Source organism: Arthrobacter sp. D2-10 (assembly GCF_054161285.1).
This window is the reverse complement of sequence record NZ_CP096431.1, coordinates 3,430,391-3,486,751: the sequence shown is the minus strand read 5'-3', so window position 1 is coordinate 3,486,751 and position 56,361 is coordinate 3,430,391. Positions and strand designations below refer to the sequence as shown.

The 56,361-nt window shown below is 62.5% G+C and carries 54 protein-coding genes and 2 pseudogenes (2 of these 56 only partly in view); 32 read left to right on the top strand and 24 right to left on the bottom strand.

Features of this window, described 5'->3' with window-relative positions; genetic code table 11:
- Together M1D74_RS16290 and M1D74_RS16285 are read left to right on the top strand one after the other, a co-directional pair.
- On the top strand, positions 1-795 hold the 3' portion of the coding sequence (locus tag M1D74_RS16290; protein ID WP_458116022.1) for an 8-oxoguanine deaminase. It extends 555 nt beyond the left edge of the window; 795 of the gene's 1,350 nt are visible here — the last part of the coding sequence; its start codon lies off the left edge, out of view; the stop codon is at positions 793-795.
- Positions 796-859: 64 nt separating this feature from the next.
- Complete coding sequence (locus tag M1D74_RS16285; RefSeq protein WP_458116021.1) at positions 860-1,225, top strand: VOC family protein; 366 nt, start codon at positions 860-862, stop codon at positions 1,223-1,225.
- A gap of 117 nt (positions 1,226-1,342) precedes the next feature.
- Here the strand turns inward: M1D74_RS16285 and M1D74_RS16280 are convergent, their stop codons facing one another.
- The 4 genes from M1D74_RS16280 to M1D74_RS16265 all read right to left on the bottom strand — a co-directional run bounded on the left by M1D74_RS16280 (position 1,343) and on the right by M1D74_RS16265 (position 4,773).
- Positions 1,343-2,632 (bottom strand): glycoside-pentoside-hexuronide (GPH):cation symporter, encoded by a 1,290-nt coding sequence (locus M1D74_RS16280; RefSeq protein WP_458116020.1) that lies wholly within the window; start codon positions 2,630-2,632, stop codon positions 1,343-1,345.
- A 141-nt stretch (positions 2,633-2,773) separates the two neighbouring features.
- On the bottom strand, positions 2,774-3,361 hold the full coding sequence (locus M1D74_RS16275) for a DinB family protein (RefSeq protein ID WP_309072809.1): 588 nt from the start codon (positions 3,359-3,361) through the stop codon (positions 2,774-2,776).
- Between the two features lie 32 nt (positions 3,362-3,393).
- On the bottom strand, positions 3,394-3,981 hold the full coding sequence (locus M1D74_RS16270; RefSeq protein ID WP_458116019.1) for an N-acetyltransferase family protein: 588 nt from the start codon (positions 3,979-3,981) through the stop codon (positions 3,394-3,396).
- 30 nt (positions 3,982-4,011) lie between these two features.
- Positions 4,012-4,773 carry an IclR family transcriptional regulator gene (locus M1D74_RS16265; protein ID WP_458116018.1) on the bottom strand — a complete coding sequence of 254 codons (762 nt, stop codon included), beginning with the start codon at positions 4,771-4,773 and terminating at the stop codon, positions 4,012-4,014.
- Between the two features lie 121 nt (positions 4,774-4,894).
- Between M1D74_RS16265 and M1D74_RS16260 the strand changes: the two genes are divergently transcribed.
- Positions 4,895-5,713, top strand: a complete 819-nt coding sequence (locus M1D74_RS16260; RefSeq protein ID WP_458116017.1) for a GAF and ANTAR domain-containing protein — start codon at positions 4,895-4,897, stop codon at positions 5,711-5,713.
- Between the two features lie 34 nt (positions 5,714-5,747).
- On the opposite strand, the gene M1D74_RS16255 is transcribed toward M1D74_RS16260, so the two are convergent.
- Both M1D74_RS16255 and M1D74_RS16250 read right to left on the bottom strand, forming a co-directional pair.
- The gene (locus tag M1D74_RS16255) at positions 5,748-6,113 is read right to left on the bottom strand and encodes a hypothetical protein (protein ID WP_458116016.1); all 366 of its coding nucleotides are present in this window, start codon (positions 6,111-6,113) and stop codon (positions 5,748-5,750) included.
- Between the two features lie 13 nt (positions 6,114-6,126).
- A complete protein-coding gene (locus M1D74_RS16250) occupies positions 6,127-6,843 on the bottom strand; it encodes a GAF and ANTAR domain-containing protein (protein ID WP_458116015.1) in 717 nt (238 codons plus the stop codon).
- Between the two features lie 253 nt (positions 6,844-7,096).
- Here M1D74_RS16250 and M1D74_RS16245 point away from each other — a divergent pair, with 253 nt between their 5' ends.
- Positions 7,097-7,369 (top strand): hypothetical protein, encoded by a 273-nt coding sequence (locus M1D74_RS16245; RefSeq protein WP_458116014.1) that lies wholly within the window; start codon positions 7,097-7,099, stop codon positions 7,367-7,369.
- A 25-nt stretch (positions 7,370-7,394) separates the two neighbouring features.
- On the opposite strand, the gene M1D74_RS16240 is transcribed toward M1D74_RS16245, so the two are convergent.
- The 3 genes from M1D74_RS16240 to M1D74_RS16230 form a co-directional block, all read right to left on the bottom strand.
- Entirely contained in the window at positions 7,395-8,543 is a 1,149-nt protein-coding gene (locus M1D74_RS16240; RefSeq protein ID WP_458116013.1) for a glutamate--cysteine ligase, read from the bottom strand.
- 264 nt (positions 8,544-8,807) lie between these two features.
- Positions 8,808-9,824: an ATP-dependent DNA ligase gene (locus M1D74_RS16235; protein ID WP_458116012.1), complete on the bottom strand. Its 1,017-nt coding sequence runs from the start codon at positions 9,822-9,824 to the stop codon at positions 8,808-8,810.
- A 7-nt stretch (positions 9,825-9,831) separates the two neighbouring features.
- On the bottom strand, positions 9,832-11,253 hold the full coding sequence (locus M1D74_RS16230) for a M20/M25/M40 family metallo-hydrolase (protein WP_458116011.1): 1,422 nt from the start codon (positions 11,251-11,253) through the stop codon (positions 9,832-9,834).
- Positions 11,254-11,546: 293 nt separating this feature from the next.
- Here M1D74_RS16230 and M1D74_RS16225 point away from each other — a divergent pair, with 293 nt between their 5' ends.
- The gene (locus M1D74_RS16225) at positions 11,547-12,218 is read left to right on the top strand and encodes a DUF6766 family protein (protein WP_458116010.1); all 672 of its coding nucleotides are present in this window, start codon (positions 11,547-11,549) and stop codon (positions 12,216-12,218) included.
- A gap of 217 nt (positions 12,219-12,435) precedes the next feature.
- On the opposite strand, the gene M1D74_RS16220 is transcribed toward M1D74_RS16225, so the two are convergent.
- Positions 12,436-12,771: a hypothetical protein gene (locus tag M1D74_RS16220; protein WP_458116009.1), complete on the bottom strand. Its 336-nt coding sequence runs from the start codon at positions 12,769-12,771 to the stop codon at positions 12,436-12,438.
- A gap of 193 nt (positions 12,772-12,964) precedes the next feature.
- Here M1D74_RS16220 and M1D74_RS16215 point away from each other — a divergent pair, with 193 nt between their 5' ends.
- From M1D74_RS16215 to M1D74_RS16195, 5 genes are all read left to right on the top strand, one after another.
- Positions 12,965-13,804 (top strand): gamma-glutamyl-gamma-aminobutyrate hydrolase family protein, encoded by an 840-nt coding sequence (locus M1D74_RS16215; protein ID WP_458116008.1) that lies wholly within the window; start codon positions 12,965-12,967, stop codon positions 13,802-13,804.
- Positions 13,805-14,025: 221 nt separating this feature from the next.
- Entirely contained in the window at positions 14,026-15,183 is a 1,158-nt protein-coding gene (locus tag M1D74_RS16210; protein ID WP_458116007.1) for a glutamate--cysteine ligase, read from the top strand.
- A gap of 25 nt (positions 15,184-15,208) precedes the next feature.
- Complete coding sequence (locus M1D74_RS16205) at positions 15,209-16,702, top strand: aminotransferase class I/II-fold pyridoxal phosphate-dependent enzyme (RefSeq protein WP_458116006.1); 1,494 nt, start codon at positions 15,209-15,211, stop codon at positions 16,700-16,702.
- A gap of 28 nt (positions 16,703-16,730) precedes the next feature.
- Positions 16,731-18,509, top strand: a complete 1,779-nt coding sequence (locus M1D74_RS16200) for an N-acetylglutaminylglutamine amidotransferase (RefSeq protein ID WP_458116005.1) — start codon at positions 16,731-16,733, stop codon at positions 18,507-18,509.
- On the top strand, positions 18,509-19,900 hold the full coding sequence (locus M1D74_RS16195) for a M20/M25/M40 family metallo-hydrolase (RefSeq protein ID WP_458116004.1): 1,392 nt from the start codon (positions 18,509-18,511) through the stop codon (positions 19,898-19,900). Before M1D74_RS16200 ends, M1D74_RS16195 begins: the two co-directional genes overlap by 1 nt.
- A 57-nt stretch (positions 19,901-19,957) precedes the next feature.
- On the opposite strand, the gene M1D74_RS16190 is transcribed toward M1D74_RS16195, so the two are convergent.
- From M1D74_RS16190 to M1D74_RS16180, 3 genes are all read right to left on the bottom strand, one after another.
- Complete coding sequence (locus tag M1D74_RS16190) at positions 19,958-20,707, bottom strand: GAF and ANTAR domain-containing protein (RefSeq protein ID WP_458116003.1); 750 nt, start codon at positions 20,705-20,707, stop codon at positions 19,958-19,960.
- Between the two features lie 134 nt (positions 20,708-20,841).
- A complete protein-coding gene (locus M1D74_RS16185; RefSeq protein WP_458116002.1) occupies positions 20,842-21,201 on the bottom strand; it encodes a hypothetical protein in 360 nt (119 codons plus the stop codon).
- Positions 21,202-21,293: 92 nt separating this feature from the next.
- Entirely contained in the window at positions 21,294-22,322 is a 1,029-nt protein-coding gene (locus tag M1D74_RS16180; RefSeq protein WP_458116001.1) for an NAD(P)-dependent alcohol dehydrogenase, read from the bottom strand.
- A 67-nt stretch (positions 22,323-22,389) separates the two neighbouring features.
- On the opposite strand from M1D74_RS16180, the gene M1D74_RS16175 reads away from it, so the two are divergent.
- The 5 genes from M1D74_RS16175 to M1D74_RS16155 all read left to right on the top strand — a co-directional run bounded on the left by M1D74_RS16175 (position 22,390) and on the right by M1D74_RS16155 (position 28,305).
- The gene (locus M1D74_RS16175; protein ID WP_458116000.1) at positions 22,390-23,079 is read left to right on the top strand and encodes a TetR/AcrR family transcriptional regulator C-terminal domain-containing protein; all 690 of its coding nucleotides are present in this window, start codon (positions 22,390-22,392) and stop codon (positions 23,077-23,079) included.
- A gap of 107 nt (positions 23,080-23,186) precedes the next feature.
- Positions 23,187-24,608 carry a malic enzyme-like NAD(P)-binding protein gene (locus M1D74_RS16170; protein WP_458115999.1) on the top strand — a complete coding sequence of 474 codons (1,422 nt, stop codon included), beginning with the start codon at positions 23,187-23,189 and terminating at the stop codon, positions 24,606-24,608.
- Between the two features lie 9 nt (positions 24,609-24,617).
- Positions 24,618-26,216, top strand: a complete 1,599-nt coding sequence (gene aceB, locus M1D74_RS16165) for a malate synthase A (protein ID WP_458115998.1) — start codon at positions 24,618-24,620, stop codon at positions 26,214-26,216.
- Entirely contained in the window at positions 26,217-27,482 is a 1,266-nt protein-coding gene (locus M1D74_RS16160) for a DUF6986 family protein (RefSeq protein ID WP_458115997.1), read from the top strand.
- Positions 27,483-27,492: 10 nt separating this feature from the next.
- Entirely contained in the window at positions 27,493-28,305 is an 813-nt protein-coding gene (locus tag M1D74_RS16155; protein ID WP_458115996.1) for a bifunctional allantoicase/(S)-ureidoglycine aminohydrolase, read from the top strand.
- Between the two features lie 21 nt (positions 28,306-28,326).
- Here M1D74_RS16155 and M1D74_RS16150 read toward each other — a convergent pair whose 3' ends face one another.
- From M1D74_RS16150 to M1D74_RS16130, 5 genes are all read right to left on the bottom strand, one after another.
- On the bottom strand, positions 28,327-29,718 hold the full coding sequence (locus M1D74_RS16150; RefSeq protein ID WP_458115995.1) for an ATP-binding protein: 1,392 nt from the start codon (positions 29,716-29,718) through the stop codon (positions 28,327-28,329).
- Entirely contained in the window at positions 29,718-31,373 is a 1,656-nt protein-coding gene (locus M1D74_RS16145) for an FAD-dependent oxidoreductase (RefSeq protein WP_458115994.1), read from the bottom strand. The genes M1D74_RS16150 and M1D74_RS16145 overlap by 1 nt, the downstream gene beginning before the upstream one ends.
- A gap of 128 nt (positions 31,374-31,501) precedes the next feature.
- Complete coding sequence (locus M1D74_RS16140) at positions 31,502-32,575, bottom strand: alkene reductase (RefSeq protein ID WP_458115993.1); 1,074 nt, start codon at positions 32,573-32,575, stop codon at positions 31,502-31,504.
- A gap of 101 nt (positions 32,576-32,676) precedes the next feature.
- On the bottom strand, positions 32,677-33,246 hold the full coding sequence (locus tag M1D74_RS16135; RefSeq protein ID WP_458115992.1) for a DapH/DapD/GlmU-related protein: 570 nt from the start codon (positions 33,244-33,246) through the stop codon (positions 32,677-32,679).
- Positions 33,247-33,301: 55 nt separating this feature from the next.
- Positions 33,302-33,829, bottom strand: coding sequence for a GNAT family N-acetyltransferase (locus M1D74_RS16130; RefSeq protein WP_458117206.1), 528 nt, complete (start codon positions 33,827-33,829; stop codon positions 33,302-33,304).
- A gap of 257 nt (positions 33,830-34,086) precedes the next feature.
- On the opposite strand from M1D74_RS16130, the gene M1D74_RS16125 reads away from it, so the two are divergent.
- The 3 genes from M1D74_RS16125 to xdhC are packed head-to-tail and all read left to right on the top strand — an operon-like array spanning position 34,087 to position 38,787.
- Positions 34,087-35,583, top strand: coding sequence for a xanthine dehydrogenase small subunit (locus M1D74_RS16125; protein ID WP_458117205.1), 1,497 nt, complete (start codon positions 34,087-34,089; stop codon positions 35,581-35,583).
- Positions 35,580-37,979: a xanthine dehydrogenase molybdopterin binding subunit gene (gene xdhB, locus M1D74_RS16120; protein WP_458115991.1), complete on the top strand. Its 2,400-nt coding sequence runs from the start codon at positions 35,580-35,582 to the stop codon at positions 37,977-37,979. The genes M1D74_RS16125 and xdhB overlap by 4 nt, the downstream gene beginning before the upstream one ends.
- A 1-nt stretch (position 37,980) precedes the next feature.
- On the top strand, positions 37,981-38,787 hold the full coding sequence (gene xdhC, locus M1D74_RS16115; protein WP_309072297.1) for a xanthine dehydrogenase accessory protein XdhC: 807 nt from the start codon (positions 37,981-37,983) through the stop codon (positions 38,785-38,787).
- 96 nt (positions 38,788-38,883) lie between these two features.
- On the opposite strand, the gene M1D74_RS16110 is transcribed toward xdhC, so the two are convergent.
- On the bottom strand, positions 38,884-39,114 hold the full coding sequence (locus M1D74_RS16110) for a hypothetical protein (RefSeq protein WP_458115990.1): 231 nt from the start codon (positions 39,112-39,114) through the stop codon (positions 38,884-38,886).
- Positions 39,115-39,358: 244 nt separating this feature from the next.
- Here M1D74_RS16110 and M1D74_RS16105 point away from each other — a divergent pair, with 244 nt between their 5' ends.
- Positions 39,359-41,602, top strand: coding sequence for a rhamnogalacturonan lyase (locus tag M1D74_RS16105; protein WP_458115989.1), 2,244 nt, complete (start codon positions 39,359-39,361; stop codon positions 41,600-41,602).
- A 132-nt stretch (positions 41,603-41,734) separates the two neighbouring features.
- On the opposite strand, the gene M1D74_RS16100 is transcribed toward M1D74_RS16105, so the two are convergent.
- Positions 41,735-42,967, bottom strand: a complete 1,233-nt coding sequence (locus tag M1D74_RS16100; RefSeq protein ID WP_458115988.1) for a saccharopine dehydrogenase family protein — start codon at positions 42,965-42,967, stop codon at positions 41,735-41,737.
- Between the two features lie 181 nt (positions 42,968-43,148).
- On the opposite strand from M1D74_RS16100, the pseudogene M1D74_RS16095 reads away from it, so the two are divergent.
- The 5 genes and pseudogenes from M1D74_RS16095 to M1D74_RS16075 all read left to right on the top strand — a co-directional run.
- Positions 43,149-43,526: pseudogene (locus M1D74_RS16095) on the top strand (PhoD-like phosphatase N-terminal domain-containing protein); the annotation flags it as partial.
- Between the two features lie 153 nt (positions 43,527-43,679).
- Positions 43,680-44,708, top strand: coding sequence for an alkaline phosphatase D family protein (locus M1D74_RS16090; protein WP_458117204.1), 1,029 nt, complete (start codon positions 43,680-43,682; stop codon positions 44,706-44,708).
- 168 nt (positions 44,709-44,876) lie between these two features.
- Entirely contained in the window at positions 44,877-45,323 is a 447-nt protein-coding gene (locus tag M1D74_RS16085) for a hypothetical protein (RefSeq protein ID WP_458115987.1), read from the top strand.
- Between the two features lie 56 nt (positions 45,324-45,379).
- Entirely contained in the window at positions 45,380-46,207 is an 828-nt protein-coding gene (locus tag M1D74_RS16080; protein WP_458115986.1) for an alpha/beta fold hydrolase, read from the top strand.
- Positions 46,208-46,559: 352 nt separating this feature from the next.
- Complete coding sequence (locus tag M1D74_RS16075) at positions 46,560-47,312, top strand: type ISP restriction/modification enzyme (protein WP_458115985.1); 753 nt, start codon at positions 46,560-46,562, stop codon at positions 47,310-47,312.
- Positions 47,313-47,419: 107 nt separating this feature from the next.
- On the opposite strand, the gene M1D74_RS16070 is transcribed toward M1D74_RS16075, so the two are convergent.
- Complete coding sequence (locus tag M1D74_RS16070; protein WP_458117203.1) at positions 47,420-47,797, bottom strand: ATP-binding protein; 378 nt, start codon at positions 47,795-47,797, stop codon at positions 47,420-47,422.
- Between M1D74_RS16070 and M1D74_RS16065 the strand changes: the two genes are divergently transcribed.
- The 7 genes and pseudogenes from M1D74_RS16065 to M1D74_RS16035 all read left to right on the top strand — a co-directional run bounded on the left by M1D74_RS16065 (position 47,693) and on the right by M1D74_RS16035 (position 53,537).
- Entirely contained in the window at positions 47,693-47,944 is a 252-nt protein-coding gene (locus tag M1D74_RS16065; protein ID WP_458117216.1) for a hypothetical protein, read from the top strand. The two genes, M1D74_RS16070 and M1D74_RS16065, sit on opposite strands and share 105 nt — an antisense overlap.
- 384 nt (positions 47,945-48,328) lie before the next feature.
- Positions 48,329-48,517 (top strand): annotated as a pseudogene (locus M1D74_RS16060) (hypothetical protein); the annotation flags it as partial.
- 69 nt (positions 48,518-48,586) lie between these two features.
- Positions 48,587-49,084: an FCD domain-containing protein gene (locus M1D74_RS16055; protein WP_458117202.1), complete on the top strand. Its 498-nt coding sequence runs from the start codon at positions 48,587-48,589 to the stop codon at positions 49,082-49,084.
- Positions 49,081-50,790 (top strand): allophanate hydrolase, encoded by a 1,710-nt coding sequence (gene atzF / locus M1D74_RS16050; protein ID WP_458115984.1) that lies wholly within the window; start codon positions 49,081-49,083, stop codon positions 50,788-50,790. Before M1D74_RS16055 ends, atzF begins: the two co-directional genes overlap by 4 nt.
- A gap of 28 nt (positions 50,791-50,818) precedes the next feature.
- Positions 50,819-51,787: an ABC transporter substrate-binding protein gene (locus M1D74_RS16045; protein ID WP_458115983.1), complete on the top strand. Its 969-nt coding sequence runs from the start codon at positions 50,819-50,821 to the stop codon at positions 51,785-51,787.
- 2 nt (positions 51,788-51,789) lie between these two features.
- Entirely contained in the window at positions 51,790-52,704 is a 915-nt protein-coding gene (locus M1D74_RS16040; RefSeq protein WP_458115982.1) for an ABC transporter permease, read from the top strand.
- A gap of 29 nt (positions 52,705-52,733) precedes the next feature.
- Complete coding sequence (locus M1D74_RS16035; RefSeq protein WP_458115981.1) at positions 52,734-53,537, top strand: ABC transporter ATP-binding protein; 804 nt, start codon at positions 52,734-52,736, stop codon at positions 53,535-53,537.
- A gap of 376 nt (positions 53,538-53,913) precedes the next feature.
- On the opposite strand, the gene M1D74_RS16030 is transcribed toward M1D74_RS16035, so the two are convergent.
- From M1D74_RS16030 to M1D74_RS16020, 3 genes are all read right to left on the bottom strand, one after another.
- A complete protein-coding gene (locus M1D74_RS16030; RefSeq protein ID WP_458115980.1) occupies positions 53,914-54,678 on the bottom strand; it encodes a DUF2306 domain-containing protein in 765 nt (254 codons plus the stop codon).
- Positions 54,679-55,017: 339 nt separating this feature from the next.
- The gene (locus M1D74_RS16025; protein ID WP_458115979.1) at positions 55,018-55,263 is read right to left on the bottom strand and encodes a hypothetical protein; all 246 of its coding nucleotides are present in this window, start codon (positions 55,261-55,263) and stop codon (positions 55,018-55,020) included.
- Positions 55,264-55,330: 67 nt separating this feature from the next.
- The gene (locus tag M1D74_RS16020) at positions 55,331-56,260 is read right to left on the bottom strand and encodes an NAD(P)/FAD-dependent oxidoreductase (protein ID WP_458115978.1); all 930 of its coding nucleotides are present in this window, start codon (positions 56,258-56,260) and stop codon (positions 55,331-55,333) included.
- 98 nt (positions 56,261-56,358) lie between these two features.
- Here M1D74_RS16020 and M1D74_RS16015 point away from each other — a divergent pair, with 98 nt between their 5' ends.
- Positions 56,359-56,361: the start of a helix-turn-helix domain-containing protein gene (locus M1D74_RS16015; protein ID WP_458115977.1), read on the top strand. Its footprint extends 594 nt past the window's final position; the window shows 3 of its 597 coding nt (coding positions 1-3); its start codon is at positions 56,359-56,361; its stop codon lies off the right edge, out of view.

Genomic DNA, 56,361 nt, shown 5'->3' with positions numbered 1-56,361 from the left:
CTGATTTCCCGGTACCACGAGCGGGGAAACGGGGCACAGATCCAGATCGCGCTCGCGCCATGTTCGCCGTTCTCGGTCACTACGGACATCATGAAGGCAAGTGCGGCGCTGGCGGATCTGCATGACGTCCGGCTCCACACACATCTTGCCGAGACCCTGGATGAAGAAGAGTTCTGCCGGGAGCGATTCGGTTTTCGCACGGTCGACTACCTCGAGAGCGTGGGGTGGTTAGGGCCGCGAACCTGGCTGGCTCATGGGATCCATTTCGATGACGATGAGGTGTCCAGGCTGGGTGCAGCCGGCGTCGGTGTGGCACACTGCCCGACGTCGAATATGCGCCTGGCTTCCGGGATCTGCCGCGCCGTGGAGCTGGAGGAAGCAGGGGTTCCGGTAGGGCTGGGAGTCGATGGATCGGCCTCGAATGACGGGTCGAATCTCATGATGGAGGCCCGTCAGGCCCTTTATCTTCAGCGGTTGCGATACGGCGCGGAGCAAGTGACCCCGGAGCGGGTGCTGGGGTGGGCCACCCGAGGATCGGCGACGGCCCTGGGGCGTGCCGATATCGGCCGGATTGCGGTGGGGAAACAGGCAGATTTGGCGATGTACCGCCTCGATGATCTCCGATTTTCCGGGAGCCACGACCCTCTGTCCGCGTTACTCCTGTGCGGTGCGGACCGCGCCGACCGGGTGATGGTGGGCGGGCAGTGGCGGGTAGAAGACGGCGCCGTCGTCGGGCTCGATCTCGAAGCGCTGATCGCCGAGCACTCGGCGGCCGCTCGACGGTTGGTGGGCTGAGGGGTCGTCTCAGGACTGACAACAGGCGGAAGACTGAGGGGACCCACAACAAGCCGGAGGTAGCATGAAGCTGCAGCTTTCAGCGACTGTGCTGGATTCGCCCGACGCCCGGATGCTTGCCGACTTCTATAGACGCCTGCTCAACTGGGAGACCAGCTTCGAGGACGACAACTGGGTGATGCTCAAAGCGCCCGACGGCGGGGCCGGGCTGTCCTTCCAGACCGAATCCCGGTATGTGCGGCCGGTCTGGCCGGCCGGCGAGGGCGACCCGCAGATGATGATGCATCTTGATATTCGCGTGGACGACCTCGAGGCCGCAGGGCTTCACGCACTGGAGCAGGGCGCCGAGTTGGCGTCATTTCAGCCCCAGGAAGATGTGCGGGTCTACCTCGACCCCGCCGGCCATCCGTTCTGCCTCTTCATCGATTGAGCACTGCCTCGGGCGGAGGTCACGGGCGTGATTCGTTGACCGTACTCCCTCTGGGGGTGCGCTTCTGGATGCTGCGGACAAGGCGTGCGTGCGCGTCGTCGGTCAGCGAATACCATCTCATGACGCCCACCGCGAGCAGGAGTATGACGGCGGGAGCGAGGCCGGCGGCCACACGGATGCCGACTTCCGCCGTCGTGCTCTGAGCTGTCGCCCCTGAGACGTAGCCGCCCCAGGCGAGTGCGAAGGCCGCCAGCCCACCCCGAACGCCATTCCGACCTTCCGCGTTGCGGCCAGCAGCGCATAGTTGATTCCATCGGTGCGGTGCCCTGTCCTCCACTCACCGTATTCGACGGTGTCCGCTACGAGCGCCCACAACAGAATGCTGACGGCGGCGGCTCCCGCCAGGGAGCAAAACATCCCTGCCATCGCAAGCCAGACGAGATCCTCCGGAGCGACGAACACCAGAACGCCGCCCACAGCACCGATGAGGCCGCCCGAAACATAGACGGACCGCTTTCCCCAGCGCTGTACAAGTCGCGGCGTGACGAGAGCGAGAGCAAGTGTTATCACCACCTGGGCCCCGGTTACGAACGCGAATAGCTCCAGCCGGCCAAGGACGTCCCTGAGGTAGAACAGTTTCGCGGTGTTTGTGACCACATTGGCTGTCATGAAGAACAGCGAGCTCAGGCACAGGACCTGCAGCGGCGCATTTCGAGCGAGCGTCACACGTGCCTGTCGCAGCGACAGCTTCGGTGCCGCTGGGGGAAGCTGCTCCCGTGTTGCCAGTGCGGTGAACAGGTACAGGAAAGTTCCGATGACGGCGAATGCCACGGTCAGGGTGGTCAGGACGGTTTGGATGTCGGCGCCACTCTCGAACTGCGGCGCGATGAGGATGCCGAGGAAGGCTGTGGTCGCCAGTCCTCCCATCGTTCTGGCACTTGCGAGTCTGGCGCGGTCGCGAGGATCTCGTGTGAGAGTGCCTGCCAGCGCTCCGTACGGCACGTTCACCAGGCTGTAAGTGAGGCAGTATGCGAAGTAGGAGATGTAGGCGAACACTGGGGGGTTCCCGGTGCCGAGTGCGTGAATGTGAAACATGACCACGCACAAGCTCAGCGGGACAGCTCCAAGGAGGAGGAACGGGCGGAACTTTCCGAGCCGGCGATGATGGTTCCGGTCAGCGATTCTCCCGGCAAGTATGTCGGCCACTGCGTTGAAGAGGCCGCCCAGTAGGAGCACGGTCCCGGCGGCGGCCGCTGGGATTCCGGCGACATCCGTGTAGTACACGAGCAGGAACATGCCTACGGTGGAAAAGGTCATGCTGTTAGCGATGTCGCCGGCCCCGTAGGCAGCCACGCTGATCGACGGAAGGCGAGCGGACACCGTGGTTTCTGCCACGCGGTTTGTCATGGGTCCCCGCTTCTGAGCTGCACGAGCCGTGGATTCGGCTAAGAAAACGTTTTCTCAAAGCATAGCGCCTCTTCGGCGGGCTTGGGGAGCACGGGCGGATGTTGTGAAGGCCTCACAGAGTTAGCAACGGGACTCAGCCGATCAGGTTGCCCCATGCCGCACATGGCGAGCCGCCGTCTCAATCCGTTCCCAGTGCTCAGCCCATTCTTCAGCACTGCGCTGGGGGATGTTCGGATCATCCGGGCCGCGGCCGGTAGCGCCGTCGATCAATTCACGCAGGATGTCCGCATGGCCGAGATGCTGTGCGGTTTCCACGCACATGTGGACCAATATCTGGTGAAGGGTGACTCTGCGTCTGCCCGGTGACCACCAGGGCACTTCACCGACGGCATCAAGCGGAAGTGCTTCGATGGTCGCATCAGTGTGGGCAGCGGAGAACTGGTGCAGCTCGATAATCTGCTCCCGTGTTTCCTCAGCGGGGAGCCACATGTCCGCCTCGGGGGCGGCGTCGTCGTTCAACCAGGGGAGGTCCCGCCCTGCGGGCCTGCCGAAAACCTCGCCGAAGTAGCCCAGCTGTACGCTTGCAACGTGCTTCACCAGCCCGAGCAGATTGGTCCCGGTTGGAGTGAGCGGCCTGCGGGAATCGTATTCGCTCAGGCCGTCCACCTTGGCGAGCAGGTCAGCGCGTCGGAGACGCAGGTAGTAGTGCAGTGCCTCTTTGTCATCCATGGTGGCACTCTACTGGCTGGTTCCGACAGGAACTATGAGGCCGCAAGGTCGCGGCGCATGATCCACCGGGTGCGGCCGGCGCTGGTCGCCTTGGTTTCCGCTATGCGCTCGAAACCGGCCTTCTCGAAGAGCGCCGTGGTGCCGACGAAGGCCAGCGTTGTGTTGATGCGGGAACCCTCAGCATCGACGGGATAGCCCTCAATCACCGGAGCACCACGGGAAGCAGCGAAGGCCACGGCCTCTTGCAGCAGTCGGGTAGCAACACCACGACGCCGATGACCAGCCTTCACGACGAAGCAGATGACGCTCCACACCGGCAGGTCGTCCACCTGCTGGATGGTGCGCGAACGGGTGAGCCGGCCCATGCTGGCGCGTGGGCCGACAGCGCACCATCCGACGGGTTCCCCCTCCAGATAGGCGAGGAGCCCAGGCGGGGGATCCTCCCCGCAGAGTTGCCGCATTCGCCCAGGTCTTCCTTCTGCCCCCAGGCTGCTGAGTTCGGAAGAAGCGAGACGGGGAGAAAGGCACCAGCAAGCCCCAGCGCCGGGTGTCTTCGGCGCAAGGAGGGACGCGACGTCGTCGAACCGGTCAGCCGTGGCGGGATGGATGTCGACCGTCATGGACGGCATCATACGCCGCGTCGGGAGGACCTAGCTCGCGAGGTTGAGATCGTCGGAGATCGCCTGCGCGGCAGAACGGAGCAGGGGAACTGCCTTGTCGGCGAAGCCCTCGTCCACGCGGGAGATCGGGCCCGAGACCGAGATAGCCGTGGGGGTGGGAGCGTTGGGTACCGCCATGGCGAAGCACCGGACGCCGAGCTCCTGTTCCTGCTCGTCGATGGAGTACCCGCGCTCGCGGATCTGGTTCAGTTCCTCGAGGAGCTGATCCACCGAGCGGATGCTCTTTTCCGTGGGAGTGGGCATCCCCGCCCGGGCCACTATGCTGCGCACCGTTTCATTGTCGAGCTGCGCAAGGATGGCCTTCCCGACCCCGGTGTCGTGGGTGTGGGCCCGGCGGCCCACTTCGGTGAACATGCGCATCGAGTGTGACGACGGCACCTGGGCGATGTAGACGACCATGTCGGAATCGAGTACCGCCATGTTCGAGGTTTCGCCGAGCTTGTCCACCAGCATCTTCAACTGCGGACGCGCCAGGGCACCGAGTTGCTTGTTCGCTCCCTCTCCGAGGCGGATCAGGCGGGGGCCGAGGGCATACCGGCGGTTCGGGAGCTGGCGGGCATACCCCTTCATGACCAGGGTGCGCAGGAGGCGGTGAATCGTGGGCAGCGGAAGGTCGGTGGAGGACGACAGCTCGCTCAGTGTCACTTCGCCGCCGGCGTCTGTGATCAGCTCCAGCAATTCGAAGACGCGCTCAACGGACTGGACACCGCCACCTGTAGCTTTCTCTGCCATTGGTTCCCTCACGATTCTCAGCTTGCCCACGTGCGGCGGTTGTGCTCGCTCGGGGTATCACTAACTCTATCGTGATTCCGCCTGATGGAAACTAGTTTTCTCTTGCCGATCTTGTGCTCGTGTGTCTAAGGCCAGCCCAACGCAATTCGTCCTGAACTGGGTAAAATATTCTATGGTCCGCAGCAATCGTCAGCCTCCCCCGGTCGAAGCTGTTTCCAACCCGGTGCACCACATGTCCGATCTGTTGCAGGACTTGGTTCTGGAGAGTCAGGATGTGAAGGATTTCCTGACCGATCTCGCGCATGTGAGCGTCTCGGAATTCTCCAAACCAGGTCTTGAGTTGTGGTGTGGGATCACTCTGCTGCGAGACCGGCGGGTCGCGACCGTGGCCAGCAGCAGCGCGCACGCACGCATGATGGACGAAATTCAGTATGACTTCAATGAGGGTCCCTGCCTGAGTGCGGCACGCTCCGGCGAAACCGTTCATGTCCGGGACTTTCTCGACGAATATCGCTGGTCGGAGTACCGGGCAGCAGCCGCGGGCCATAACATCCGTTCGGTGCTTTGCGTTCCCATCCCATTGGAGGCCACGTCCCGATGCGCATTGAACCTGTACTGCACCACACCGGAAGCATTCACCGATGACACGGTGACTGAGGTGGAGCGTTTCGCCCAGGAAGCCTCAAAATCCCTGCGGCTGGCGGTGCGTGTGGCCCGTTTGACCGACGTTACCCGCGACCTGAAGGCGGCGATGCAGTCCAGAACTGTGATTGACCTCGCCGCAGGCATCATCATGGCGCAAAACCGATGTAGTCAGGAAACCGCAATCACCATCCTGAAGGCGGCCTCAAGCGCCCGGAATATCAGGTTGCGTGATGTCGCAGCCGCCGTCGTCGCCTCATTGACGAAGGAAACCTCCCACACTCACTTCGATCGGTAAAGCAGACGCGCCAAGTCGCCGCCACCAGGGCGTTCTATCGCCTGGCGTCATCGTCGGGGTGGTCAGAGTACGTCTTGTCCCTGGCATCGGAGGCCGGCTCTTCGTTGTCGAGGTCAGAACTGTAGGGTGCCCGTGGTGGCGGTGGGATCATGTCGATCAATTCGTTGACGGCATGGGCAAGCAAGTCCCGCTCGATGGCAGGGAGTGAGAATGACGCGTTGAGATAAGCCTCGACCTCGTATTCCCCGGCGGAACCGCCGATGCTGAAGTAATAGAGCCACAGCTCACTAATGTCAAGGCGGGAATGGCTGACCGCTGCGTTGAGCAGACGCCGCTGTGTATCTTCCCGGTCCCGTTCCTTCGGGGAATGATCTGCTGCTTCGGGGGAGTGTTCGGCCATGCCAGGATCGCCTTCAGCCGGTATGTCCAACAGATGCTGTTATCTGTTCGGCCACCTCGCGTAATGGCATACTGTTCGCCCTGGATGTTCTCAGCATGGCAGCGGTGGCCGCCAATTCATCCAGCTGTTCCCTTTCCATCAGGATGCCTCGAGCCAGGTTGATGACATCACGGCTGCTGAGCGCCGCTGTCAGGGTCTCACTGAGTTTTCGGGGCGCGTCGGTTGTGTGAACGTGCGCGAGCAGCGCGGCGGCCGGAGCAGCGAATTTCTCCAGCAGACGCTCGGTGGTGATGGTGAAAGCACGAGGAGTCGGCGAATACACCTTCAAGGCGCCGAATGGCTGGCCCCGGTTCATCAGCGGCGTACTGAGCGTCGACTGAACAGGCAGACTTGAAACCGCCGCTGCCCAGACCGGCCACCGCTGGTCGGTGGCCACTTCATCGATGCGGACTGTTTTCGCGCTGGCCCAGGCACTCAGACAGGGCCCTTGGCCGGTCTGATATTGAAGGTCGTCGGCCTGTCTCACCACCATATCGGTGGCGCCGGTGCTGATTTTGCGCCCGGCCGGATCGATCAACGTCACACCGGCACCGATACTGCCGATGATGGTCTCTTTCGCGGCCTGCGCAAGTAATTCAACCGCGTTATCCACGGTTTCCTGGCTGAGCAGCAGACCCTTCACACGGGCAAACAGGATGGAAAGTTCATCGAGCGGTAGTTCGGTCACCATGATGGGCCTCGAGTCTTGCTGAGCAGCATACGAAAATCAAGATCCTGAAGACCCGGTGAAGAGTAGAAATCCGGCACTGCGGTTGTATACATCCAGCGTACTACCGAAATGACACCGGCTCCTGAAACACCGGGGTGCATCAGCGAGAGGTAGAATTCCTACAGTGTCTACCTGGGGCTATTCCGGTTCCCCAGTGTGTTTTCAAGAGCACGGACACTAACCGCTTCCCGGTCAGACGCATAAGTAGGCCTCCGTGACGGAGCAAACTCAAAGACAGAGCACCTTGCTGGCAGCCCGCGACGCAGACATCAGCGTCAATGAGCTCTGGCTGCATTACTACAGTGTGGGCGGAAATCTAACGGCGTTCGAGGTCGACGCCTACTTGCATGGGGTGCATCCGCTGCCGGTCGGCGAGCGAAACACCATCGCTTGGGCGCTCAATGAACTCATCGCTGATCTCCCCCTATTGGGCTGCTCACCTGTACGTCGCACTGCCGAACTTACGAACCATCACAGGCAGGATTAGTTGTAGCCGTCAGAACCGGTGCAAATCAGATCCGGTGCAATTCATTGCCTCTCATGTGGAAGCACGCTGATTCTGCATGACGGTCGTGTAGCGAGCCGTGACGCACGTTGGTGAGGAAGACAGCATCCTTCACGACTTCCGCCAGGCTGCCCGTCCGCGCATATATGGCACGCTGCCGGTTACAACCCGTTCCTCGGATGAGCGTTTGGCGAAGGAGCGACTCCACGAGGAGATCTTCATCCTGCTCCTTCAGGACCGGCTGCACATACCTGAACAGCCCCCAGACAGCCTGCCGTCCATCGACGAGCGAATTCACTTGTGGGTCAAGCAGTTCACCGTCCAGACCGTACCGGCTAGCCCTCCATGCGGCGAGTCGCAGCTGCGCTGCCGGCATGGGAGGAGGCGGGATGCCTTGCGCCCACTCCCTTGCCGCCGTCTCCACGAGGGCGCGGGTCAGGGCTGCCTGCAGGACGGCGTCGTCCGGTTGCAGGCACACATCCGCCACACGGACTTCTACGGTGGGGTAGTGGCTGCTGAGGCGGGCGTCGAAGTAGATCTGCCCTTCATCGATCGGCACTTCACTGCTGATCAGGGCTCCCACGAGGTCGTGGTAGGCGGCGGCCGAACCGAAGATGTCGCATATCCCCGCGGTCGGCCAACGGCTCCACGCCTGGCTTCGATAGCTCGAGTATTCGGAATCTTCGCTGTTCCAGAATGGCGAGTTCGCACTTAGGGCCGACAGTATGGGAAGCCAGACCCGTATCCGATCGAGGACTCCAACGCCCTCTTCGTCCGACTCCACCGCGACATGCACATGGCAGCCGCACGTGAGCTGATCGCGCAGAGTCGACCCGAACCGCTCCTGCATCTTCAGGTACCGTGGCTCCGCGGTGAGAATCGTGCCAGTCACCATAGGTGAGGTGGCCAATGCCGCAATCCGGACGCCGACCCGCGTAGCAGCCTCGTCGGCGATTGCGCGCTGTCGAAGGATGTCGGAGCTCAACTCCTCCAACGACGTTTGCGGGGCCGTGCCGGTTTCAATTTGTTCCTGCTTGCACTCCCGCGTGACTCCACCACGGCCGGCGGCAAGCCAAACGGCGTCGGCTGCTGGCTCAGGGCAAAGAAATTGAGGATTGATCAGAAGAAATTCTTCCTCCACACCAACAGTTCGCATCGTGACCACCTACGTACTAATTCCCTGACGAAAATACGCGGCTCACTGCTGAACTACAGTCAGGATAGACAAAAGACAGACTGCTTATCAACAGAGTCTCGCTTCCTGAACGGCGAGCATCGTAAGGATCCGTCGCCTATTCCCCCAAAACTACGGATCGCAACATGCTCCGAATGGTGCCGCGAAGTTCTTTGTGCGGCGGTTCAAGTACCGCTGGTGATGAAGGTGGCGATTTCACGCATCGCCCTCCCCGTGCCCGCCGGGTCAGCTGCGCCTCTTCAGATGCTCGGGCAGACCGACGCCGGCAGGGTCAAGCTCCGGGCGCGGTCTGAGGTAGCGCAGGGCATGACGGAACGAGGAACCGGAAAATGCAGTATCGGCGGATACCTCGACCACCAGCGGTTCGACGAGGGTCAGGACCGTTATGGAACTGGTGCTATTGAACCGATCGATTGCGCCTGACTTCACTTCTACCGGCCAGGGATGGTTTGCCTTCGCGGGTGCCAGATGGACGGCCAGAGACTTCGACGCGGCGGTTTTCAGTAGGGAACTGCGCCCCACGATCCGCAGCTCGCCGTCGATGTGCAGGCCGACCACGACCATTTCCGGGCGGCTGATGGGTCCGATGACTGCCGCGCACACGACGTCGAGGGTGGTGCGATGCTTGACCTTCAGCCACTGCCGTTCATTGCCTTGGTACTCCTGCCCTGCTCCCTTGATGACGAGTCCTTCGATGCCGGTTGCGGGCATCGTGTCAAACCACCGGATTGCTTCTTCCAGATGTGTGGTGGTCGGGGAGAGGCCCAAGGGCGGCTCCCACCATAAAGCGAGTTCCTCCAACAGCTCCCGCCGATGCCTCAGCGGGAGGTGCCGGGTATTCCTGCCGGCTGCCTGCAGGAGGTCGAACGCCACAAAAGATACGGGACGCTCACGTACCGCAGCAGGAAGGTTCTTCCTGGAGGTGACGAGTCTTTTCTGCAGCGCCTCGAAGTTGAGCCGTTCATCGGTCCAAACGACTGCTTCGCCGTCGACGATGAAGCCGGGCGGGATGTGGTCCTCAGCGGCGGCCGCAAGGTCGGGAAAGAATCGGGTGAGATTCTTGCCCTGGCGCGACCATAGCTCGGTTGAGTCCTCGGCCCGGACGATCCCGAGACGGTAACCATCCCACTTCGGTTCATACATGCACCCGCCAGGCAAGGCATCCGGTGCAGGGAGTGTCGGCACCGCCCGGGCCAAAGCCAGCATTGGCGGTGCTCCCGGTTCGAGCGGCACGCTCCTCATCGACTCATTATGATCCTGTACCTAGAACTGCCGTATTGAGGTTTCCCCTTTGCCCAAGGTCGTCCCATAGGTGGGCAATTGTCGCGGCGCCGGCTCGAAGGACGTCCATCCGGATGCTTTCATCACTGTCATGCCAGTTGTCTTCCACCAGCCCGGTGCCGAAGAAGACCACCGGAGCGTCCAGGGCCGATGCCAGCAGGTCTGCCGGTCCTCCGCCGGCGTTGCCCATCCTGCCAGCCTTCTCGACACCGAATCCTCGCGCCATTGCCCGGGATAACGCCTCCACGACGGGGTGTTCCGGGGTCCGATAGAACTCCTGGGCTGTCTCGGTGGAAAGGGACAAGGTGTAGTCGTAGCGGTTGCCGACGTTTTGTTTGGCCCACTGTTGCAGCTGTTCAGCAACATTTGCGACTTTTTGTCCCGCGGAGGTGCGGATGCTTAGGTCCGCAGATGCCATGGATGGCACTGCGGCACGCGCGACGCCGACGGGGTCGCCGGCGACCAGGGCGATAATCTCCACCGCGGGACGTTCCCAGAGTCGTTCCAGGACGGTGTAGCCTTCCTCTCCTCCGATGCTGCGGGTGTGGGATCGGGTGACCCAGTCTTGTTCGTCGAAGGGAAGGGCGGCCAGTTCAGCTCTGCGGTCAGCCGATATCTTCTCGGCGTCGTCGTAGAAGCCGGGCACTGTGATTCTGCCCTTGTCGTCGTGTAGTTGTCCCAGGAGTCTGCTCAGTTCGAAGGCTGGGTTCGGTGCTGTCCCGGAGACTGCGCCGCTGTGGATGTCGGTGAGGGGTCCGTATATTTCCAGGTGCGCACCGAGCATCCCGCGAACGCTCGTGCAGAGCGCAGGATGGTCAGCCCGCCAGAGCAGGGTGTCGGAGAAGATGATGACGTCCGCGTCCAGTTGGCCGCGGTGCGCGTCGAGCAGGTGGGCCAGCCCGGGAGAGCCTGCTTCTTCTTCCCCTTCCACCAGGAACTTCAGATTCACTGCCGGAGCTTTCCGTCCGGTCGTCGCCAGGTGTGCGCGTATGGCCCACAGGTGTGCCATGATCTGGCCCTTCGCGTCGGAGCTGCCCCGCCCGTACAGCCGTCCGTCACGGAACACAGGACCGAACGGGGCTGTCTGCTCCCAGTTTTCTTCCTTGACCGCGCGCACGTCATGGTGGCTGTAAACCAACACGGTGGGTGCACCCGGTGCTTCGGACCACTCCGCGAACACGGCTGGACCCTCAACTTCTGACCAGACTTCCGTCGTCGGAAATCCGATGGCGCGCAGTTCTGCCGCTAACCAATGCGCCGAATGGACAAGGTGGCGCGCCCGCTCAGGGACGCCGGCAACCGAGGGGATGCGGACCCACTCGGAAAGCCGATCAAGGATTCCGCGCTCATTACTTTGAAGGTAGTCCGCGACCTCTTGTTCAATGCTCACTCGATGCTGCCTTCCGGTTCCGGCGGTTGGCTCCGCCGTGGTCCGTTCACGTCTGATTCGCGTCCTGATGAACTCGGGAGAGGTGTCGGTTGCCCTTTCCTTCGTATCCCTGCACGCGCCGGCCGTTGCTGCACGCCAGAATAAACAGCATATTGTAAGCTCGCTTATTGTTGGTGATTTGCTCTTGGGAAAGGGTTGGCAACCATGCGTGCAGTGTTCATCTCGTATATGGTTTTCATCTTCTTCGGCCTGATGTACATGGCGGCCGTCGGGCTGTTGGGCAGGTGACCGGTATGAGAATCCTGCGAAACAATGGAATCAGCATCTTCTTCGGTCTGATATTCCTACTAGCACTCACGGGTCAGGCGTTGACTGGTCACGCGCTGGAAAATGAGGAGAAACTGGCGGAAGGGCAAGTGCCGGTAGGGTTCCTCGAGTACATTTCGTCATCGACTTTCGCGGTCGATGTTTCAGAAAACTGGCAGTCCGAGTACTTGCAGTTCCTGCTCTACATCCTCGCTACCGTCTGGTTCGTTCAGAAGGGATCACCAGAGTCGAAATCTCTGGAGGATGTAGGACGCGAAACGGATCAGGAACAGCGCGTGGGGGAATACGCAGACGAGGACTCGCCGCGATGGGCGAAAGCTAAGGGATGGCGGCTGGCCGTGTACTCTTCCTCGCTCGGCTTGGTCATGGGTGTGATCTTCCTCCTGTCGTGGGCAGTGCAATTCATCACTGGGCGGGTCGCCTATAACGAAGAGCGAATTACTCAGGGAGAGCCGCCCCTGGATGTGTGGGGGTACTTGGGTGCCCCTGAGTTTTGGAACCGCACCTTCCAGAACTGGCAGTCAGAATTCCTTGCGGTGGGCAGCATGGCAGTTCTGGCTATTTATTTGCGCCAAAGAGGATCGGCCGAATCCAAACCCGTCGGCGCGCCGCACCAGGAAACCTCTGCCGAAGGGTGATGGATGGCGTCGGATCATCAGGCCTCCCGCTGCCGCAGTTCATCACAGGCTTCCTCATAATCAACCAGGAGACACTCTGGAGGGTTCAACTGGTCCAGTCGCGTGAAGTATTCATTGCAGATGCGTTTGAGTTCCTTCGTGCTCAATGAGGCCATACCCGAGTGCGCGGGCGGAAGGTTCTCCACCATCACTGGAAGTCCGAGACAGCCCATGCGGCTCATGATGCGGCGGCCATATCGGGCGCGGAGGGAACGTTCGCGAGTAGTCCACAGGGTGGATACACATTCGGCAGTTGCATGGTTACAACACCCGCTTGGTGATCGTGCGCTTCCGGATTGATCGTGTCCGTCAGTGCTTCTACTGCAGCACCATCGATGTGTATGGCGTCGCGGAGGTCAACGACAATGGCCAGTCCCTTCACGAGTGCACTGGCCCGCCGGATGACGGGAAGTAAGGCTCGATAACTCTCGATGGTCAGGCAGCCGTTCACGGCGAGTACTGCAGAATTGCGGTCGATGTCCAGCCGAACCAGAATGCGAAGCTTGTGATCCATGGGAGTTCCTCAAGATGAAGTAACTGCGCCCATTGCTCAAGCTGAAGTGATGTTAGCAACAACCCGACTGGTTGCTCAATCGATGGGTGCAACAGAACAGAGCTCACCTGCCTACGCGTCGCTTTCACGCCGACGGAATTCCGCGCCCTCTGGGCCTAAAATCTTAGGTTGGAGATTAATCGGGAAGGATCCAATGGAAAGCACAGGCACATCGCTGAAACCCGTCATCGGACTCACGACATACCTGGAACAGGCTGGCACTGATGGCTGCGGCACGGTGGATGCGGCCTTCCTTCCGGAGTCTTACCTTGCGCCTGTGACCGCGGCCGGAGGGATTCCTGTCCTGCTACCGCCGCAGCCTGTTCTTCCAGGGGTTGTCGAACTCCTGGTCAGCAGGCTTGACGGTCTGGTTATTCCCGGCGGCTGGGACGTCGACCCTGTCCTCTATGGTCAGGAGCCGCACGAGAAGACCGATCAGCCGCGACCGGAGCGGGACGCCTGGGAGCAGGAGCTCATCCGGGAAGCGCTCCGCCAGGACCTTCCTCTGCTGTGTATCTGTCGTGGAATGCAGCTGCTGAACGTGACTCTGGGCGGCACCCTGCACCAGCACCTCCCGGACGTTGTGGGCAACGGGCGATATCAGCTGGGCGGCTACCGCTTCAACCTGATCCCAGTGGAGGTGCAGCCGGAATCCACCATTGCGAGGTGGATAGGTCCTCGTCTCGGGGCCGTCCCGGTGGCCCATCACCAGGCCGTGGACAAGCTCGGCGACGGGCTCGTGGCTGTGGCATGGAGCGACGACCAGGTGGTCGAGGCCATTGAATACCCAGCTAGCCACTTCACGGTGGGTGTGCAGTGGCACCCGGAGGAGCTTTCGGGGGAGTCCGGCTTGTTCCGAGGGTTCGTGGAATCAGCCCGTGCGAAGTTCCTTTCCCGGATGGTTCCCGCTGCGCCGTCGTCTGTAGCAAGGGAATTCGGCTCGGCGTTGGACGGGCTGCCGTCCCTTGTGTCGGGCGAGGGGCTTCCCCGGTAACCGCGTCCCTGAACACGGCATCCCTGAACATAGGAGAAGGAAAAGGCGTAGCTTGCCGAAAGAACTAAGCATGCTTACCATGTAGTTAGTCCTAGTGGTTATGCAGTCAGCCCGCGGTCCTACCGAGGAGCTACTGTGACCAATCGAATTACAGTCGACCATCAGTCTCTATCAGGCCAGGAGCCGAGTGCGCTGTGCCGCACGTTCAGAGGCGGTCTCTGATGCGGCGACTGGGTGTCGAGGAAGAATTTCTCATCATCGACTGCGCCGATGGCCATGCCGTAGCCCTCGGGGAGGTCCTGGCCAGCCTGAGCGCCGATGACGGCCTCAGCAGCGAGATGAAGCAGGAACAGATCGAGGTCTGCACGCTTCCCCGGTTATCGCTGCATGACCTGGCACAGGACATCGCCATGAGGCGCAGCAGCGCGGATGCCGCTGCCCTCTCCGTAGGCGCCCGCGCTGTAGCTCTTGGCACATCCCCGCTGCCCGTCAAAAGCACCACCACTCCCGGCCTCCGGTACGAAAGGATGACCGAGCGATTTGGCCTGACGGCGGTGGAGCAGTTGACCTGCGGCTGCCACGTGCATGTGGAGGTAGCGTCGGACGAGGAGGGCGTGGCCATCCTTGACCGCATACGGACCTGGCTCCCCGTGCTGCTGGCCATCAGCTCCAACTCCCCGTTCTGGAACTCGATGGACTCCGGTTACGCAAGTTACCGCGCCCAGGCCTGGAACCGCTGGCCAACGGCCGGTCCCTGCGAGGTGTTCGGATCCGCGGCGGCCTACCACGAGCAAGTCAAGGACATTCTGGCTTCGGGCGTTCTGCTGGACAAAGGACAAATCTACTTCGACGCCCGGCTCAGCCACCGGCACCCCACCGTTGAAGTGCGGGTCGGGGATGTGTGCCTCTTCGCCGACGACGCAGTCCTGCTTGCCGCGTTGGTGCGCGGGCTTGTGGAAACCGCTGCGAGGCAATGGCGCGAAGGCGTTCCTGCGGTACAGGTCTCCGCCGCCCAGTTGAGGCTCGCCTCCTGGCAGGCAAGTCGGTTCGGCCTGGACGCCGAACTGAACCACCCCCTGTCAGGGGAGCCGGCCCCCGCCTTCGACGTTGTGATGGCCCTGCTGGACCACATAGAGCCGGTCTTGGCCGATCAGGGGGAGCTACAGCCGGTGGAGAACCTGCTGTTCCAGCTGTTGATGCGGGGTACGGGCGCCACACGGCAGCGCCGAACCTTCGCCGCGACCGGCAGTCTCCGCGACGTCATTGTGGACGCAGCCCAGACCTGCAGTCTCCCGCCCACAATGCTCAACACGCTCCACGAGCAGGGAGTCAACAGTCCCGGGCTGCGGCTCCCCGGCGAGCTGTTGCCTAGCGAATAGAACTCTCAACCCACCAGGAGAAATCGTGGACCAGAACCAGGCACCAGTGCTGGAAGCATTGGCGGAACACCAGAAACTGAAACGCTACGGCTTCACCCCGCCGGCCCACCGCCAGGGCCGCAGCGTCGATCCCCGCGTCCTGGAGGTGCTGGGCGAACAAAGTTTCAAGGCCGACGTCGTTGCTTCCTCAGGGCTTGACGATCGAAAGTCCTCCAACGGCTACCTTTCCCAGGCTGAGGATCTCTTGGCCGAGGCGGTGGGTGCGGACATGGCCTTCTTCAGCACCTGCGGTAGTTCGCTGTCAGTCAAGGCAGCCATGCTCGCGGTGACCCGGGGTGAAGGCGAACTGCTGATCAGCCGGGATGCGCACAAGTCCGTTTCGTCCGGGCTGGTGCTCTCCGGGCTGCAGCCGCGGTGGATCCGGCCTCAGTGGGACGATGACCTGAAGTTGTCGCACCCGCCCTCACCTGAGACGGTGGAGGAGATGTGGCAGCGGTACCCCGATGCCTCCGCTGCGCTCGTTGTCAGCCCCACTCCTTACGGCACCTGCGCCGATCTGGAAGCTATCGCGGACATCTGCCACCGGCGTGGAAAGCCCCTGATAGTGGACGAGGCCTGGGGTGCCCAGTTGCCCTTCCACCCGGACACCCCCACCTGGGCCATGTCCGCCGGCGCGGACATCTGCGTGGTGAGTGTCCACAAGATGGGACTGGGCTTCGAACAGGGCTCCATCTTCCACCTCCAGGGCAATCTGGTGGATCCGGTCCGTCTGAGCCAGTGCGCCGACATCCTCTCCACCACGAGCGCCAACGTCCCCATCTATGCCGCCATGGACGGCTGGCGGCGGCAGATGGTGCAGGAGGGCAAGGCCATGATCGATCATGCGTTGGAGATCTGCCGAGGACTACGTGCTGACATCGAGGGCATCCCAGGGTTGCACGTGCTGGAGGACGAACTGGTCCACGCCGAGGCCTCACACGACCTGGACATCCTGCACATTCTGATCGACGTCTCCCAACTCGAGATAAGCGGCTACCAGGCAACCGACTGGCTCCGGGAAAACTGCCGGTTGGACATAGGAACCAATGACCACCGGCGTATAGAAGCAGTCATATCGGTCGCTGATGACAAGGACACTGCGGACCGTCTGCTGGCCGGCTTGCGCGCCCTCTCCACCGCGGCCGCAGACCTTCCCCGGCCCTCCGCCGTCGTCATTCCCAGCGAGGCGGACCTCTACCTCGAGACGGTGATGCTGCCGCGCGATGCCTTCTTTGGCCCGGTGGAGAACGTTCCCGTGGAAGAGGCAGCAGGTCGTATCGCCGCGGAGATGGCTACCCCCTACCCGCCAGGTGTCCCGCTCCTGCTGCCGGGGGAACGGATCAACCAGGCGGCCATCGACTATCTCAGGAGCGGTGTGGAGGCAGGCATGGTTCTGCCCGATCCTTCCGACCCCAGCCTCAAGACCATCCGCGTGGTTCGGGAAGAACCACACTCACGGCGCCAGAGCGCCCCGGCCTAACCGGGCCGTGACGAAACGAGGAGTCACAATGTGCGGAATCGCCGGCGAGATAGCCTTCCACGGCAGACGCGCCTCCAAGGAGCCGGTCTTGGACATGATGAATGCCATGAGGTCCCGCGGTCCCGACGGCCGCGGTACCTGGGATGCGGGCTGGGTGGCGCTGGGGCACCAACGCCTCAGCATCATCGACCTCTCCCAGGCGGGCGCGCAGCCCATGGAGGACGAGGGCGGCATAGCAGTCACGTTCAACGGCTGCATCTACAACTACCGGCAACTGCGCCGAGAACTGGAGCCCGAGTTCACGTTCCGCTCCACCTCCGACACCGAAGTGATTCTCAAGGCGTACCGAAAGTGGGGGAGGGATTTTGTGCACCACCTGGTGGGGATGTTCGCCATTGCCATCGCTGACCCCCGGCAGTGCGAGGTGCTCCTGATACGGGACCGGCTGGGTATCAAACCCCTCTATGTATCCCACGTCCAGGGGCGTATGCGGTTCGCCTCCACACTGCCGGCGCTTCTGGCCGCCGGCGGGGTGGACAGCTCCGTGGACGAGGTTGCGCTGCACCACTACCTCAGCTGGCACTCGATTGTCCCTGCCCCCCGGACCATCCTCACGGGGGTGCAGAAGGTCCCGGCGGCGACCATCCGCACTGTCCGCACGGACGGCACCTGGCAGGATCACGAGTACTGGAAGCCCACATACACCCGTAAGGAGCAGTACGCCGGCTGGTCCGCCGAGGACTGGCAGGACGCCGTGGCGGAGAGATTGCAGGTGGCAGTACGACGGCGGATGGTCGCCGATGTGCCCGTTGGAGTCCTTCTGTCCGGCGGACTTGATTCAAGCCTGCTGGTGGCGCTCCTCGCCGAGGAGGGCCAGCACGGGCTTTCCACATTCAGCATCGGCTTCGACGGTGCGGGCGGGGACGAGGGCGACGAATTCGTGTACTCGGACCGCGTTGCGGAGACCTTCGGGACCAGGCACGAGCGGATCCACCTCAGCACGGCCGATTTCGCTCCCTCCATCCCCGCGGCGGTCGCCGCCATGTCCGAACCCATGGCCAGCCACGATGTCACCGCGTTCCATCTGCTCTCCGAAACTGTTTCCCAGCACGTCAAAGTGGTTCAATGCGGCCAGGGGGCGGATGAGGTCTTCGCCGGTTACGGCTACCACCAGCCGCTGGCCTCCGTGCCGCGGTCGGAGGCGCTGGATATTTTCACAGGGTCGTTCGTGGATTACAGCAACGAGGAGCTCGCCGCGGTCCTGGAGCCGGAGTGGTGGTCGGGGCGAGACGTCAGCCGTCGAATTCTGGCCGCAAGCCTGGCACAGCCCGGCGCGGACTCCGCCCTGGACGCGGTCCTGAGGCTGGACACGCACCTGCTCATGGTCGACGATCCGGTCAAACGGCTCGACAACATGTCCATGGCTTGCGGCATTGAGGCACGCGTCCCGTTCCTGGACCACGAGCTCGTGGAACTTGCCGCGGCCTGCCCGCCTGAATTCAAGTCATCCCAGGGCGGCAAGGGCATCCTCAAAGATCTGGGCAGGCGGTTGCTTCCCACGGAAGTGGTGGACCGGCCCAAGGGATACTTTCCCGTTCCCGCCCTGCGGCATTTGGAAGAACCCTTCCTGACCATGGTTCGTGATGCCCTGCATGCCCCCGAAGCAAAGCAGCGCGGGTTGTTCCAGTCAGACTTCGTCGAAGGGCTTCTGGCTGATCCCAATGAACGCCGCACCCCCGTGAACAGCAACGTGCTGTGGCAGGTGGCGCTCCTCGAAATGTGGCTCCAGAGCCATGGCGTGGGCTGATGTCCGTGATCGAGGAGCTGCGTCGGGCAGTGACGGAGGACTTCCCAGCAACGGTGGAGCAGCTTTCCGGGCTGGTCCGGATTCCCGCCATGGCCTGGGACGCCTTCGACCCAGCCGACCTGGACATTGCCGCCGGGTACGTATCCGAACTGGTACAGGAAGCGGGGATGGCCGACGTCGTACTTCTCCGGGCACCACGGCCCGACGGCAGGCCCGGGGCGCCGGCCGTAGTGGCGCGCAGGCCGGCGCGTCCCGGCAAGGACACAATTCTGCTTTACGCGCACTATGACGTGCAGCCCCCCGGTGACCCCTCGCTCTGGCTGAGTCCTCCCTTCGAAGCCGTGGAGCGCGACGGTCGACTCTGGGGAAGAGGGGCCGCGGACAACAAAGCGGGCGTGCTTCTGCATGTGGCGGCTCTCCGCTCCGTCCTACGCGTGCTCGGCGACGAACTCGGCCTGGGCGTCACTCTCTTCATTGACGGCGAGGAGGAAGCCGGCTCACCCAGCCTGCCGTTGCTGCTGGAGGAGCACCCCGCCTTACTCAAGGCTGACGTTATGGTGGTTGCTGATTCCGGCAACTGGCAGGTGGGCGTCCCAGCCCTCACCACGAGTCTGCGAGGTTTGATTCTGGGAAACATCGAAGTGAGGGTCCTGGAACACGCTCTGCATGCGGGCACCTATGGCGGGCCGCTGTTGGATGCAGTGACGGTCCTGTCGCGGTTGATCGCCACCTTGCATCACGCTGACGGCAGTGTGGCTGTTGCGGGCTTGTCGGCCTTTGAGGCTGACTCCGCCGCGGATACCGTACCGGAGTTCGACGAAGTGCTATTCCGGGCGGACGCCCGGGTACCGCCGGGCATGCAGCTTGCCGGTAGCGGCACCTTGGCGTCCCGGCTATGGCACAAACCCGCGCTCGCCATCATCGGGATGGACGTGCCCGCCGTGGCCCACTCCTCAGACACCCTGCTGCCCGTGGCACGAGCACGGTTCAGCCTCAGCCTGGCGCCGGGAGCCAACACTGCCGAGGCCATGGAGTCGGTCCGGCGACATGTCGAATCCCATGCTCCCCTCGGTGCAGAGGTCCGGTTCATTCCCGGTGGGCGGACCGAGGGGTTCGCCGGTCACGCGTCCTCGGCAGCTGCGCGGACCATGCTTCAGGCCATGGGGGAGGCCTGGGGGGTTCCGGCCGTTTGCATGGGGGTGGGCGGCTCAATCCCCGTGGTTGATACCCTGGCCAGGCTTTGTCCGGAGGCGGATATCCTGATCACCGGCGCCGAGGACCCCGATTCCAGGGCACACGGGGCCAACGAATCGGTTCGCCTGGGAGATTTCGAGAAAGCAATCCTTGCCGAGACGCTACTCCTGGCCCAGCTCAACTCCCCAACTCCGTGACATTGGATCTGCCAGCTGCCACGTGGACCCCTTTTTGAGCTTCGGATCGACAAGTACTCATTCGTCGAAGTGGGTTCGGAGTGGCGCATCAGTTGAAATGGACTCTATTACTGCGGCCGCTATGTCGTGGAGTTTGATATTACGGAAGCTGGAGGCCTTCCTGAGTATCGTCATGGCGGCGTCCTGGCTGCATCGGTTTTGCGCCATGATAACCCCGACGGCGACGTCGATAGCTGTTCGGGACTTCATTGCTGCTTCGAGGTTGTGCTTTGCGTCCTGGAGCCGGGCCAGTCGAAGCTCCAATCGGAGGGTCTTGGCCGATTGTTCGCCGAATAGCTCGGCTCGGGCAATGTCTTCTCCGCTTATTCCGTACGGCCGCGAGGAGTAGATGTTGAGAGCCGCAGTGGATTCTCCTTCGAGCGGCAAGGGAACACCCAGGATCGATTGGACGCCCTCCTGGGCTACGGCGCGGGTATATTCGGGCCAACGGTGTTCCGTCGATACGTCAGGGACGTACACGGTGGTCCCGGTACGCATCGCTGTGAGGCAGGGCCCGTCACCAAATGCATATTGGAGCTCATCCATGGCCCTGGCCCTGACGTCGCTGCAGGCGACAGTGATGGGCTTTTTCCTGCGCACTACGGTGACGTTGCAGTGAACCTCCGACTCCGGCGGTGAGAGAAGCGCGGCGGAAAAGACGGCAAGTTCCTGGAAAAACTCTTCGGCGTCGGAAGTTTCCAGGACCATGTCCTGAAGCCGCGAGGCAACTCCCTCGTGAAGTTCTGAAGAGAGAGGCAGAGCGTTCATGTCAGGTCCTTAGGAAGTATCTTCCACCGTGCAGCATCCTGCGCGGCGTGAAGGCGCCTACCTCTAGACGGTTCATTCTCAGCCTACTCCACAACCTTGGTGTTGCCGTGATATGAACAACCCCATGTAGTCGTCTAGGCGTCCTCGAGTGACATGGTGGAGGACAGCTCGCGGTGGGCGTCGACCTGCTCAAGGAGCAACCGGGCTTTCTGCTCGACGCCCGCGACGGCATCCGCTCCGGCGACGAAGCGCAGCGGCGGTGTGTCCAGGGCAGCGATCGTTACCAGGGCAGCGCCAAGCTTGGCCGGATCTCCTCCTTGCTGGCCATTCATGCTCTTCCACGCCGTGATGGTCCGGGCGGTCCGCTCGGCGTAGTCCTCGATGGAGAGCTCAGACCAGATCGAGGAGGATCCCTCGACAAGGAGTTCGGTGCGGAAGAAGCCGGGCTCAACGATGGTGGTGTGGATGCCGTATTGCTCCACGTCGTTTCGCACGACAGACTCCAGCTCCTCGGTAACTGGGTAGCAACCCACGGACCTTTGCGGCAGGAGCGTTCGTAGCTGATACCCCGAAGAGGGTTGGACCTCTAGAGGGCTATCACGATTTTTCCGCGCACCTTGCCTGACTCGAGATAGCGAATCGCGTCTGCCGCTTCATCGAGTGCGAAGCTTCGCTCAAGGGCTGGGGTCACCCTGCCCGCTTCGATGAGCCCGGTGAGTTGCTCGAGGTCGGTTGCGCGAACCATCCCGAGGAACATGGTGAGCCGCTGGCTGAGGAAGCGCGACACGACCAACGCTCCCAGCTGCCGCCCAATGCCGCCGGTCAGGCGCCCGCCTTCCTCTCCACCGGTGATGACGGCGGTGCCTTGCGGTGTAAGCGCACGGCGGAGGTGAGCGATCGAGGGGTTGCCTGCGATGTCCAGGATGAGGTCATAGGAGCCGGTGCCGTCCGCCAAGTCTTCTGCTGCGTAATCGATGACGTGATCCGCACCGAGGGACCGAACAAACTCGAGCTTGGATGCACTGCACATGCCGGTCACTTCAGCCCCGAAGGCTTTGGCGAGCTGTACCGCGTAGCTGCCAACTCCTCCCGAGGCGCCGGTGATCAACACCCTGTCCCCCTGCTTGATCCGCCCGGAATCGCGCAACCCCTGCAGTGCAGTCACCGCTGATACAGGGACGGAGGCTGCCTGCTCGAAGTTGAGGCTGGAGGGCTTGAGGGCAAGCTTGTCCTCAGTTGCGACGGCGAACGCGGCAAAGGATCCGCGCCCGCTGCCATAGACCTCGTCTCCCAGCGAGAAGCGGGTCACCGCCGACCCCACGGACACGACGGTTCCGGCGAGATCCATGCCAGGCACCCTGTTGCGCGGCTTGCGAAGCCCGAAGGCCAGGCGACCGAGATACGGGGTGCCCGTTATCATGTGCCACACACCCCGGTCGACACCGGCCGCCCTCACCTGAATGAGTACCGCCTTTGGCCCCGGGGCAGGAATCGGCGTCCGGTCAGGCCGAAGCACCTCCGCCGCACCGTAGATGTCCTGAACCACCGCGCGCATGGTGGTGTCATCTCCGAGCGTTTCGGATGTTTGATCTGAGAGGTGCTTCCGAGCTTCCATGACGGATTCCTTCCGGGAACTATGCGTTTAGTACGCTGTACGAAGAGGGTATCGTACGATGTACGACATGGATAGAGGCAGGACTGCAGATTCTGACAAGGACGGCGAGGGCACGCAGACCCGAGGCCGGCTCAGCAGGGACGGGGTGCTGACAGCAGCCCTCGCGCTCGCCGACCGGGTTGGCATCGGCAAGCTGTCCATCCGCTCGCTCGCCCAGGACATGGGAACCAAGCCGATGTCGCTGTACTACTACGTGGCCAACAAGGAGGAGATCCTGGATGGCCTCGTGGATCAGGTGTTCGCGGAAATTGATCTGCCGAGGCCGGGGGAGCATTGGAAGGAAGAGATGCGACTCCGGGGCCATTCCGTCCGCGACGCGCTGCAACGGCACCCCTGGGCCGTAGGGCTTCTCGAATCGCGAAAGGCTCCGGGGGTCGCGACGCTTGCGCATCACGAGGCTACGCTGGCCACCCTGCGTGCCGGCGGGTTCTCAGTCCGGCAGGCGGCACACGCCTATTCCCTGCTCGACAGCTACATCTACGGCTTCGCACTTCAGGAGGCGGCCCTGCCCGTAGCTGGAGACGGTGCCGCTGCTGACGTAGCCGGGCCCATCATGGAGCGGTTTTCCGGTGGCCAGTACCCGTACATGGTTGAAATTGCCACCGAAGTGGTCCTCCAGCCCGGTTACGACTACGGCAGCGAGTTCGGCTACGGGCTCGAACTGATCCTTGACGCCCTGGAAGGCACTCTCCTCTAGCGGGCCCACCTGCCCCGCGAGCTTGTGTTTCCATCAGACAGATAATAATATCCATATTACGGAAACAATGAAGCGGCCGGGAACGGCCATAACCAGAAGGATCTTCAATGGCGAGTCCTAGCCCCGGTTACTCCATCACCCTGCGCGTCCAGGCGCCGTCGAGCTTTACCGCTACCGCAGAGCTGGCCGCTGCCGTCGGCTCTGCCGGTGCGTCCATCACGGCACTCGACGTCACCGAGTCCCATCACGACAGCATCGTCGTCGACGTCAGCTGCAACACCACGGACGCCGCGCACGGCGAACGCGTCCGGGACGCGTTGAACGCCCTCGACGGCGTCAACGTCAAAAAGCTGAGCGACCGTACGTTCCTGATGCACCTCGGCGGGAAGCTGGAGGTTGTCCCCAAGGTTCCGCTGCGCAACCGCGACGACCTTTCCCGGGCCTACACTCCCGGCGTCGCACGCGTCTGTCTTGCGATCGCTGAAAACCCCGACGACGCCCGCCGCCTCACGGTCAAGCGCAACACCATTGCGGTGGTCACCGACGGCTCGGCCGTACTTGGGCTGGGGAACATCGGGCCGGCCGCCGCGCTGCCCGTCATGGAGGGCAAGGCCGCGCTGTTCAAGCAGTTCGCCAACGTCGACGCCTGGCCCGTCTGCCTCGATACGCAGGACACCGAGGAGATCATCAGCATCGTCAAGGCCCTCGCACCGGTCTACGGGGGAGTCAACCTCGAGGACATCGCTGCACCCCGTTGCTTCGAGATCGAGAACCGGCTCCGTGAGGAACTGGATATCCCGGTGTTCCACGATGACCAGCACGGCACCGCGATCGTCACCCTGGCAGCCCTGACCAACGCTCTCCGCGTCGTCGACAAGCAGATCGAGAACGTGCGGATTGTCGTCTCGGGTGTCGGCGCCGCCGGCTCCGCGATCATCCAGCTGCTGCAGGCGCAGGGCGCGAAAAACATTGTCGCGTGCGACCGCAAGGGTGCGATCCACAGCGGGCAGACCCACACTGACGAGCATCGCCGCTGGATCGCCGAGAACACCAACCACGACGCCTTCGCGGGATCGCTGCATGATGCACTGGTTGGTGCGGACGTCTTCATCGGCGTGAGCGGCCCCAACATTCTCGGCGAGGAACAGGTTGCGTCGATGGCGGACCAGGCAATCGTCTTCGCCATGGCAAATCCGGATCCCGAGATCGATCCGATCATTGCCGCCCGTCACGCTGCCGTGGTGGCCACCGGCCGCAGCGACTTCCCGAACCAGATCAACAACGTCCTCGCCTTCCCGGGCTTCTTCCGCGGATTACTCGACGCCGGCGCCTCCGACATCACGCCTGAAATGTTGGTCGCGGCAGCTGATGCAATCGCCGCTCGCGTGGACGATGATGAACTCAACGCCAGCTTCATCATTCCCAGCGTCTTTGATCCGCACGTGGCGAGCGACGTCGCTGCAGCGGTTGCCGCCGCAGCCCACGCTGCGACGGCATCCCAGCATCCCGCCACAGCATCAGCAGAGTAGGAGCAGGACATGTCCATTGAGCTCACAGGTACGACGGCGGTCGCCGGCTCGGAAACGATCCTCACCCCCGAGGCACTCCAGTTCCTGGAGAAACTTCACCAGACCTTCCGCGCAACCCGTGACGAGCGGTTGGCCGCGCGCGCGGTGAGGCGGGAAGAAGTGGCGCAGACCGGCAGACTCGACTTCCTTCCGGAGACCGCCGAGATCCGGAACGGTAACTGGACCGTAGCCGAGGCCCCCGCGCAACTGCAGGACCGCCGCGTGGAGATGACTGGACCGGCGTCACCGGCGAAGATGGCCATCAACGCCCTCAACTCCGGTGCGAAGGTATGGCTGGCGGACCTTGAGGATGCAAGCGCTCCCACCTGGCACAACGTTCTTGATTCCCAGGTAAACCTCTACGGGGCCGCCCGCGGTTCGCTGAGCTTCACCTCCCCCGAGGGCAAGGAGTATGCCCTTCGGGCGGACGCGCCGCTCGCCGTCGTCGTCGCACGTCCGCGCGGCTGGCACCTGCCGGAGAAGAACATCATCATCGACGGGCAGCCGGCCGTTGGTGCCCTGGTCGACTTCGGGCTGCACTTTTTCCACAATGCAAAGCACCTGCTGGAGACCGGAAGCGGTCCGTACTACTACCTGCCCAAGCTGGAGAGCCATCTCGAGGCCCGGTTGTGGAACGACGTTTTTGTGTTTGCCCAGGACTACGTGGGAGTGCCGCAGGGCTCGGTCAGGGCCACCGTCCTGATCGAGACGATCCCCGCCGCCTTCGAGATGGACGAGATCCTCTACGAACTGCGCGAGCATGCTTCCGGCCTGAACGCCGGCCGCTGGGATTACCTCTTCAGCATCATCAAGTACTTCCGCGACGGCGGTGAATCCTTCATCCTTCCTGACCGCGCCTCCGTGGTGATGACCGCACCGTTCATGCGTGCGTACACCGAACTTCTGGTCAAGACCTGCCACCGTCGCGGTGCCTTCGCGATGGGCGGCATGGCGGCGTTCATCCCGAACCGCCGTGAGCCCGAAGTGACGGCCCAGGCCATCGAGAAGGTCCGAGCGGACAAGACCCGCGAGGCCAACGACGGCTTCGACGGCTCCTGGGTTGCCCACCCCGATCTGGTGCCCGTCTGTCAGGAGGTGTTCGACGCCGTCCTCGGCGACAAACCGAACCAGCTTGACCGGCAGCGGCCCGACGTTGAGGTGACCGCGGAGCAGTTGCTCGACGTCGAGTCCGCCGACGGCGACGTGACCGAGGTGGGCCTGCGCGCCAACCTCTATGTCGCCGTCGCGTACGTCGCCGTCTGGCTCTCCGGGAACGGTGCCGTGGCCATTCACAACCTCATGGAAGACGCGGCGACGGCAGAGATCTCCCGTTCACAGGTGTGGCAGCAGATCCGGAACAAGGTGGTGCTCGCGGATACCGGCAATACGGTGACGCCGGAGCTTGTGAACACCATCCTCGCCGAGGAAACCGAGCGGCTGCACGGCGAGGTCGGGGATGAGGCGTTCGAGAAGTTCTACGAACCGGCCAGCCGGCTGATCGCGGACATCTGTGTTTCTGAGGACTACACCGACTTTCTCACCCTTCCCGCGTATGAGTTGGTGAGCTGAATGGAGTTCGCGCTCGGTTTCGACGACTACGCCGCAATCGACTCGAAGCTGACGGACACCGACAGGCTCCTCCGCACCGGGTACCCGGGCGACAGCGGAACGCGCCAGCCCGTCCACACCGTGTACGTGCCCGCAGACCGCTACCAGCCGTCGCTCCCCGGTGACTGGGGGCGGGAGGCAGTTGCCGCCGTCGAATGTGCCGGCGGGATGGGCGCGTTGTGCGCGGCGCTTGGCGTGAACGACGACGTCGGCACGCTGGTGGGCGCGAAGCTCACCACAGAGCCGATCGAGGACCTGCGCCTCGACTTCGAGGATGGATACGGAAACCGGCCCGACGATGAAGAGGATGCCGACGCCGCCCGTGCCGCCATCGCGGTGGCACGGGCGGTACGGGACGGCATCGCGCCCCCGTTCATCGGAATCCGTTTCAAGTGCTTCGAGGAGCCGACCCGCCGTCGTGCGCTGAGGACGCTGGACCTCTTTGTCGGCGGACTGCTTGCAGAGGGACCGCTGCCTGAGGGACTGGTGCTGACGCTTCCCAAGGTCTCCACGGTGGCGCAGGTAGAGGCCATGGTGTTCGCGTGCCAGCGGCTCGAGGCGGTGCACGGGCTGCCTTCGGGAAGGCTTCGGTTCGAGGTGCAGATGGAAACGCCGCAGCTCATCCTGGCCGCTGATGGCACAGTGCCCGTTGCGCAACTGCTCCACCGGGCGGAGGGCCGGGTGTCCGCACTGCACTACGGCACGTACGACTACAGTGATTCCCTGCAGATCGCCGCCGCATACCAGTCGATGGAGCATCCCGCCGCGGACTACGCGAAGCAGGTCATGCAGGTGGCGGTTGCCGGTACGGGGGTCCGGCTGTCGGACGGGTCCACGAACATCCTTCCGGTCGGTAGCGACGACCAGGTGTCTGCGGCGTGGGCGCTGCACGCCCGGTTGGTCAGGCGCTCGCTGGAGCGCGGTTACTACCAGGGCTGGGATCTGCACCCTGCGCAGCTGCCGAGCCGCTTCATCGCCACGTACGCGTTCTACCGCGAAGGGCTTTCCGCCGCGGCTACGCGGCTTCGCAACTATGTGCACAGGATCGAGAGCTCGATCCTCGACGAACCTGCAACGGCCCGCGCGTTGGCGCGGTTCGTCCACCGCGGCGTGCTGTGCGGCGCTGTGACCGAGGCAGAAGTCAATGAACTTGCTGGGATTTCCCTGCCTGACCTGGAAGCGCTCGCGCACCCGCGGAAACTTCCTGAAACAGCTGAAAACATCTAAGGACCGAACTTTGAGCAATTACTTCGCACCCGAATCCGTCCTGCCGCCGCAGACGGACCTGCTGACAGGACGCGCCGTCGTCACCGAGGCCTACACCGTGATCCCGCGCGGGGTTCTTCGCGACATTGTGGTCAGCGAACTCCCCGAATGGACCGGAACCCGCACCTGGATCCTGAACCGGCCGGTTGCCGGCGGCGCGACGACGTTCGCCCAGTACCTCGTTGAGGTGTCACAGGGCGGCGGCTCGACCAACCCCGAGCCCGAAGCCGGTGTCGAATCCTTCGTGTTCCTTCTTGAGGGAGCTTTGACCGTCAAGCTCGAGGGTGAACTCCACGATCTGACGCCCGGCGGTTTTGCTTTCATCCCCCCAGGAGCCGAATGGGAAGTATCCAACTCTGCACCGGAGCCCGCGAAGTTCCAGTGGATCCGGAAGGCGTACCAGCCGCTTGCAGGGCACACGCCCAAGGCCCGCGTCGGTAACGAGCAGGACATTGAGCCCGGCGCCATGCCCGGGACGGAGAACAAGTGGCGCACCACCCGCATGCTGCCCACGGATGACATGGCGTACGACATGCATGTCAACGTCGTCACCTTCGAACCCGGCGCCGTTATTCCCTTCGCTGAAACGCACGTCATGGAGCACGGGCTCTATGTGCTCGAAGGCAAGGCCGTGTACCGGCTGAACCAGGACTGGGTGGAGGTCCAGGAGGGCGACTACATGTCACTTCGCGCCTTCTGCCCCCAGGCCTGCTATGCGGGTGGACCGTCGAACTTCCGCTACCTCCTGTACAAGGACGTGAACCGCCAGATCAAGCTGACCTAGGAGTATCAGCGGCGGCTGCCGTCAAACATCAGCCTGAAGGAGCGGCAGCCGCACCCGGAATACCGTCCTGCCCGGCTCGGAATCGACGTCGATTGCTCCGCCATGCCGTTCGACAACGATTCGTCGGGCGATGTCCAAGCCAAGGCCGGTCCCTTTGCCGACGTCCTTGGTTGTATAGAACGCCTCGAAAGCACGTTTGGCTACTGACGGAGCAAGGCCGGGACCAGTGTCACCTATTTCAACCGTCACGCCGCTTTCGTTCCGAAGGGTGGCGACGCGCAAGGTCCCGACCCCTTCCATCGCGTCCACTGCGTTATCGATGAGGTTGGTCCACACCTGGTTCAATTCGCCGGGGTAAGCGTCGATGGAGGGGAGGTCATCGCTGTACTCACGCACAACCTCCACACCATCACGGAGCTTGTGCCCAAGCATGACCAGCGTGCTTTCGAGGCCTTCGACCACGTCGATATTCTGGCGCGAACCCCTGTCCATCTGCGAGTAGGACTTCACCGCCGCGACGAGTTCCGAGACCCGCCGCGTGGATTCCCTTACTTCTGAGAGCAGCTTTTCCATGGACAGGGCAGCGGCTACCCATTCCAGTGCCGGTTCCAGGGCAGGTCCTGCCAACAAGGATTCTGCGCGCTCGCACCACTCCAGATCCACCCCGGCAGCGGCGAGAGTCGGCCCGATAACCCAGTCACGTTCCACCCCCCGGTCGGAGAGCCATTCGATCAGGAGGTCTTCCTGATCGGCGAGCGTCAGCGCATCCGGTACGACCGCCGTCGTCGTGATTTCGGCACGGAGGGTTTCCAGAGCGGCGAACTGGGCCGGTGTTATCCCTGTGCGGGTGAGGCTGCCCACGGAGGCGAACATCGTCCGCGAGGCATCCTCCAGAGCCTCCACCGCGCGGGTTGCTGCCGCGGCCGGATTGTTGATCTCGTGGGCGAGTCCGGCTGAAAGCGTGCCGAGCGTCGCGAGCGCTTCGCGCTGCCGGATGGTCGATTCGACCCGGCGTACCGTCCCGTACAAGCCCTCGATGAAGTGCACCGCGAAGGGGAACCACTCGGCGAAGAGCACACGCAATCCGGACGCTGGCACCCGGAGGACCCGGCCTGCCTCGCTTCCTCGACCGGTGGCCAGGTAGACGCTGCTTTCATCCCAGGCCCGGAATCCGCCGGCCCAACGTCCAGGCACGTCCATTTTCCCGACGACGGTGTCTTCGCGTCCTACGTGGCGAAGCAGTTCGAGGGCGCCGTCAACGAGGACCCACCAACAATCTGCAGGCTCACCTTCGTTCCACAGGATGACGCCGGGTTCAATGCGGACCTCGGTGCCCGTTTCCACGAGATCGGAAATTTGTTGATCGCTGAGGCCCTTGAAGAGACTGATTCCCCGGAGCTCGCTGGCCTGCATCAGATCGTTCCCAGGTAGCGGTGCACGAGGTAAACAGCCATCGCGCCCTCACCCACCGCTGACGCCACACGCTTCATGGAGTCAAGCCGGACATCACCGGCGGCGAAGACACCGGGCACGCTCGTCTCCAACGCGAATGGTGCCCGGGTCAGCGGCCAGGGTATGGGATTACCGGAATTCACCAGGTCGTGGCCGGTGACGATGAAACCGAACTTGTCACGGACAATCTCCTCGCCCAGCCAGTCGGTCCGAGGAGATGCACCAATGAAGATGAAGAGCCAACTGGCCGCCACTTCCTCCGTCAGTCCCGTGTCCCGGTCGGCAAGTTCAAGGAACTCGAGGTGTCCATCTCCGCGGGCGGCTACAACCTCGCTCCGATAGCGGACCTCGATCACGGGTGTTGCGAGGATCCGCTGCACGAGGTACTGGGACATGGTGGTCTCGAGCGTGCCTGACCGCACGAGGAGTATCACCCGCTTTGCGAAACGCGAGAAGTTGATGGCGGCCTGACCTGCCGAGTTGGCGGCTCCGACGATGTAGACATCATCGCCCGCGCACTGGTTCGCTTCGCTGGCGTTGGCACCGTAGTAGATTCCCCGGCCGCTGAAGGTATCCACGCCTTCAGCCTCCAACCTCCGGTAGGAAACGCCGGTGGCGATAATGATGGCCCGTGCCTCCAACGCGCCCGAGCCGAAGAGCACTGCCCGCACCGGGCCTCGCGACTCGAAGCCCACCACATCGTTCGCGAGGATCACCTCTGCGCCGAAGCGTGACACCTGTGCCATGGCGCGCTGCGTCAGATCGGAGCCGCTCAGGCCCTTCGGGAAGCCGAGGTAATTCTCGATGGCGGCGCTCTGACCTGCCTGTCCGCCCGGTGCCTCGCGCTCGACGACGACGGTGCTGAGCCCCTCGGACGCTGCGTAAACGGCCGCGGCCATACCGGCGGGTCCACCTCCTACGATGCAGACATCGTAGAGAGGGCGCTCAGCAACGGTGCGCAGACCCAGGGCGGAGGCCAGATCAAGGGTCGACGGCGATGAGAGCACGGACCCGTCCGGGAGGATCACCACGGGCATATCGGCCGTACTTGCTGCCGCAAGATCCAGCAGGCGCGCGGCCTCAGGGTCCCTTTCGACGTCGTGCCAGCGGTAGGGCACATAATTGCGGGCCAGGAACGTCTTGATCTCGTGGCTACGGTCCGACCAGCGGGCACCGATCACCCGCACGTCGGAGGTGTGATCGGGGTTAGCCCGGCGCCAGTCATCGAGCAGGTCGTCCACCACCGGATACAGCCGCTCAGCGGGCGGATCCCAGGGTTTGAGCAGATAGTGATCGAGCCCGATGTCGTTGATCGCCCTGATTGCGACGTCGGTGTCCGCGTAAGCCGTCAGAAGGAGGAGTTTCGCGCCTGGTGCATGCGGCCGCGCGCGCTCCATCAACTCGATCCCGGTCATCTGGGGCATTCTTTGGTCCGCCGCGATCAGCGCAATCTCCTGATCCCGCAGTGCCAGCTTTGCCAGGACGTCCATGGCCTCGACACCGGAGGTTGCGCGGAGGATCCTGAATTCCGACCCATATCTGTTACGAAGGTCGCGGGCAACCGCCGCCGAGACCTGGGGGTCATCGTCGACCGTCAGGATGTTCGGCTTTGTCATGACCGGATGTCCCTGGTTACAGCCATGTGGCACGACCCATCTGCTCAGGAGACCTAGCGGAAAGCCTATCCAGAGCGGGTCAGCGAGTCCATGGGTCCGCCGAATCGGTCGGCGGACCCTGGATCGAATCAGACGGACTGGTACACGGGGTAGTCCGTGTAGCCCTCGGCACCGCTGGTGTAGAAGGTGGCCATGTCCGGCTCGTTTTCGGGCAGGTTTTCCTTCCAGCGGCGCACCAGGTCGGGATTCGCGATGGCTGGACGGCCGACGACGACGGCGTCCGCCAGGTCGTTCTCGACCAGTGAGATCGCCTCGTCGCGGGTGGTCATGACGCTGAACCCTGTGTTCAGCAAAAATGCACCGTCGAACTGCTCGCGGAGCTCGCGGACAAGCTCGCCCGAAGGGTCGTTGTGCAGCACGCTCAGGAAAGCCAGGCCCAGAGGCGAGATCGCCCGGGTCAGGGCGGAGTAGGTGCGGCGGAGGTCGTCCTGATCAGGCTCGATCGCTCCCTGCACATTGTGCTCCGGCGAGATCCGGATACCCACGCGCTCGGCTCCGATAGCCTCGGTAACCGCCTCCACGACCTCAATGACGAACCGGGCGCGGTTCTCAGGGGAGCCGCCGTACTGGTCCTCGCGCTGGTTGGCGGCGGGGGAAAGGAACTCATGCAGGAGGTAACCGTTGGCGCCGTGCAGCTCAACGCCGTCGAACCCGGCTTTGATCGCATTCAGCGATCCCTGGACGAACTCCTCGATGACGCCCGGGAGCTCATCTTCGGTGAGAGCATGGGGCACGGGGTAGGGCTGCTTGCCCTTGTAGGTGCGGGTCATGCCCTCGATCGCGATGGCGCTGGGGCCGACGACGGTGCGGCCGCCGTTGGTGTCCTCGTGGGTGACGCGACCGGCGTGCATCACCTGGGCAAAGATCCGCCCACCTTCGGCGTGGACCGCGTCGGTGACCTTGGACCAGCCGTCGATCTGCTCGTCGGTCACGAGGCCGGGTTGGCCGGGGAAGCCCTGACCGGCGTGGCTTGGGTACGTGCCCTCACTGACGATCAGGCCAAGCGAGGCGCGCTGGCGGTAATGCTCGACGACGATGAGGCCGGGAACGCCGTCCTCACCGGAACGGCAGCGGGTCAGCGGCGCCATCACGAGGCGGTTCGGCAGTTTCAGCTCACCAAGGGTGATCGGGGAGAAGAGCATGAGGGAGGTCCTTTCGCGGAGGCTTCCCTGCGTACAGCGTTGTTGCTCGAGCAACTATTCCGCGTGGGACGGGAATCACAGCTTCAGCCCGATGTGAGTCTTCACCCTGGAACCGAGCGCACCACTCGAGCGGGCGAACCCACGACGATGGAATCGGCTGGGACGTCTTTCGTGACCACCGACGCCGCTGCGACCACGGCGTTGTCACCGATGGTTACTCCCGGCAGGATGGTGGCGTTGGAACCGATCCAGACGTTCCGGCCAATGACGACGGGAGCCGGGTGCATGTCCGCCCGCCGGCTGGGCGCGAGGTCATGGTTCAGGGTTGCGATTACCGTGTTGTGTCCGATGAGGCAGTCATCGCCGATGACTACGCCTCCCTGGTCCTGGAATTTGCACCCCGAGTTGATGAAGACTCGCTCGCCGAGCGTGATGTTCTTGCCGAAATCGGAATAGAAGGGCGGGAAGACCGTCGTCGAATCGGCAATGGGTCTGCCAGTCAGTTGAGACAATAATTCGCGTACGCGCGCCGGTTCGTGATAGCTCCCGTTGAGTTCTGCGGTGATGCGCAATGCTTCCTGACTGGTCCGGTGCATGACCTCATGGAACGGTGAGTTTCCGGTGATGGTTTCGCCGCGGTTCAGCGCGTCGAGAAGGTCATGCAGTTCCATAGTTATTGCCTTTGGAGGTAGTTCTGGGGGTTGCGGCAAGGCGTTGTACCAAGTGTCATCGAAGGTCCAGGCGCATCACCACTCGAGGAAACCCGCCTGAGACGGCCTGCGTCTGAGCGGCGAGGGTGAAGCCTGCCTTCTCGAACAGTGAGCGGGTACCCACGTAGGCCATCGTGAGGTCTACTTTTTCGCCATTGTTGTCTACAGGGTAGCCCTCTACTGCAGGTGCTCCATTCGATCGGACGTACTCCACGGCGCCATCCAGCAGGGCATGGGCGATCCCCATCCCACGGTGACCTGGACGTACCCGGATGCACCAGACCGACCAGACCGGCAGGTCGTCGACATGCGGAATCTTCGTGGATCGGGCGAACGGCAGTTCCGACCGCGGCGCCGCAGCTGCCCATCCGACGACGTCGCCGCCGTCGTCGTAGGCGAGCACACCGGGCGCGACCTCCCGATCGCACAGTGCTCGCACGTACTCGCCTCGTGCAGGCCCCACCAGGGCGCGGTTGGTCTTCGAGTCGAGGCGATGGCTGAGACACCAGCACACGGAGGACGACGGGTTTTTGGGCCCCAGCATCGTCGCGACGTCGTCGAAACGGGCTGCTGAAGCGGGCTGCACCTGGATAGTCCCGTGATTACGCTACTCCCGGCGGTGGACGACGCGGCTAGCGAGCGGAAGAATCCACATCGTGGAAACAATTTTCCGTGCGATGGGTGTACGCTAGATCACACCGAAACTACGTAACGAACACTCTGGCACAGGCCTTCCACGCGGCCCGGGATGTCCAGAAGTTCGGTTGGCGCGTCGGTCCGGTTCGTACGGGAGCGTGAATGATGGACGGAATCAAGGTAACCGTCAACGGCAAAGTCCGGGACTGCAACGGAACAAATCCCCACACTCGATTACTCGACTGGTTGCGGGACGAGGGGCTTACCGGCTCCAAGGAGGGTTGCGCGGAGGGCGAGTGCGGCGCCTGCGCGGTACTCGTAGCCCGCCCCGACGGAGCAGACCGCAGCCGCTGGACCTCGGTCAACGCGTGCCTTCCACCGGCTCTCGCCTTCGACGGCCAGGAGATCATCACAGCCGAGGGCCTCGGCAACGTCTCTGACGCCTGCACTCCCGAGGATCTTCACCCTGTTCAGCGCGAGATGGCGGACCGCGGCGGTTCACAGTGCGGCTATTGCACGCCAGGATTCATCTGCTCGATGGCGGCCGAGTACTACCGGCCCGAGCGCTCGCCAGCGCAGGAAGACAAGGAGACGGGCACCGCCGTCGTCGGTGAGGAACACGCAACCGATCACGAGTGCGGCCCCAACGGATTCGACTTGCACGCACTCAGCGGCAACCTGTGCCGCTGCACCGGCTACCGGCCGATCCGGGACGCGGCCTACGCGCTCGACATTCCTTCGGAGGCAGATCCGCTCCTTGAACGGCAGAACCGGCCCGCGCCCGCCGCCCGGCATACCCGCGTGAGCGGAGATGCGGAGTTCATCCGGCCGCAGTCCCTCGACGAGGTACTGGAGACACTCCGGGCCGGCTCGGATGTGAAGCTGGTTGCCGGTGCCACGGACCTCGGTGTTGAAGTTAATCTCCGCCACTCACGTCCGCCGCTGGTGCTGGCAATCGACCGTCTCGAGGAGCTCCGTGCGCTCACGTTTAGCGCCGACTCCATCGAAATCGGTGCCGCCCTGACACTGTCCGAGGTGGAGCGGGCCCTCGATGGAAGGGTTCCGCTGCTGGGTCATCTCTTCCCGCAGTTCGCCTCGCGCCTGATCCGCAATGCCGCAACATTCGGTGGAAACCTCTCGACCGGATCACCCATCGGTGATTCCGCGCCGGTCTTCCTGGCGCTCGATGCGAGGGTTGTCCTCTCCTCCACTGACGGCGACCGGGAAGTCCCTCTGGCCGAGTACTACACCGGCTACCGCCAGAGCGTCCGCAAGCCCCACGAGATGCTCCGCGCCATCCGGATCCCGCTCCCGCTCGCCGAGAGCACCGCGTTCTACAAGATCGCCAAACGGCGGTTTGACGACATCTCCAGCGTGTCCGTGGCCATCGCGCTCCAGCTCAGCGACGGCGTCGTAAGCTCCATCCGCATTGGACTCGGCGGCGTGGCGGCCACGCCTATTCGCGCGCTGGCCACGGAAGAGGCACTGGTGGGGCAGCCCTGGACGTCCGACTCAGTGGCGGCGGCCGCCGTCGTGATGGCGGGGGAGGGAACCCCGATCGATGACATGCGGGCCAGTTCGCTCTACCGTTCGGCGATGCTGAGACAGGCACTGCTGAAGTTCCACGCCGAAAACGCACCAGCTGTGGAGGTGGCCCAGTGAAGTCCCTGGCAGATCGTCCCGTGAATCCAGTGGTCGGTGTTCCCGTATCCCACGAAAGCGCCGCAGCGCATGTGACCGGAACAGCGCTCTACACCGACGACCTCGTGGTCCGCAGCTCCAACGCCCTGCATGCCTGGCCGGTCCAGGCGCCCCATGCGCACGCCCGGATCACCGGCATGCGCACCGAACCGGCACTTGCGGTGCCGGGTGTGGTGAGGGTGCTGACGGCGTCGGACGTTCCGGGCGTCAACGACGCCGGCATCAAGCACGACGAACCCCTCTTCCCGAATGAGGTCATGTTCTACGGGCATGCTGTGTGCTGGGTGTTGGGGGAGTCGCTGGAAGCCGCCCGCCTCGGCGCGGAAGCAGTCGAGGTCGACTACGAGCCGCTGCCGTCCCTGATCACTCTTGAGGAAGCCATCGAAGCCGAGAGCTTCCAGGGGAATCGGCCGACCGTTGCACGCGGTGAGCCGGATAAGGCGCTCGAAAACGCGGCCCATCGCTTCACCGGCGAATTCGAGTTCAGCGGCCAGGAGCACTTCTACCTCGAGACGCACGCCTCCTTCGCGTACATCGACGAAACCGGGCAGGTGTTCGTCCAGTGCAGCACGCAGCATCCGTCGGAGACGCAGGAGATCGTGGCGCACGTCCTGAACCTGTCCAACCACGACGTCACGGTGCAGTGCCTGCGGATGGGCGGCGGGTTCGGCGGTAAGGAGATGCAGCCGCACGGCTTCGCGGCCATCGCGGCCCTCGGTGCCACGCTCACCGGGCGCCCGGTCCGGTTGCGCCTCAACCGCACCCAGGACATCACGATGTCCGGTAAGCGGCACCCGTTCCACGCGCGCTGGGACGCAGGGTTCGACGACGACGGACGCCTCCTCGCGCTGAAAGCAACCCTCACGAGTGACGGCGGCTGGAGCCTGGACCTTTCCGAACCGGTTCTCGCCCGGGCACTGTGCCACATCGACAATGCGTACTACATCCCGAACATCGAGGTGCACGGCCGGATCGCCAAGACCAACAAGACGTCGCAGACGGCGTTCCGCGGCTTCGGCGGGCCACAGGGCATGCTCATCATCGAGGACCTGATGGGCCGGTGCGCACCGCTGTTGGGGCTCGATCCAAGCGAGCTCCGCCGTCGTAATTTCTATGAGCCCGGGCAGAGCACACCGTACGGGCAGCCGGTGCGCCACGCCGAGCGGCTCCAGGCGGTCTGGCAGTCGCTGGAGGACCGATCCGACATCGCCCGGCGCCGGCAGGAGGTCGCGGAGTTCAACGCCTCGCACCCGAACACCAAGCGGGCGATCGGCATGACGCCGGTCAAGTTCGGCATCTCCTTTAACCTGACCGCGTTCAACCAGGCCGGTGCGCTCGTGCACGTCTACAAGGACGGCTCGGTGCTCATCAACCACGGCGGCACCGAGATGGGCCAGGGACTGCACACCAAGATGCGGCAGGTCGCGGCCACGGCTCTTGGTATCCCGCTGTCCTCCGTGCGGCTGGCGCCGACGCGGACGGACAAGGTTCCCAACACCTCGGCCACCGCGGCGAGCTCCGGTGCGGACCTCAATGGCGGCGCAATCAAGAACGCCTGCGAGCAGATCAGCGCGCGGCTGGCCGAAGTGGCCGCCCGCAAGCTGAATATCCACCCCGACGACGTCCGGTTCGACGACGGTAAGGTCACCGGCATCGGCTTCCACGACTCCACGCTCACGTTCGCCGAGCTGGCCCGCGACGCGTACTTCCAGCGGGTCTCGCTCTGGGCAGCGGGGTACTACCGGACGGAAGGCCTGCACTGGGATAGCTCTCGGATGCAGGGCGAACCGTTCAAGTACTTCAGCTACGGCGCCGCGGTCACCGAAGTTGAAGTTGACCGCTTCACCGGTGCCTACCGGCAGCTGCGTACGGACATCGTGCACGACGTCGGCGACAGCCTCTCGCCGATGATCGACGTCGGGCAGATCGAGGGAGGGTTCGTCCAGGGAGCCGGGTGGCTGACCCTGGAGGACCTGCGCTGGGATGCATCCGACGGCGCGAACCGTGGCCGGATCACTACGCAGTCCGCCAGCACGTACAAGCTGCCGAGCTTCTCCGAAATGCCGGAGGAGTTCAACGTGCACCTGTTCGAACGGGCGACTGAGAGTGGTGTGGTTTACGGTTCCAAGGCGGTCGGTGAGCCGCCGTTGATGCTGGCGTTCAGCGTCCGCGAGGCCCTGCGCGAGGCGGTTGCCGCCTTCGGCCCGGGGGATATCGCTGTCGAGCTCGCGAGCCCGGCCACTCCGGAAGCAGTGTTCTGGGCGATCGAGCGGGTGTCGGCGCCGTCGTCGTCGTTGTCTTCTTCCTCGTCCTCCGACGCGGGCGTCCTGACGTCCGCTACGAGCTCGGCGCAGTGACATGGACTGGCTGGAGGCGCTGCAGCACCTGAGGTCTTCGGGTCTCCCGGGTGTGCTGGCGACTGTGTCGGAGGTGCGTGGACATTCGCCGCGGGAAGCTGGGGCGAAGATGCTTGTCGGAGCGTCCGCCACCTGGGGAACTGTAGGGGGCGGGAACCTCGAGGCGACAGTCATCGACCGGGCGCGGGAGATGATCGCCGGTGGGGTTGGGGCCGCCGAGAACGTTGAATTCTCCTTGAACGAGCACGCAGTGACCCAGCACGGCCGGCAATGCTGTGGAGGGAAAGTGCGGGTGTTGCTTGAGCCCTTCTTGTCCCTGCCCACGGTGGCGGTGTTCGGCGTCGGGCATGTCGGGTACGAACTCGGCAGAGTACTCTCGCGGCTGCCGATGAATCTGTACCTGGTGGACAGCCGCGCCGAGCAGTTGTTGCCCGAGCGGCTGGCGGATGTGACTTCCGGCGTTGCTTTGGTGCGCGCGGTGCACACCCCGGTGCCGGACTCGTTTTTGGGCGAGTTACCCGCCGGCGCTCATGTGTTCATCATGAGCCACGATCACTCCGAGGATTTCCTGTTGTGTGATGCTGCGCTGCGCCGCAGCGATCTGGGGAGTGTTGGATTGATTGGGTCGAAGGCGAAGTGGTCGCGGTTTCGGGGGAAGCTTGCCGCAGAGGGGTACGCCGAGGCGGAGATTGCGCGCATTCAGTGCCCGATCGGGTTGCCGGACGTTGGCGGGAAGGCGCCGGCGGTCATCGCGGTGAGTGCGGCGGCGGACCTGTTGCGGCGGCTCTCTTCGGGATCCAGTCGGTAGGTACTCAAGGAGAAATGGCTGACCAGCCGCGGCAGGGGTGTTCCATCAGAAGGCGCCCACGTATTCCTCAGTGGGTGGTACTGGCAGGTTCGGCGGTTAGCGGAAGATTTCCCGCGCCGCCTCAGGGTGCAGCACGAATTCGGGGCTTCCGTTCGCATCAGCGGTTCCCGAAGACACGTAGTAGCCATGCCCCATCGCATCCCCTCCAGCCACTCGGTCCAGAGCCCTCAAAGCTGCCTCGGACAGAACAGCGTTGGGAGATGCGGGCCGAATTTCCTCCCTTTCCTCCGGAGTCAGTTTTGCGGCCAGCCCGACGAAATCCTTCATGATTTCTCCTCAGCACAAACAGTAGGTGCGGCTAGAGTAGCCGATTCCAGATCGCGAAGGGGTGCTGCAAAGTCCGCATGAGCCGGGCGCCAATGGGGGCCGAAGCGTTGAAGCGAAGGCCTTCATATTTGTCCGTTGCTCTTGACAACCGATTGGGACTGGAAGCAAAATGAAACGGTTCAAGAAAACGTTTTCCCGTTGCGGAAGGCTACTGGCTTGCTTCTGCACCAGGACATCAAGGGAGATGGTTATGGTTTCGTTCGTCCATCCACGAAGGTCACGACGAGCATTAGGGGCGGCAGCAGCAGCAGCTGTCGCTGCTGCAACGCTTGTAAGTATGCCGGCAGTTGCGGCGCCCGAGAGTACGCCGATCCGGCAGGTGGAATACCTCGACCGAGCCCCGGTCGCTGTGACAACCGAGGGCGGAGTCTACGTTGGCTGGCGCATGCTCGGCCTCGACGCCGATTCGATCGGCTTCCACGTCTACCGCGACGGTGTTCGCATCACTGAAACTCCGATCACCGGCAGTACCAACCTGCTCGATGCGGAGGGAACCGGAGCCTCGGTCTACCGCGTGACCGCGTTGATCGACCAACGCGAAGTGACGGTCACGGACGAGTTCACGCCGTGGGGGGAACAGTCCCTCGACATCCCGCTTCAGCGACCGGCAGGCGGCACCACTCCAACGGGCGAGGCCTACGAGTACGAGGCCAACGATGCGTCGGTCGGCGATCTTGACGGTGACGGAGAGTACGAGATCGTGCTCAAGTGGAATCCGACGAACGCGAAAGACAACTCGCGTTCCGGCTATACGGGAAACGTGTACCTCGACGCCTACAAGCTTGACGGCACCCGGCTGTGGCAGATTGACCTCGGCCGCAACATTCGTGCGGGAGCGCACTACACCCAGTTCCAGGTGTTCGACTACGACGGTGACGGTCGAGCTGAGGTTGCAATGAAGACCGCAGACGCCACGGTCGACGGCGCCGGCACGGTCATCGGTGACGCGGCAGCGGATCATCGCAACACAAGCGGCTACATTCTGACCGGGCCCGAGTACCTGACCGTCTTCGAGGGCGCGACCGGTGCGGCGCTCGACAGTGTCGACTACGTACCGGCGCGTGGAACGCTGTCATCGTGGGGTGACACCTACGGCAACCGGATGGACCGCTTCCTCGCCGGCACCGCTTACCTCGACGGCGAAAACCCCAGCATGATCTTCAGTCGTGGGTACTACTCAAAGACCTACATCGCCGCGTTCGACCTCGTTGACGGCAAGATCGAAGAGCGCTGGTTGTTCGACTCGACCAAGGCCGGCAACCAGTTCGCAGGACAGGGCAATCACAACCTCTCGATCGCGGATGTAGACGCGGACGGCGCTGATGAGATCGTCTTCGGGTCGATGACCATCGATCATGACGGTACGCCGCTTTACAACACCCGTCTCGGCCACGGTGACGCGATGCACCTCACCGACCACATCCCCTCGCGTGACGGACTCGAAGTGTTCGCGGTGCATGAGAGTATGCCCAGCAGCGGTCAGCGTGCAGCGACGATGCGCGACGCGGCTACGGGTGAGATCCTCTGGTCGATACCCGGTACCCGTGACACCGGCCGCGGCGCGGCAGGCGACATCGACCCGACGCACGCGGGCAATGAGGCGTGGGCAATCGGAGGCACGTACAAGTTCTACTCGAAGGTCGGATCGCTCCGCGCAGCAGATGGCACGGACCTCGGTACGAGCATCCCCGCGGCGAACTTCCTCACCTGGTGGGACGGGGACCTGCTGCGTGAGATCACCGATCACGACTACACCGACCCGGCCGAACTTGCCACCGGTGCGACGCCGACCATATCGAAGTGGAACTGGGACACCAAGACAGAAGAACGGCTGCTCACGCTGGACGGCACCCTCACCGGTAACGGCACCAAGGGCAACCCGGCACTCCAGGCCGACCTGTTCGGCGACTGGCGCGAGGAACTCGTCTACCGCAGCGCCGACCACTCGTCGCTGAAGATCTTCACCACCACCGATGTCACTGAGCACCGCATCCGCACCCTGATGCATGATCCGGTGTATCGGCTGGGCGTAGCGTGGCAGAACACCTCCTACAACCAGCCCCCTCACACGAGCTTCTTCCTCGGTGAGGGAATGACCACGCCTCCCGCTCCGAGCATCGCCTACGTGAACGCCCCGGCACCCGACGAGACAGCACCAGTCGTGACCGAGATCAAGGACACCAAAGTAGGTGCCAAGCGCGGGCTCGTCGTCGACGTTCGAGCAGAAGACGTTGAGTCGGGTGTCCGCTCACTCACCGTCACCTTCAACGGACAAGAGGTCACCGGAGTGGACGGCCGCTACGAGCTCCCCGTCGAAGGCCTCAAAGGCAGCTTCGAGCTCAGCGTCGCCGCGGTCAACCACGCCGGTCTCGAAACAACCGCTACTGCCGAAATCACCGTGCGACCAGGCAACGGCAAGCCCGAGTAGCACGACAAGAGAAGTAGTCAGGTAACCGCAGATACGGGAGGTGGGGCTAACGCTCCACCTCCCGTATCGCGTCTCAACTAGCTTAGTTTTTGAGCCCCACCAGGGGCGGAGTGTGGTCCGATTCGGCGTCCGTCAGATGAGGGCCCTGACCTCGTAGGTATGGCCTGCCGCGCGCAGCCTCTCAATCAGGATGTCGCCGAGGGCGGTGGCCGGGGTTAGGGATCCGGCAGCTGACGGCAGGCGGTCGCCGTCGAGGGCAAGCGAGAGCGCTGTCTCGCCGGCCATGACGGCGGTGGCGGCATATCCCGGGTCGCCGGGCCCGGCTACGACGGCCCGGTATCGCCGGCCGCTCTCTGTGGAAGCAGTCACCTGGGACCGGAACCAGCCTGAGCGCCGTGCGGCCTCGCTCGGACCTGCACCGGGCGACGGAAGGAAGCGGCCCAGTAGCTTCCTCGTGAGAGGTAGGGCCAGCATGGCTCCGAACACCCGTAGTCCGAGTGCCGTCGCTCCGGCGGTGACGGCGCCGGCGAACCCCCGCCCAATACCCATCACCTCGCCGTACCGCAGAGAGCGGCCATAGGCCCAACCTTGCAGGGCATTGCTGCGGCGCACCATCCGTGTGTTCACTGACGCCATGACGAAGGGCGCGGTCCACACGCCGTCCTCCGCACGGCCGACCCACGCCAGGTCCGCCGGCTGCCAGGTCGCGGGCTCCGCCGTCCTGTCTGGACTGAGGGAGTAGGGATCGCCCGCGAGCGATCGCAGCACAGGGTCCGACCGCATGCCGTCGAGTTGCCCACGCATCGACTCGATAGTGCCGCCGCTGAAGCCACCCTTCGCCCTGGCGACGAGCTGCACCTCGGTCAGTCCACCCGCGCCGTCGGCCTCCACGGCGCGGTGTAGGAGGAGCACCGCGAGGTCCGACGGGACGGAGTCGTAGCCGCACGCATGGACGATTCGTGCACCGGTAGTCCTTGCCAGGGTGTCGCAACGGTCAATTGCCTCACGGACGAAGGACACCTCGCCCGTCAGGTCCCCGTAGTGCGTCCCAGCGCTGGCACACGCCTCGACGACGGGCAACCCGTACTTCGCGTAGGGACCCACCGTGGTGAACAGAACCCTGGTACCTGCGGCCAACGCAGCGAGCGAGTCAGGGTGATCCGAGTCGGCCTCGATGAGGGCCCAGTCGTGTGCGGCGACGGGCAGCCTCGACCGTACGGCCTCGAGCTTCACTCTCGATCTTCCGGCGAGCGCCATGCGCAGGTCCGGCGGAGCGTGGCCCGCAAGATATCCGGCGATCAGTTCACCGACGAAGCCGGTCGCACCGAAGAGGACGAGGTCGTGGTCGCGCGTTGGGGCTTCCATGCCAGCAGTCTTCCACGGCAGCGGCTAGACCGAGGCGGAGAAGTGCGTAACTCTCCTATGGGCGTGGTGTTCTTTCGCATACTTCGGTTTTGTTCACCTGATCGAGAGACACACTTAATCGGAGTGTCGTCTTAGCCTCGGACCCTTGTGCGGATACCCATTCTGTCGAGGAGACTTCCTGATGCCCGTTCGCTCGCCCGCTTCCCGCCGCCAGTTCCTACAGCTCTCTGGGTTTAGCGCCCTGGCAGCCGCTTTCGGTTCCGCGGTCGCTAATCCCAGCCCGGTGTGGGCGGCACCGCGATTTTCGGCCAATCCCTTCACGTTGGGAGTGGCGTCCGGAGAACCTCTGCCTGACGGTGTTGTCTTGTGGACGAGATTGGCGCCGGATCCGCTTCGGTTAGACGGCACCGGCGGGATGCCTGAGATGCAGGTTCCGGTGTCATGGCAAGTCTCCGAAGACCCCTCCATGCGGAAGGTGGTACGCGCAGGTGCTGCTCACGCGCAACCCCAGCTTGGGCACTCCGTCCACGTTGAGGTTGGCGGACTGAGACCGGACCGGCAGTACTACTACCGTTTTCGTGCTGGCGAAACGCTCAGTCCGATTGGCCGGACACGTACCGCAGCGGCACCTGGTGCTGCGCTGAACTCGTTCTCGTTCGCCTTCGCGAGCTGCCAAAACTATCCCGCGGGCTTTTACACAGCTCATAAGCACATGTCGCAGGAGGATCTCGACCTGGTCGTTTTCCTCGGGGACTACATCTACGAAGGTGGCGGTCAGGGCACGATCGGTCGAGGCTGGGCACCGGCGAAGGAAGCAACCACTCTGGCTGACTACCGCGTCCGGCATGCCCAGGTTAAGACGGACGCCGACCTGCAGGCATCACATGGTGCTTTCCCTTGGTTGGTCACTTTCGATGATCACGAGGTGGATAACAACTGGGCGGGGGAGGACTCTGACCCGAACACTCCAGTCGATCAGTTCCTGGTCCGTCGTGCCGAAGCGTTTCAGGCGTACTACGAAAATATGCCGCTTCGGCTGGCCCAGCGCCCGGAAGGCTCGAAGCTTAGCCTGCATCGCCGTCGTACCTTCGGTGACCTGGTTGACTTCTACATGCTCGACACCCGTCAATACCGTGATGATCAGACCGGCTCCGAGTCCGGGCGGCTCGATCCCGCCCGCACCATTCTCGGCAATGAGCAGGAAGATTGGCTGCGGAAATCGCTAGCCGGCCCGACTGCACGCTGGAACACGCTGGCGCAGCAGGTTGTCTTCTCACAGCGTGACTTCCAGGTCGGCCCCGAGCAGGGCCTCAATGAGGACTCCTGGGACAACTACCCTGTCGCCCGGGATCGAATGAGTGCGTACTTCGCCGAACTGGGAGCCGGTAAGAATCCGGTCATCGTCACCGGAGATGTGCACATGAACTACGTATGCGACATCAGAACGGATTTCAACAACCCGGCAGCCCCAGTAGTGGGAACGGAACTTGTCGGAACCTCCATCACTTCTGGCGGGGACGACACTGGGAATCCGGCCGGCGATGCCCGTCAGCTTGAGGAGAACCCGCACATTCGCTTCATCAACCGCGAACGCGGGTACGTAAGGAATACCATTACGCCGTCCGAGTGGACCGCGGACTTCCGCGTCGTCGACTATGTGACCCGCCCGGGAGCTCCAGTCCGCACCCGGGCTAGCTTCGTCATCGAGGAAGGCAAACCCGGAGCCGAACCATCCCTCTAACCAAAATCATGCTGCCGGACCGGTGACGGGCGGCCTCATCCAGTAGCTGCTCAAGCGGGCATCTTCTCGATCGTGGAGATTGGTGGCGCTCGATGCTGGGCCGAACAGTTGCCGAGTGAAGGGCGAGAGGGAATAATCCCAAGCATGCTTACTAGAAGGATGCCCTCATTGCCCGGATCCCTCGTGCGTGGAGCCGGAGCCGGCGTCGCCGCGACCGGGGTGATGACAGCATTCCAGAAGTTGGTGGAAATGCCTCTGACAGGACGGGAAGCAAGCTACGCACCAGCGGACCTTGCGGAGAAAGTGTTGCGGGTACACCCAGCTACTGAGCAGGGCCGGCGCCAGCTGAACTGGGCTACCCACTTCGCTCTGGGCACGATGTGGGGAACGGCCCACGCAACCGCCGTACGAAAGGGACTGCGTGGACCGAAGGCGATCGCTGCCGTGTTCATCACCGTCTATACCGGTGATGTTCTGCTCAACACCGCCCTCGGGCTATACAAGCCTGGCAGCTGGTCACCTCAGGACTGGGCCGTGGACATCGCCGACAAACTTGTCCAGGCTGCAGCAACTGGCCTGCTCTACGAGAATGTGTTTGATCACCAGCGCACCTGACTGCAGTGAAAGGTAATCACCTGAGCTTTAGAGCCCATGTGATTAGGGAGCTTGCAATGACCGATGATTTTCCTATTACCCGTGCAACGGTGGAAGTGGATGGGACCCGGTTGTCCTACCTCCAGTCCGGTAGTGCGAACAATCCCCCCGTGCTGTTGTTGCACGGTACTTTCTGGAGCCGCGTCTGGGAACCGGTGCTTCCTGCGCTGGCCCCTGAACTGCGTTGCTTTGCATTGGACTTCCCAGGATTCGGGCACAGTGAGGGCGAGTTGGAGGTTAGCGGCGCTACTATCCCAGCCTTGGCGAAGATTGTGCTGGACACGGCGGACGCCTTGGGCCTGGAATCGTTTGCGGTTGCGGCGCACGATATCGGTGGAGGGGTCGCCCAGCATTTGGCTGCCTACTCGGGACGGGTGTCGAAGATGGTGTTGGTCAACGCCGTCATGTTCGACTCCTGGCCGGTACCAGCCGTGGCGAGGTTTCGAGACCCGGCTGTACGAGCAGAAACCAGCCAGAGCGAACTGCTGGCGGCAAGGACCAAATCAATGCCGCTCATGGTGGAACGTTCCCTCAGCCCTGCCGAGCTTGATTGCTATGTTTCTCCTTGGCGAAGCCCGGCCCGGACCCGGTCCTGGATGGCGCTAGCGGGAGCCGCGGACTCCCGGTACACCCTTGACCTGCTTCCACTACTGAAGGCAGCGGCCGTGCCGACGAGACTCGTTTGGGGCAGGGACGACGAATTTCAGAAGTTGAGCTACGCCAGACGCTACGTCAACGAGATTCCTTCGAGTGACTTGGTGGAGGTGGCTGGCAGGCACATTCCTATGGAAGATTCGGCGCCCAAAATAGCGGCGGCGATTTTGGAGCACCTGCGGGGCAGGTAAGTGGTGAGCCGCCCCCGAACGGACGTGCGCGACCAGCTCCGCTCCAAAGTGGACGATCAGAGCGTGGTCGCGGGAGGGGCCCTTGTGTGGTTGTCTGGGCCTTCCGTAGCGTCGGCCATGACGCCATCCGCCGGTGGCTTCACGGTTAGTCAGTGAGCATTACCCCACCAGGACCGGAGGACATGTCGATGACTCGCAAGGACCGGATAGCTGAACCGTGGGGTACGCGAACCCCTTACGCGTCGGGCGAGGCCTGGCCCGTCCGGGTGGATATGCACCTGGAAGAGGGCCTTCAGGGGAACAACGTCGAAAAGAAAAGGACAACGTGTTCGGGCAGGGAGCACGGACAACCGTGGCTATCCTCATCGCCGTAAAGAATTCCGCTGACGTGGGAAACTGCCGTATTCACTACCGTGACATCGGCGACTATCTCACACGGGAACAAAAGCTGGACGCTGTTCAGCAGGCTACTCTGGCAGACGCTGAATGGGAACTTATAGAACCTAACGAAGCTGGTGATTGGACGAGCCAGCGGGACACTGCCTTTGCCACGTTCACGCCTTTAGGAGACAAAAAATCTAAGTCCGAAAAGACCGTCTTCAAGACTTACAGTCTTGGGCTTTCGACGAGCCGTGATGCTTGGTGCTACAACTACTCAGAGGCGATTGTCGAGGCAAATGTACGGCGGATGATCGACGTCTATAACAAGCAGGTAGACCGAATAGAAGCCGGGGACGCGCAATCGGATGATGTCGAGTCAGACCCTCGGCTTATCAATTGGAGCCGAGGGCTCCGCAAAGATCTGTCCCTTCGCAAAAGGCATTCCTTCAATCCGACCGGGAAGCGCATCGCTACGTACAGGCCATTTTCGAAGCAACATGTCTATTTTGACCGCAGCCTCAACGAGACGGTCCTGCTGATGCCATCGATGTTCCCAACTCCATATCACCAGAACTACGGATTTTACGTGGTGGGGTCTGGCTCAGCAGTTCCCTTCTCCGTGTTCATGCTTGATGAGATTCCAAACCTGCACGTTACCGGTGCTGGTAGTGGCGGACAGTTTTTGCGTGGTCAAGAATCCCAGAGGGGCGACCATCTTGGTTGATGTCCCCGCGGACAGCGTCATCGTAGTCCGTCACCAGCAGCATGAAGTCCCACTCCGAGCGCATGTCTGCAAACTGCCGATTGGAGACGACCGCCCTGGCGTACTTCTTAAGGTTCGGTGGTCCTGATGGGATCTGGTCCGCTGAAATCGTTGCGATTCGGAACTGTGGCTGAGATTTCGCACTGGAAGCGTGCGCCAGCCGTGTCGTCAGCAACAGATCTCCAACGGATCGCCGTGCCAAGTGCGAAGGCGCGAAGACGCCCTTGCCCCCGCTTCCCATGCAGCGGACGAGCCTCGTAGCCCTTTGTGGTCTGAGCGTTTCGCTTCCATGAGTTTCCCACCCACTTGAAAGTGGTGCCCAGTTCATCGGTGCTGATGCCATGACCATCATCCTCGACGGTTACTCCTACGACCCCACTCGCTTCGTTACGAAGAAGGCTGACGGTGACATTGTTCGCTTCCGCGTCAAGGCTGTTCCAAACCAGTTCAATGACGGCTCGAACCGGATTCCGCTCATGAGCGAGATCCTGAACGTGATCCGCTCCCGCTTCCAACTGAATACGCATGACACCACCTTGCCATTAGAGCCGCCGATGCCGGTGACGGACCGCTGTAGGGGTCTGCCGGGTTAGCGATCTGGGTACTTCTGGTTTGATTTTGGCGATAAGAGAGGGTGGCACAAAAGACCCATTATGGGACCGGTTGGGTCGGTCAGTTCTCAGGCGTGGACTACTCAGCCATAACGCAAGAGCGAAATCCTAGTCCGGAAATTTTGTGCTGGTACGGATTGTGGTCCTCATGCAGCGGCTCGTTGTCGGGAATTGCCGGGCCTGTTTCTTCGGGGCGTATTGGGGGTGCTTCCAGGCTGCGGCATGCACCTTATGCGGTGTCGGATGCAGTTCGAGCAGGCCGAAACAAGGTGATGAAACGTTGCTGAATCATTCTTTTTACGGGAGCGACATCTCTGCCCTACTTTCGGTGACTGCCTGAAATATAGGCTCCGTAGGGTCTGGTTCATGCACACGACAATGTATACATCCTGGGATGCAGATCCGGTTCGCTGGAAGAGGGACGCTTCGCCTTCCCGCCGATCGAGTGCCGAGATCTACGGTGCCCTTCAAGGGGAATTGCGTTCTGGTCGTGTCACAGGCTGGGACCGGCTCTCCGAGGAGCCTCTGGCTGAAAGATTTGGGGTTTCCCGCACACCAGTGCGTGAGGCGCTCACCCGGTTGGTATCGGAGGGAGTTCTGGAGAGGCGAAATGGTGGCCTCTACATGGCTCTACCCACCTTCGAAGAGTTGGCGGGCCTGTATGAGCTCCGGGTGACGTTAGAACTGCGCGGTATCGGCAGGGCTTTGGAAGAAAGCTCCAACCTGCACGACGCTGACGCACTGGAGCGCGAACTTCAGCGTTGGTCGAATCTGGCACAGAACCAGCCGAAACCCACCCCCCGGTTCGTTGCAGAAGACGAGCAATTCCACGTAGCGCTTCTCGCATCAGCCGGCAACCCAGCTTTGGCTGCAGCCCTCATAACTGTCAACGACAGAATCAGAGCATTGCGGATGTACGACTACCTGACGGTAGACCGGATCCACTCCACCATTCAGGAACACATCAACATCCTGGAATTGCTCCTTCAACGCAAGCTATCCCCGGCCTATGAGGCGTTGCGGGATCACATAGGCGCCTCCCAGAGCGTGGTCATGGAACGCGCGTCCCAGGCCTTCGCCAATCTCGCCCTGATCAATATGTCACGAGAGGATAATCGATGACCTTCCAACTGCCTCCACTCACCGTTGATCCGGTCGAACGTGTCAGACAGGCTTACCGCAACATCCGTGACGCTGACCGTCCCGAGGTCTGGATTCATCTTCGCCCGGAATCAGAAGTCATAGCCGAAGCCGAACGGCTGCAGGAAAGATGCTCGAGTACAAAGCCGCCCCTTTTCGGTGTACTTGTAGCTGTCAAGGACAATATTGACGTCGCGGGGACGCCTACCACGGCTGCGTGCCCGAGTTACTCGTATAACCCTCGCACGAACGGCCTTGCGGTACAGCGTCTGCTGGACGCCGGAGCAATCGTGCTGGGCAAAACAAATCTCGACCAATTCGCAACCGGTCTGGTCGGTACGCGAAGCCCATACGGTCCGGTCCGCAACGCCCATGATCCGCAACTGGTATCGGGCGGCTCCAGTTCGGGATCGGCCGTAGCTGTAGCACTCGGCCTGGTCGATGCGGCACTTGGCACCGATACCGCCGGGTCAGGTCGGATCCCGGCAGCGTTCAACAGGATCTACAGCATCAAGGCCACGGTAGGCTACGCGCCCATGGATGGGGTGGTGCCCGCCTGCCCGTCCTACGACTGCCTCAATGTTTTCGCTCGAACCCTCAGCCTGGCTGGTGCCCTCACCTCGGTGATGGGCCACTCTTACTCGGAAGCCGTGAGGCGGATGCCCGCCACGTCCGCTCTTGCATCAGGCGGCAGTCCGGTCGTCGCTGTTGCTTCGCTAGCTCAGATGCCTCAACTGCAGCCCCATTGGCAGGATGAGTACCGCGCAGCAATCGCCAGAATTGAAGCGCTGGGATGGACAACTCGTACGGTGGACATCACGAGGATGCTCGAGGCAGGTGCGCTCCTTTATTCAGGAGCATTGGTGGCGGAAAGGCACGCGGCAGTCGGTGCCTTCATCGACGGCGGTGCACCTGACCTAGATCCTACGGTTGCTCAAATCATCATCGAAGCAGGCAGGCACAGTGCTTCCGCTTTAGCCTCGGATCAGACCAAAGTCCGAGAGTACAAGAAGCAAGCCTCGGACCTGCTAGCTGGCACCGATGCTCTGCTTCTGCCGACCGCCCCTTTTCATCCCAGCATCGCCGCAGTCGAGGCTGACCCTATGGCTGTCAACAGCCGCATCGGGGTGTTCACCACCTTCCTGAATGTCCTTGATATGGCTGCGGTGGCCTTCCCCTCGCCTCATGACGACTCATTCGGCTTGTCCTTCATCGGCCAGGCATTTAAAGATGAATCACTCCTCGATCTCACGAGCAGGTTCACGGAACAACCTGCCCCGTCCGTGTCTATGTATCCGACCTACGAGGTCGCTGTCTTCGGTGCACATATGCGGGGGGAACCGTTCAACGAGCAGTTGGTTGGCCTCGGCGCCAGGTATGCAGGTGATATTCGGACCGCCCCCGCATATCGTCTGCTGACAATTCCCGGGGACCACGCAGTGACGAAGGTGGCACTTACCCCATCCGGTGATGGGCAGCAGTTGGACGGAGAATTGTGGCGCCTCAGCGCAGCCGCCTTGGGTCAACTTCTTGATGCCGTCAAACGACCGCAGTCATTAGGGAAGATCCTCACCGAGCAAGGCGATGAGGTCCTCGCATTTCTTTGCGACAGCACACTGGACGGCACCGACATCTCAGAATTTGGCGGGTGGAGAGCCTTTGCTAGCTCCCTCCTGGTCAGCAACTAGTACTCCCACTCCTGAAAGGAACACCTTCATGCCACAGGTACGTTTTTTCAAGCAGGTCGTAGCTGCTTCGTCGGTATGCTTCGTTTTTGCTCTCACCGGCTGCACTGGGGAAGCATCGGCCCAGGGTGGGGATGGGGAGGTCATTCAGATCGCAACCCTGCGCCAGCCGCACCTTTTCGCCCCCTACGTGTACGAGGACTTCGCTCCGGAGGGCACCACCATCGAGGTAGTACCGATGACCGACTCGACCGCAATCAAGAATGCAGTTGTAAACGGTGATGTCGAGTTCGGAGTCCTCGGCGTCCCATCGGTCCTTGCAGGTATTTCCCAAGAGGAAGACATCAAAATCATCGCCTCCGCGGCAGACGGGGGAACAGGAATTGTCGGCAACGAGGGAATTGAAGGGGTCGAGGGGCTGGCCGGGAAAAAGGTGGGCTACGTCCCCGGATCATCCCAGGAAATCCTGCTGCGCCAAACGCTCGCCCAGGCCGGAATGGACGCCGACATCGACATTGAGCTGGTGAACATCGGCTTCGCGGACATGCCCGACGCCCTGGAACGAGGTGACATCGATGCGTTCTCCAGCGCGGAGGTAGGACCGTCCATAGCCATCCTCAATGGTGCCCACAGCATCGTCTCGCCCTACGAGACCCCCATCGGGAAGGTCAATATCAGTCTGGCCACCACGGGTGCCCTGATTGAATCAGACCCCGAACTCGTGCAGCGCATTGTGGACACGCACGTCCTGGCCACCAATCACCTCATCGAGGACAAAGAAGCGTGGGCCTCCGGTGTCCAGTCCAACTTCAGCTTCGATGACGACGTGCTTGCACAAGCTTTGAACAATATCTGGCTGCGCACTGAGATCGGCGAAGACTACATCAGCCAGGTCACCGAACTAGGGGGCCAAATGCTGGACCTTGGCACTCTGGAAGCGGAACCGGATGCCAGCAACATTTTCGACACCACCTTCATCGAAGCCAGCGAAGAGAAGTAGCCATGACTGTCACTTCACAAACTATCCCGCCGGCTGACGAAGCAGGAACCACCCGCTCAGGTCCGAGCTCCGTCCAGTCCTCCGAAACCTCCAACGGCAAGAAGATGTCCCGGATGGTTCGCAAGTTTCTTCTGGGTCTTCCGGTTCCCCTGCTCATCATCTTGTTCTGGGACCTAGGCGTGCGGCAAGGATGGACCCTTCCCTTCGATATCAGAATGTCGCAGGTGCCAGCACCACTTGAGGTCGGCCGCCGGCTGATCGACATCGCCATCGGTGGGATTATCAACGACCCATTCTCAGCTCAATTGGCAAGACATACCTGGGCGAGTTCGGTACGAGTTCTCACAGGTTTTGTCATCGCGGCCGCCGTAGCCATCCCCCTCGGTGTCCTTATGGGCAGGTCAAAGCTGCTTTCTTCCCTGCTGGATCCCACCGTCAACCTGGTACGGCCCATCCCGGTAACCGCCTGGGTTCCGCTGGCCCTCATCATCATCGGAATCGGCGACCGATCGACCATCTTCCTGGTCTTCCTCGCCGCATTCTTCCCCACCCTGCTCAACACCATTTCCGCAGTTCACCAGGTCCCCAACCGGCTCCTCGAGGCGGCCGCCATGCTGGGTACCAGGCCGGGCCACGAACTGTACAAAATCGTCATTCCCGCGGCCGCGCCAGGCATCATCAGCGGGTTGCGTATCGCGCTAGGGCTGTCCTGGGTCATTCTCGTAGTGGGAGAAACCACCGGCATCCGAATTGGGCTCGGGGCCATGATCAACGAAGCACAGGAAGTATCGAAAACCGACCTCATCGTCGCCGGGATGATCTTCATCGGCTTCATGGGCTTCCTCACGGACCGGATCCTCGTAGGACTCGTTAAAATCACCTCCGGTCGACGCCCCCTCTTCGCCGCGCACGCCTAGCAACGCGCACACCGACTCAAGGAACAAACATGCGAATCGAATCCGTCCCCCACACAGCACGAGCAGGATCCATTTCCATAAGCGCACTCGGCAAAAACTACGGCCAAAGCGTTGCAGCGATGAATGACGTCAATCTCGACATTGCATCCGGTGAATTCGTTGCGATCGTCGGCGCTAGTGGCTGCGGCAAAAGCACTCTTCTGCGGATCCTCGCCGGTTTCGAAAAACCAACCACCGGGGAAGTGCTTGTCGAAAGCCAGCCGGTCGAGGGACCGGGCCCGGATAGAGGGGTCGTCTTCCAAGACTATGGGCTCTTTCCGTGGCTGACCGTGCGGGAAAACATCGCCTACGGGCCGAAACAACAGCGCTACCCCTCCGCGATCATCAAGGAAAGGACCGACGAATTCACCAATGTCGTAGGGCTAACCCGTTTCGCTGACAAGTTTCCCCATGAACTCTCAGGTGGCATGCAACAAAGGGTCGCCATCGCACGAGTCCTGGCCAACCAGCCCTCCGTGCTGCTGATGGACGAACCCTTCGGAGCACTGGATGCCCTTACCCGGTCCCAGCTCCAATCAGAGCTGTCCCGTATCCACCGTCAGGTAGGAACCACTGTTGTCTTCATCACGCACAGCATTGAGGAAGCGGTGTTCCTGGCAGACCGTGTGGTTGTAATGGCCGGAGGCGCTTCCCATGGAGTGCCAGGGCATATCAAATCCATCGTCGATATCCCACTCCCTGAAGACCGCGACGTAAGTTCTGCAGAATTCAACAAGCTCAAACGGGAGATATCCGAACTGGTCCATGAAGGCGTGCAAGAAGACGCAGCATGAGCCGTCCCAAACCCAGCAGGCCAAGAGAATCAACGCCAAGTTGGACAAAGCTGTTAGCCACGATCACAAGGCAAGAAGCCCCACTCTATGAGGCTGCAAAAACAACGTTGAAGGAAGTAGGGAGGCGCTTCCGAAGCTACTTCACCCTTATCTCAGCCGAAACCGAGCCAACACCCCAGCACTCGTGGTTACTTCCCGGAGATCTCATCTGTCCACCGACAGCTTCATCGCGCGTGAACAGCAGTCAGACGCTAACCCAAGGTCACCCTTAGGAGGATGCACCGTTGCAATGGGGTACGCCCTAAGCAGCCAATCTGTGGCAAGAGGTCAAGACCCAATACCGCCGCGAGGTTGTGCCTGGGTATTATCCGGCAGGCTATCGGAGTGTCTCGAAGGGTTTGCGCTCTTCCCCCTGTTGCACCCTCACTGCGTTCTGTAGCGGACCGCTGACACGAGGGCCACGGCGGATGACGTATTCGGCCACAGCGATGTTGATGATCCACGCCGCTCCTGTAACCATGCTTTGAGCCCGAGTGTCCGGCAGGCTCGTAAGAATTTCCCGTCCGATGACGATGAGAGCCTCAGTGCCGGCGGTTACGCCAATCGCGTATGCACGGGTCGTCCATGCAACGTGGCGGGCAGGGTTGGCTTGGCGAATCGCGTAGTACAAGCCCAGCGCGATGCTCAAGATCATTGAGAAGCCGATGATTAACCGCAAAATGAGCAGGGTGACATCGGTATCGCCTGGGTGATCGTAGAAGATGGCCATCCACACCCCAGATAACGCGGCCACCAGCCCGGCGGGAACCAGTATGCGTCCAGCGACCCGGTGCCAGTTCCGCCTGCGTAGTGAGGGGACGAACTGTAACGCGCCCAGTAGCGAATACACGGTCCCACTGATGATGTGAAGGAACACCGGGACAGGAGAGTCGAAGAACCGCTCATTCTGCGGTGTGATTTCCGCACCACCTGCCAACTCGGTGAGACGAACTGACCCGCCCAGTATGGGGATGAGGCTGAGCAGTATCAGCCCGGTGGGAACAAGCCAAACCGTAGGCTTGCGCCTCGTTTGAGGGCGGTTGGTTTCGGATGTTACCGGTCCGGTGCTGCGTTTCTGGACAGGTCGCCTGGGCCAGCTCATAGCGGGCCAGGCATCGTGTCGGGCTGAGCATAGGGGCGACGGTCGTCGGCGAGCCTGAGTCCTTGGATGGTGGCAGAAAAGTCACTAAGTGACCTGCACATCCAATCGAGTGCGTCGAGGTCGTCCTTGTCGTGCACTGCGTCCTGACATATCCGTTCGAGCGTCACTAGGGCATTGTCGACGCAATGAGCGACCGATCGAAGAGCGCCAAAGTGCTGGTCATTATTCCCGCTCCGAACCGTCCGGGTACTTGTTGGTCGCCACAAGTGGTCCGCGGCGGAGCTCGCAGCGGCGATGTGAACGCTCACCGGGTTGTAGGCACTTATCACGACACGCTCCCTAATGTCCCCGTGCGAGGAGGCGACCGCGGAGGCGGTGAAGGTGCGGCATGATGCCGTAGATCACGATGGGCACCGCGACCGTGGCCAGGACGAAGGTACGCAGGACAGGGTGCAGCATTTCCAGCCAGTGCCCGAAGGCGAGGTTGATGACTGTCAGTGTGGGGAAGACCGCCATCCAGATCATCAGGGCCAGTTGGTGTTTGGTCGGCGGTGTAGGACGGTGGATCGCGGTGGGGGTGGACATTAGTACTCCTGGACGGTCTATGGGCGGCGGGTAGAAGAGGTGGGCAAAGAATCGAAAACTTCCCGGATCAGATGCCCCGATTGAAGTTGCGGACGGCGACATGGACATCTGTCTCGACTAGGTCAGCGTTGATGGCCATGGCGGCAGCGGATCCTTCACCGGCGGCAGTGATGACCTGCGCACGCGGATTAGCCACGTTCCCCGCTACCCAGAGGCCGGGGACAGTGGTGAGACCGGTGCTGTCCTTGACGGGCCAACCCGCTTCGTCAGCCTCGCAACCGATGCCAGTCAGGAGGCTGTTGTTCGGAACGAAGCGTGGAGGCACGAACAACACATCACGGCGGATGACGCGGCCATCATCAAGTTCGACCCCGAGCAGGCGGTCATTCTCTGTGACAACCCGTTTCACGGTTCCTTCGACGATCCCGATGGCCCGGGCCACCAGTTGGGAGCGCTGGAGAACAGTGAGGGACCCAACCGGAGCGAACAAGACCAGATCATGAGTCCACTGACGAACGATCTGTGCGTAGCGCACCGCGTCAGGGGAACCGCCCAGAACCCCAAGCTGCTGGTCGCGGACCTCATAGCCGTGGCAGTAGGGGCAATGCAGCACATCACGCGCCCACCGGGCGGCGAGACCCTCAACCTCAGGCAGTTCATCGCGCAAGCCGGTAGACACAAGCAGGCGCCGTGCAGAAACACGCCGGCCGCCGGAGAGCAGTACCTGGAACCCGTCTTGACCACACCGGACCAATTCCGTGGCAGTTGCCTCGAGGATTTCTCCACCGTATCCCTTCACCTCGGCGCGACCCGATGCCAGGAGTTCGGCTGGCGGCAAACCGTCTTGCGATAGGAATCCGTGCATGTGTGAAGCCGGGGCATTCCTCGGCGCACCGGAATCCACCACGAGAACCCTACGGCGAGCTCTGGCTAGAACCAATGCTGCCGACAGTCCGGCGGCGCTGCCACCGATGATCACTACGTCATAATTGCTCATAGCTCCAGAGTGCCCACGCACTCCGGGTCCGCCAACGAACGTTGCTGTTTCCGGGAAATGCAGGGTCCGATGGACGCTGTGGGTGATTGGATGGCTCTGTG

What these genes read in the sequence shown, in the direction of transcription:
- M1D74_RS16285 (WP_458116021.1), top strand. Translation starts at nt 860, where the DNA reads ATGAAGCTGCAGCTTTCAGCGACTGTGCTGGATTCGCCCGACGCCCGG.
- M1D74_RS16280 (WP_458116020.1), bottom strand. Translation starts at nt 2,632, where the DNA reads ATGACAAACCGCGTGGCAGAAACCACGGTGTCCGCTCGCCTTCCGTCG.
- M1D74_RS16275 (WP_309072809.1), bottom strand. Translation starts at nt 3,361, where the DNA reads ATGGATGACAAAGAGGCACTGCACTACTACCTGCGTCTCCGACGCGCT.
- M1D74_RS16270 (WP_458116019.1), bottom strand. Translation starts at nt 3,981, where the DNA reads ATGACGGTCGACATCCATCCCGCCACGGCTGACCGGTTCGACGACGTC.
- M1D74_RS16265 (WP_458116018.1), bottom strand. Translation starts at nt 4,773, where the DNA reads ATGGCAGAGAAAGCTACAGGTGGCGGTGTCCAGTCCGTTGAGCGCGTC.
- M1D74_RS16255 (WP_458116016.1), bottom strand. Translation starts at nt 6,113, where the DNA reads ATGGCCGAACACTCCCCCGAAGCAGCAGATCATTCCCCGAAGGAACGG.
- M1D74_RS16250 (WP_458116015.1), bottom strand. Translation starts at nt 6,843, where the DNA reads ATGGTGACCGAACTACCGCTCGATGAACTTTCCATCCTGTTTGCCCGT.
- M1D74_RS16240 (WP_458116013.1), bottom strand. Translation starts at nt 8,543, where the DNA reads ATGCGAACTGTTGGTGTGGAGGAAGAATTTCTTCTGATCAATCCTCAA.
- M1D74_RS16235 (WP_458116012.1), bottom strand. Translation starts at nt 9,824, where the DNA reads ATGAGGAGCGTGCCGCTCGAACCGGGAGCACCGCCAATGCTGGCTTTG.
- M1D74_RS16225 (WP_458116010.1), top strand. Translation starts at nt 11,547, where the DNA reads ATGAGAATCCTGCGAAACAATGGAATCAGCATCTTCTTCGGTCTGATA.
- M1D74_RS16220 (WP_458116009.1), bottom strand. Translation starts at nt 12,771, where the DNA reads ATGGATCACAAGCTTCGCATTCTGGTTCGGCTGGACATCGACCGCAAT.
- M1D74_RS16215 (WP_458116008.1), top strand. Translation starts at nt 12,965, where the DNA reads ATGGAAAGCACAGGCACATCGCTGAAACCCGTCATCGGACTCACGACA.
- M1D74_RS16210 (WP_458116007.1), top strand. Translation starts at nt 14,026, where the DNA reads ATGCGGCGACTGGGTGTCGAGGAAGAATTTCTCATCATCGACTGCGCC.
- M1D74_RS16200 (WP_458116005.1), top strand. Translation starts at nt 16,731, where the DNA reads ATGTGCGGAATCGCCGGCGAGATAGCCTTCCACGGCAGACGCGCCTCC.
- M1D74_RS16195 (WP_458116004.1), top strand. Translation starts at nt 18,509, where the DNA reads ATGTCCGTGATCGAGGAGCTGCGTCGGGCAGTGACGGAGGACTTCCCA.
- M1D74_RS16190 (WP_458116003.1), bottom strand. Translation starts at nt 20,707, where the DNA reads ATGAACGCTCTGCCTCTCTCTTCAGAACTTCACGAGGGAGTTGCCTCG.
- M1D74_RS16180 (WP_458116001.1), bottom strand. Translation starts at nt 22,322, where the DNA reads ATGGAAGCTCGGAAGCACCTCTCAGATCAAACATCCGAAACGCTCGGA.
- M1D74_RS16175 (WP_458116000.1), top strand. Translation starts at nt 22,390, where the DNA reads ATGGATAGAGGCAGGACTGCAGATTCTGACAAGGACGGCGAGGGCACG.
- M1D74_RS16170 (WP_458115999.1), top strand. Translation starts at nt 23,187, where the DNA reads ATGGCGAGTCCTAGCCCCGGTTACTCCATCACCCTGCGCGTCCAGGCG.
- aceB (WP_458115998.1), top strand. Translation starts at nt 24,618, where the DNA reads ATGTCCATTGAGCTCACAGGTACGACGGCGGTCGCCGGCTCGGAAACG.
- M1D74_RS16160 (WP_458115997.1), top strand. Translation starts at nt 26,217, where the DNA reads ATGGAGTTCGCGCTCGGTTTCGACGACTACGCCGCAATCGACTCGAAG.
- M1D74_RS16150 (WP_458115995.1), bottom strand. Translation starts at nt 29,718, where the DNA reads ATGCAGGCCAGCGAGCTCCGGGGAATCAGTCTCTTCAAGGGCCTCAGC.
- M1D74_RS16145 (WP_458115994.1), bottom strand. Translation starts at nt 31,373, where the DNA reads ATGACAAAGCCGAACATCCTGACGGTCGACGATGACCCCCAGGTCTCG.
- M1D74_RS16140 (WP_458115993.1), bottom strand. Translation starts at nt 32,575, where the DNA reads ATGCTCTTCTCCCCGATCACCCTTGGTGAGCTGAAACTGCCGAACCGC.
- M1D74_RS16135 (WP_458115992.1), bottom strand. Translation starts at nt 33,246, where the DNA reads ATGGAACTGCATGACCTTCTCGACGCGCTGAACCGCGGCGAAACCATC.
- M1D74_RS16130 (WP_458117206.1), bottom strand. Translation starts at nt 33,829, where the DNA reads ATGCTGGGGCCCAAAAACCCGTCGTCCTCCGTGTGCTGGTGTCTCAGC.
- M1D74_RS16125 (WP_458117205.1), top strand. Translation starts at nt 34,087, where the DNA reads ATGGACGGAATCAAGGTAACCGTCAACGGCAAAGTCCGGGACTGCAAC.
- xdhC (WP_309072297.1), top strand. Translation starts at nt 37,981, where the DNA reads ATGGACTGGCTGGAGGCGCTGCAGCACCTGAGGTCTTCGGGTCTCCCG.
- M1D74_RS16110 (WP_458115990.1), bottom strand. Translation starts at nt 39,114, where the DNA reads ATGAAGGATTTCGTCGGGCTGGCCGCAAAACTGACTCCGGAGGAAAGG.
- M1D74_RS16105 (WP_458115989.1), top strand. Translation starts at nt 39,359, where the DNA reads ATGGTTATGGTTTCGTTCGTCCATCCACGAAGGTCACGACGAGCATTA.
- M1D74_RS16100 (WP_458115988.1), bottom strand. Translation starts at nt 42,967, where the DNA reads ATGGAAGCCCCAACGCGCGACCACGACCTCGTCCTCTTCGGTGCGACC.
- M1D74_RS16090 (WP_458117204.1), top strand. Translation starts at nt 43,680, where the DNA reads ATGTCGCAGGAGGATCTCGACCTGGTCGTTTTCCTCGGGGACTACATC.
- M1D74_RS16080 (WP_458115986.1), top strand. Translation starts at nt 45,380, where the DNA reads ATGACCGATGATTTTCCTATTACCCGTGCAACGGTGGAAGTGGATGGG.
- M1D74_RS16065 (WP_458117216.1), top strand. Translation starts at nt 47,693, where the DNA reads ATGACCATCATCCTCGACGGTTACTCCTACGACCCCACTCGCTTCGTT.
- M1D74_RS16055 (WP_458117202.1), top strand. Translation starts at nt 48,587, where the DNA reads ATGGCTCTACCCACCTTCGAAGAGTTGGCGGGCCTGTATGAGCTCCGG.
- atzF (WP_458115984.1), top strand. Translation starts at nt 49,081, where the DNA reads ATGACCTTCCAACTGCCTCCACTCACCGTTGATCCGGTCGAACGTGTC.
- M1D74_RS16045 (WP_458115983.1), top strand. Translation starts at nt 50,819, where the DNA reads ATGCCACAGGTACGTTTTTTCAAGCAGGTCGTAGCTGCTTCGTCGGTA.
- M1D74_RS16040 (WP_458115982.1), top strand. Translation starts at nt 51,790, where the DNA reads ATGACTGTCACTTCACAAACTATCCCGCCGGCTGACGAAGCAGGAACC.
- M1D74_RS16035 (WP_458115981.1), top strand. Translation starts at nt 52,734, where the DNA reads ATGCGAATCGAATCCGTCCCCCACACAGCACGAGCAGGATCCATTTCC.
- M1D74_RS16030 (WP_458115980.1), bottom strand. Translation starts at nt 54,678, where the DNA reads ATGAGCTGGCCCAGGCGACCTGTCCAGAAACGCAGCACCGGACCGGTA.
- M1D74_RS16025 (WP_458115979.1), bottom strand. Translation starts at nt 55,263, where the DNA reads ATGTCCACCCCCACCGCGATCCACCGTCCTACACCGCCGACCAAACAC.
- M1D74_RS16020 (WP_458115978.1), bottom strand. Translation starts at nt 56,260, where the DNA reads ATGAGCAATTATGACGTAGTGATCATCGGTGGCAGCGCCGCCGGACTG.